This is a genomic window from Sphingomonas crocodyli (genome assembly GCF_004005865.1).
In the GTDB taxonomy this organism is placed as follows: domain Bacteria; phylum Pseudomonadota; class Alphaproteobacteria; order Sphingomonadales; family Sphingomonadaceae; genus Rhizorhabdus; species Rhizorhabdus crocodyli.
In genome coordinates this window covers 1,074,873-1,131,968 of sequence record NZ_SACN01000001.1, presented here as the reverse complement: position 1 = coordinate 1,131,968, position 57,096 = coordinate 1,074,873, and the positions used below count along the sequence as shown (strand labels likewise).

Sequence of the window (57,096 nt, the reverse complement as noted above, 5' to 3'; positions counted from 1 at the left end):
CGATCCAGGCCGGCCCCGCCGCCTCGATCTCGGACATCACCAGCTTTCAGGGTTCGCTGAGCGCGGCCGGATCCGGCGGCATCGCCGGCGTCGGTGGCCCCGACCAGCTCGGCCCCGCGATGAAGGCGATGTTCAGCCAGCTCGAAAAGGTGAATGGCGAGGCGCGCAGCGTTTCGGCTTATGCCCAGACGGCCTCGGCCAAGGGCGCGAACATGACCCCCGGCGAAGTCGTCAACCTGACGATGCGCTGCCACGAATTCATGTTCCACTGCCAGCTGACCTCGAACATCGCCAACCGCACCTCGGACGGCATCCAGCAGCTGTTCCGCCAGCAAAGCTGACACGCACGGCGCGGCCGAAGGAGAGAGAAATGGATATGGTCTTCAGGCGCATCCGCGTGGTGCTGATCGGGATGCTGTGCTTGGCACTCGCAGCCTGCGGCCGCGCCGAGCTGTACAGCAAGCTGTCCGAATCCCAGGCGAACGAGATGGTCGCGGTCCTTCAGGCGGCGGGCATCGACGCCGACAAAAAGGATGGCGGCGAAACCGGCTGGACGATCTCGACCGGCTCAGGCGATTTCGCCAAGGCGGTCGAGGTGCTGCATTCGCAGGGCTATCCGCGCGAGGATTTCGCGACGCTCGGCACCGTCTTCAAAAAGGAGGGCTTCGTATCCTCCCCCACCGAAGAACGCGCGCGGCTGGTCTATGGTTTGAGCCAGGAACTGTCGCACACCATCTCGCAGATCGACGGCGTTACGCAGGCGCGCGTCCATCTGGCGCTACCCCAGTCGGAGCCTCTGGCGGATACCAAGCAGCCATCGTCGGCGTCGGTGTTCATCAAGTACCGGCCGGGCACCAATATCGACGCGCAGATCGGCAAGGTGAAGGCGCTGGTGGTCAATTCGATCGAGGGGCTGTCCTATGACAATGTCTCGGTCGAAACCTTCCCGGCGCAGCCGCTGCCGGGCGCGCAGCCGGGCGCGAAGGGCGGCGTGATCGCGGCGAATCTCGCCACCTTCGTGATCCCCGTCGTGCTGCTGGCTCTGATATTCCTCGCTTATCCCAGCTTCCGCCGTTGGCATCAGCGCCGTCGCGCGGTGGTCGTGCGGCGCGGGGACAACGCATGAGCGCCGCGGCCCAGCGTCGCGCGCTCGCGCTGGCGGGTGAGGCTCTGCTCGCCCGCGATGGCGGCCCCGGCGAACGGCGCGCCGCCGCCTTGCTCCGCCGGATCGCGGGATCGGAGACACCGCGTCTCGACCTGAGCGACATCGCCGCCGCGCCGACCTGGCTCCGCCTGCCCCCCGCCGCGTGCAAGCGGCTGGCGCAGCGCGCGGCCCTCCTCTCCTTCGCGCCCGCGCTCGCAAAGTCGATCGACGGCGCGTGGCTCGGCGCGCATGCCAATGCGGCGGGCGAGGACAATGTCGACTGGGCAATCTCGCGCGCCGATCGCATTCCCGAAGGCGGCGCCCAGCCCGTCGACAGCACGCAATTGACCGAGCGCGGCTTCGGCCTGCTCCGCGCGACGCTCGCGCCCCGGCTGCGCCCGTTGCTCGACGCGCCCGCCGACGACACCTGCCCCCCTCCGCTCGCCGCCGCCTGCGTTGCGGAGGCGCTGGAAGGAGCGACCGCATGACCTTCATCGTCGTCCATGCCGATCAGGCCGCGACCCTGCTCGCCGACGATCCGCTGATCTCCGCGCACGACATGCGCAGCGTCAACGGCGCGCTCGATCTGTTCGGTGAGGCCGGGCTGCTGCGCCAGAGCGTGCATGACAGCATCGAGGCCGCCCGCTTCACCGCGCGTGAGGAGGGCAAGGCCGAGGGTCTCGCCGAAGGCCGTGCGACCGCGGAGGAGGAAGGCCGCGCCGAACTGTTTCGCCTCGCGATGCGCGATGGGGAGGAGCGCCGCAAGCGCCAGTCCGAAATCGCGTCGATCGCGCTTGAAGTCGTCCGCCGCATCGCCGGCGATATCGGCGACCCCGCCTTCGTCGCGGGCCTCGCCGAGCGCGCCGCCGCCGCGCTCGCCCCCGAAACCGCCGCGACGATCCGCGTGCCCCCCGCCGCCTTCGACGCCGTGACCGCCCGCGTGGCGCATCACAATGCGATCAGTGTCGAGGCCGATCCGACATTGGAGGGCACCGACTGCGTCGTCGAAACCGCGCTCGGCCGCACGCTCGCGGGGCTGGACACCCAGATCGCGCAGATCGAGGCGGCATGGAAGGACGCGGCGCGCCATGACGCTTGAGACCGCCGAAGCCCGTACCGCCGATCACCTGATCGACAGCCTGCGCCGCACCACCACGGTCGAACGGCGCGGGCGGCTGGTCGAGGCGATCGGCACCACGCTGAAGGTGACAGGCATCGACGCTCGCATCGGGCAGGCGTGCGAACTGGTCGAGCCGGCGACCGGCTATGCCGTGCCTGCCGAGGTCGTCGGCATCGCCGGCAACGCCGCAATCCTCACCCCGCTTGCCGACGTGCGCGGCCTCTCGGTTGATGCCGAAGTGATCGTGCGGCATGGCGAAGAGGGCGTGCCTTATGGTGACGCCCTGCTCGGCCGCGTCCTCGACGGGCGCGGGCTGCCGATCGACGGGCTGGGTCCGGTGCCCGACGGCCTGCCGCGCCGCCCGCTCCACGCCCCCGCGCCGCAGCCAATGGAGCGCGCGCTGATCGACACCGCGCTCGAAACCGGCGTCCGCGCGATCGATACTCTTCTCACGGTCGGCGCCGGCCAGCGCATCGGCGTTTTCGCGGCTGCGGGCGGCGGCAAATCGACCCTGCTCGGCATGCTCGCCCGCTTCGCCTCGGCCGAGATCATCGTCATCGCCCTGATCGGCGAACGCGGCCGCGAAGTCCGCGAGTTTATCGAGGACAGTCTGGGTCCGGACGGCCTCGCCCGGTCGGTGATCGTCTGCGCGACTTCCGACCGCCCCGCAATGGAGCGCGTCCGCGCCGCCCACCATGCCACTGCCATCGCCGAGGGTTTTCGCGCGCAGGGCAAGCGCGTCCTGCTGCTGATGGATTCCGCCACCCGCTTCGCCCGCGCGCTGCGCGAGATCGGGCTGGCGGCGGGCGAACCGCCCGTCCGTCGCGGCTTCCCGCCGTCGGTCTTCGCCGAACTGCCGCGCCTGTTCGAACGCGCCGGCACCGACGCGCATGGCTCCATCACCGGCATCTACACCGTGCTGCTGGAGGATGAGGACAATAGCGATCCGGTGGGCGAGGAAGTCCGTTCGATCCTCGACGGCCACATCATCCTCTCGCGCAAGCTGGGTGCCGCCGGCCATTATCCGGCCATCGACGTGCTGGGCAGCCTCAGCCGCCTCTTCCCCCGCCTCGCCGGCCCCGATCACAAGGCGGCGGCCACCCGCGTTCGCGCTCTGATGGCCAAATATGCCGACATCGAGTTCCTCGTGCAGGTGGGCGAGTATAAGCCCGGCACCGATCCGACCGCCGACAAGGCGATCGCCTCGCGCGCCGAGATCGAGGCGCTGCTGCGTCAGCCCGACACGCTCAAGGAGCCGATGGAAACATCGCTGATGCTGCTGCGGAGCGTCGGCGCATGAGCACGCAACAGGCAAAGATGCTCGTCCGGCTGCGACAGGCGCGCATGGAGGGCGCCGCCCGCGATCTCGCCGCCGCGCGTAAGGCTTCGATGGAGGCAGACGGCGCACTCGCCACCGCGACCACGCAGGCCGAGGCGGCCGACGCCACGCTCGCCGACGATCGCGCACAGCTGGGCGCCGACCTCGCCAACGCATCGACCCGGCTTGCCCTGGTCGAACGGTCCTTGTTCGCGCAGGCCGTCGCCCGCAGCGCCGCAAATGACGCCGCCGAGGCTTTGCGCCTGTGTACGATCGCAGAAGATGAGCGCCGCCATGCGATGATCCGCGCGCAGGCGCGCCACGATGTCCTGGCCGATCATGCCGCCACCCTCCACCGCCGCGCCGAGGCGCAGCGCGAGGAGCAGGCGGCGGCCGAAATCGACGATAGCAGAAGGAGACCGCAATGACCGGCCTGTCCGCAGGAGGATCTTCGGTGAGCAGCGCCCGTGCGCCATCCAGCACCCCGCGCCTCGATGCGCGCCCCGCCGCACGCCAGCAACCCAACGAGCAGGATGTCCGCGCGATGGGCGAAGCCTTCGCCGCCGCGCGCCGCCAGCCGCAGGGTGGGCTTCAACAGGGGAAGGCCGGCAAGCTCGCCGGGCAATTGGCCAAGGGCGAGGCGCAGGCCCGCGATGGCGCGCAGCCCTCGATCGGCGATCGCGGCGCCTTCGCCGATGCGATGCGCAACGAACATGACAATGGCGCGCGCTCGGATCAGGGCTTCGGCCTGCCGGGTCAGGCGGGCGCGGCCGTGCCCGTCCCCGCGCCGCAAGTGCCCGCCCCGCATGTCGATCCGTCCGCCTTCGCCCAATTGATGAGCCAGCTGTGGCTGCGCGAGCGCGAAAAGGGCGCCAAAGAAGTCCGCGTCGAATTCGGCCGATCGACCTGGCCCGCGACGGGCGCGACGCTGGTTCGCAACACCGACGGCGTGCTCGACATCGCTCTGCAGGTCGATCCGACCGCCACCGATTACGGTAAGGATCTGTCTTCCCTGCGCGAACGCTTCGCCGATCGCGGTCTGGCGATCGGCACGCTGACCGTGGACGCCTGACTTACCCAACCCCGCTCGTGTCGAGCGAATGGGATTTAGGCTGGGCTATTTAGGCAAAGCCGCCGCCACCTCGCGATAGCTCGCGGGGTGGATCCGGTCGCGGGTCGCAAACCCCGCAAGGTCGATCAGTTCATCGCCGAAGCGGAACGCGACCTGCGTCACCGAATAGGCGGCGCGCCGATCATAAGGCAGCACCCACAGCACACGCGCGCGGCCCAGCGCCATCCGCGCATTCGCCAGATTGGTATCAAGGCCAGTGCTGCCGCGCTTGTCGTTTGTGCCCATAGACACGATCGTGACCGGATAAGGCCCGGCCTTCGCGATCTGCGCGGCCAGTTCGCCCGATCCCGCGCCCACGCGCGCGGCGACCGCGCAGATCGGCCCGCCGGCGTTCAACACCGCGGCAATCCCCGTCGCTATACTGTCGCCGAGCAGAAGGCAGTCGAGCATCGCCGAGGCTTGTCGCCCAGCCCTCCCGCCCGGTCAACGCCCGATCACCGCGTAATCGCCAGCATATTGCCGCATCACGGAAGTGATACGGCGCGACGAAAACGAACCTACCGTGCAAAATTACTTGCATTCCCTACAGCAAATGACTTTGGTGCAAACAGGGCCGAAGAGTCCGCAATATGTAGAGGAAGGTTGGAAAGGTATGGCCGACCGCGCGGACATATCGGTGGCCGGCGCCCCCGTGATCGAAACAAATCTCGGCCCCGTGCGAGGTGTGGCGCTTGGAGGGCCTGCCGCCGCCTTTCGCGGAATCCCCTTTGCCGCGCCGCCGGTTGGCCCGCTGCGCTGGCGCGAGGCGCAGCCGGCCAAGCCGTGGACGGGCGTGCTGGATGCGACTGCGTTCGGCCCCGTCTGCCCGCAACAGCCCTCCCCCGGTGAGCCACTGCCGCAGGATGAGGATTGCCTGACGCTCAATATCGTCACGCCCGATGTCGGCGCGACGGGGCTGCCGGTGCTCTTTTCGATCCACGGCGGCGCCTATTTCATCGGCTCCGGACGCTATATCGCCGACAAGGATCTGTCGCCGATCGTGCGGCGCGGGGTGGTGCTGGTTTCGGCCAATTACCGGCTGGGGCGGTTCGGTTTCTTCGCGCATCCGGCATTGAGCGCCGAGGCCGGGCGCGGCACCGGCAATTTCTGGCTGAGCGATCAGATCTCGGCGCTCGAATGGGTTCGCCGCAATATTGCGGCCTTTGGCGGCGATCCGGCGAACGTCACCATCCTCGGCTGCTCGGCGGGCGGATCGAGCGTCAACACGCTCGTCACGGTCGACAAGGTCCGCCACCTCTTCACCCGCGCCGCATCGCATTCGGGCGGTGGCCTGTTCAACGCGGCGCGATCGCTGAAGCGGGCCGAGGAGCAGGGCGTCGCCTTCGCTCGCCGCGCGGGGATCGACGATGACGATCCCGATGTGCTGGACAAGCTGCGCGCACTGACGGTCGAGCAGATCATCGCCGCCGATCCGGGCGCGCCCGATTATGGCGCGATCATCGACAGCCACTGGATCGAGAAGCCGGTCGGCGTCGCCTTTGCCGAGGGCGAACGCAGCGCCGTCCCCATGATCATCGGATCCACCAGCAACGAAGCGAGCATCTTCGGCATGATGGGCTTCGACGCCGCCACGCTGAAGGCGCGCTTCGACATCGATCTCGACGAACTGCGCCCCGTTTATGAGGCGGAGGGTGCGCTGAGCGAGGCGGAGTTACTGCGCCGGGTGCAGACCGATTTCCTCTTCACCGCCGCCAGCCTCGGCATCGGTTCCTTCGCCGCGCGCACCGCGCCGACGTGGAGCTATCATTTCGATTATGTGCCCGCGGCCCAGCGCGCGACCAAGCCGGGTGCGTCGCATTGCGCCGACATGCCCTACACCTTCCTCGACGATGCCCGCCGCACGCCGGAGGATCAGGCGGTCGCCGATCGCCAGCAGGCTTATTGGTACAATTTCATCGCGGGCGGCGATCCCAATGGCGATGGCCTGCCCGCCTGGCCGCAGGCGGCGCCCGGCGCGGTCGCAACGATGATGAATGGCGACACGGTGGAGATCGTCCCCGCGCTCCACCGGGATCGCATGGCGTACTGGTACGAACGCTGGATGCGCGAGACCGGCGTGACCGTCCGGCCGTAAAGGGAGAGTCGATCGATGAAACTCTATCATTGCGGCGGATCGCGCGGCCTTCGGGCGCTGTGGACCATCGAGGAGATCGGGCTCGATTGCGATCTGATCGCGCTGCCCTTCCCGCCGCGTCGGCTGGTGCCCGGCTATACCGATCTCAACCCCGTCGGCACGGTGCCCACGTTGGTCGACGGCGATGTGGTGATGACCGAATCCTGCGCGATCGCTCAATATCTCGCGACCCGATACGCGCCCGATACGCTAGCGGTGCCGGTCGATCATTCCGATTACGGGGCGTTTCTCGATTTCCTCCACCATGCCGATGCGACGCTGACTTTTCCGCAGACCGTCTATCTGCGCTACGGCGTGATGGAACGCGAGCGGGGGCTGGAGCAGGCGGGCATCCTCTATGCCGACTGGTTCGGCAAGCGGCTCGCCAAGGTCGAGCGGCGGCTGGAGACGCGGGCCTTTCTGTGCGCGGATCGCTTCACGGTGGCCGATATCGCGATCGCCTATGCCATCCTGCTCGCGCGCAAGATCGGGATCGAGGATCGGGTGTCGCCGGCGCTGGTCGCGTGGTTCGACGGGCTCGCCGAACGCCCCGCCTACAAGCGGATGATCGCGCGGGACGAGGCCGCGGTACCGATCCCGCCCGACACGCCATTGCCCTGAACGGGGTCGCCCGAACCAAATTGCCATCACGCGATGATCGGGCGCGCGCATGCCCGGCACGAAGGGAGCAGGCCATGACTGACACGATCGATCGGCCGCTTGCCGGCATCACCATCCTGGACCTGCTCGACAGCAGTGTCGCGGGCATTACCCGATCCTATGTCGAACTGGGCGCCGAGGTAATCCGGCCCGAGCCGCAAGGTGCCTTCGGGGGCGCGGATCCCGCTTCGCCTGCCGGCGTGCGCTGGCTGGTCGCCAATGTCGGCAAGGTGGTGGTGCAGGCGGATGACGATGCCGCACTCGCCGAACTGATCAACCGCGCGGACATGATCGTCGAGGCGGCGCCGGGCAAAGCGGCAGCGCTGCTGCGACCCGACCGGCGCGAGGCAACGGTCGTGGTGACGGTCGGCATGTTCGGCGCGGGCGGCAGCCATGCCGGATGGCAGGCGACCGATCCGGTCCTCCACGCGCTGACGGGCGTATTGTCGCGATCCGGCCTCGAAGGGCGCGAGCCGCTGATGCCGCCGGGCGAACTGGCGATCGAATGCGCGATGGCGCAGGCTGCCTATGTCGGCACCGCCGCGCTCTATGCCGCGATGCGCACCGGCAAGGGCGATCGCGTCGATGTATCGCTGCTCGATGCGGCGGTGCAGGCGCTCGATCCCGGTTTCGGCATTTCGGGCAGCGCGACCCTGGGCCGTGCGGCGCGACACCTGCCGCCGGGTCGCCCCGTAAAGGGTTTCCAATATCCGATCCTGCCATGCGCCGATGGCGATGTGCGGCTGTGCGTCCTCGCCCCGCGCCAGTGGCAGAATATGTGGCGCTGGATGGGCGAGCCGGCCGAGTTTGCCGGCCCCGAATATCTCAAGACCGCGGTGCGCCAGCAGTCGGCGCCCCTGCTCGCGGCGATCGCGGCCTTCGTCGCCGACAAGAGCCGCGCGGAGCTGGAACGGGACGGCACTGCGCATGGCGTGCCGATCTCGGGCATCCTGACGCTCGAAGAATGCCTCGCCTCGGCCCATGTTGCGGCGCGCGATCTCATCGGAACGGTGAAGATCGGAGAGAGTAGCGAGGTGCGCCTCCCTAACGGGATCGTCGAGATCGACGGCGCCCGCATGAATGCGAGCGATGGCCCCGCCGCGGCTCCGGCCGTGACAAATTGCGTGCCGGCCACCGCCGATCCGGCCAGGCCGCTTGCGGGCCTCAAGGTGCTGGATCTCGGCGTGATCGTCGTCGGCGGCGAACAGAGCCGGCTGCTGGCCGATATGGGCGCCGATGTCGTGAAGGTGGAATCGGCGGCCTTCCCCGATGGCACCCGCCATTCCTACCTGCCGACCGGCCTGTCGGTCAGCTTCGCGGCGGGGCATCGCAACAAGCGAAGCCTGGGCCTCAATCTGCGCGCGGACGAAGGCAAGGCGCTGTTCCGCCGGCTCGCGGCCGAGGCGGACGTGATCCTGTCCAACTTCAAACCCGGCACGATGGAATCGCTGGGCTTCGGCTATGACGAACTGTCGGCGATCAACCCCGCCATCATCATGGCCGAAAGCAGCGCCTTCGGGGCCAGCGGCCCGTGGGCCGGGCGGATGGGCTATGGCCCCTTGGTCCGTGCGGCGGCGGGGCTGACCGACAAGTGGCGCTATGCCGACGATCCGACCAGCTACAGCGATTCCATCACGATCTACCCCGACCATGTCGGCGCGCGATATGGCACGATGGCGGTGCTGGCGCTGCTCGCGCGGCGGCTGCGCACCGGGCGGGGCGGCCGGGTATCGATCTCGCAGATGGAGGTGATGCTCAGCCATTTCGCGATCGAGATTGCGGGCGCCAGCCTGGGCGTCGATGCGACGGCCGCGCCGGATGCGCCGTGGGGCGTGTTCCAGGCGGCGGGGCATGACGATTGGTGCGTGGTCACGGTTCGCAACGATGCCGACTGGGCCGCGCTGACGCAGATCGTCGGGCGCGCCGACTGGAGCGGGCCGGATTTCGCCACGGCCCAATTGCGGCGTGCGCGGCGCGCGGCGATCGAGGCCGATGTCGCGACATGGATGGCCGGGCAGGATGCCGATGCGGCGATGCGCCGGCTGCAGGCGGCCGGCGTGCCCGCCGCGCGCATGCTGCGCGTCGCCGACCTGCCCGACTTCGATTATTATCGCGAGCGCGGCTTCTACCGCGTCGATCATCACCCGCACATGGACGAACCCATCATCGCCGAGCGCCGCCACGCGGCATCCGCGCTATTGGACGAGGCCGATGGTCGCCCCGCTCCGCTGATGGGCGAACATAGCGCCGAGGTGATCCGCGACTGGCTGGGCCTCGATCAGGGCGAGATCGACCGCCTGCTTGCCGACGCCATCCTCGAACCCGTCCAGCCTGAGGTCGCTCGCATGGTCGCCGCCGGCGAAGGACGCGCCGCCGCCTGAACCCAAAAAAAAGAAGAGGCGTGGAGACCGAAGTCTCCACGCCTTCAGGAGAGGTGTTGGCGGGAGAGCCGCCGACCTCACTGTGGAGAAGGGGCCGGCGGGAGCATGCCCCCACCGGCCAGGCGGCTTCATCAGAATTTGAAGCGGACGCCGGTGGTGAAGGCGCGGCCGATGAAGTCGTACACGGCGATGTTGGTCGGCAGGTTCACGCCCGGAATGGTGCTGCCGATCAGCGGCGGCTTCTTGTCGAACAGGTTGTTCACGGTGGTGAACAGTTCGATATTGCCGTTGCCGTGCGGGACGGTGAAGCGGAAGCTGAGATCGGTGTACCACACCGCATCCACCTTGTTGTCGACGAACGCGATCGGAACCGGGCCGCCGGGGATGTCGAGCGTCATCTTGTGGATATACTGCTCGCTCACCGTCACGCCGAACGGCCCGTTGCTGTAATCGACCGTCAGGTTGCCGCGCCAGCGGGGGAAGCCCGCCGGGTTGCTGATGATCACGTTCTTGCCGTCATAGTTCGAGATCGGGGCGCCGGTATATTGCTGCGCCTGGAACTTCTGCAGGTAGTTGGCATAGAGCCGGACGGCCAGCGCGCCATTGCCGACATTGGTGCGATAGCTCGCGTCGATGTCGATGCCCGACGTCTTCAGGAAGGCGATGTTGGCGGGCACGATCCGCACCAGGCTGGGGAAGGTGGTCGGCGAAGCACGCTCGATCAGCGCGCATTCCTCCGCCCCCGTGCCGCCGGCGTTGAGGCAGTTGGTGACGATCTGCTGCGCCGTCAGCGTCTCGATCAGCTTCTTCACCTTGATGTGGTAATAATCCACGGCAAGGCTGAAGCCCGGCATGAAGCTGGGCGTCACGACGCCGCCGAACGTATAGGTGTTCGATACTTCCGGCTTCAGGTTCGGATTGCCCGATGTGACGCTGTTGGCGTTGATGTTCAGGCCGCTGCCATAAGTGCCTGCGGCGTTGCGCACGTCGTTGACGATGCCGATGCCGCTCTGGGCGCCCGCGAACAGTTCGAACAGGTTGGGCGCGCGGATGTCGTGCGAATAGGTGCCGCGCAGCAGCAGGTCATCCACCGGCTTCCAGGTGCCGCCCGCCTTCCACGTCGTGACGGTGCCCGACGTCGAATAATCGGTGACGCGGATCGCGCCGTTCACGCTGAGTTCGCGGAAGAAGGGCGTATCCTTCAGGATCGGAACCGCGATTTCGCCATAGGCTTCCTTGACGTTCAGCTTGCCGTTCGCTTCGCCGACATTGGTCAGCCAGTAGTAAAGCGAACTGGCCGGCACGCCGCGCAGGCCCGCGAAGTAATTCGCGCGGATCGCAGCGGTTTCGGCCGCGGTCGAACCCGCCAGATCGGCCGGGTTGGCGTTGCTGACGAGGTCGAGCGACTGGCGGCGATATTCGACGCCGAACGCGATATCGACCGGGCCGGCGGGCAGATCGAACACCGCGCCGTTGAAGCCGGCCACCCACGAATCCTGCTTCATCTTGGCGCGATAACGCGACGTGCCGGTGGCATAGGCGTAGCCGGCCGGGGTCGTCGCTGCCGGGTTGCCCCGCAGGATGTTGATGGGGACGCAGCCCGTATATTGCGCTGCGACCGCAGGGTTGAGCAGAACGCGGCAGGTCGGCTGGCCGTTCGCCGGATTGGTCACGACGTCGGCGGCGGCGTAGAGCTTCTTATAGTCGTAAAGGCCCGAATTGGCGAGCTTGTGGACCGAATCGCCATGCGAGTAGCTGGCATTCCACGAAAAGCCGCCGAACGTGCCGTTCAGGCCCGCGGTCGCCATCCAGTAATCGGTGCGCTCATTGGCGACCGGCGAAGGCTGTCCGGCGGAGGCCTGGCCGACGGTGATGAAGTCGCTTGCGGTCGGCAGCGTCGCATCGATCGCGGCGGGCAGGAACGGGTTGCCCTTGTAGATGTTCACGGCGCCGCCCGGCGGGATCAGCACGTTCTGCTGCGTGATGTAGCGCAGCTCGCTGCGCGACCAGCCGCCCTGGACATAGCCGGTGATGTCGGGCGAGAAGTCATAGCTCGCGCGGCCGAAGGTCTGGTAGGTCTTGTACGGCGCGACCGCGTGGGTGTTCGGCGGAATATCGTAGCCGTCGCCACCGATCTGGAAGCCGGCGGTGCCGACGGCGGTGCCGGTGTTGAACGGGCGGGTCGACCCGTCATTGTTGATCACGCGGCCGACGAACGGATTGCCCGTCACGCTCGATCCGGTGATGCGGCCATTGGGCGCCACCGCCGAGATGCGGACGTCGGGGCGCAGCACATAAGGGTTTGAAGTGCCGCCGGGATTGCAGACCGTCGCCGGCTGGCCGGCGGGCGGGGTGCAGCCCACGACGCTGCCGACATAGGTCAGGCCCTGGCGGCCGATCGCGCGCTTGCTGCGGATCAGGCCTTCGTTGTTGTTATATTCGCCGCTCAGCAGGATGTGGCCGGCATCGTTGGCGAAGCTGGTGCCGTAAGCCACGCCGATACGCTGGTTGGCGGCATCGCCACGCTGCGAAATGCCCGCCTGCGCGACGCCCTTGATGCCGGTGAACTTCTTGTCGAGGACGAAGTTGACCACGCCGGCGACCGCGTCCGAACCCCAGGCGGCCGATGCGCCGCCCGTCACCACGTCGACGCGCTGCATCAGCAGCTGCGGCAGGACGTTGGTGTCGACCGTGCCGACATAGGTGGTCGGCGAAACGCGCAGGCCGTCAAACAGGATCAGCGTGCGCAGCGGCCCCTTCGGGTTGTTGTTCGGAATGCCCAGGCTGCGCAGGTTCAGCACGTTGCCGTGAATAGGATTGTTCGAGAAATTGTTCGCCGACTTGGACGGGCTCAGCGAGTTCGAGAACTGGGGCAGCTTGTTCAGTGCGTCCGGGATGCTCGACGGCGTCGACTTCAGAAGATCCTCGGTGGTCGCGACGGTAACGGGGGTCGGCGCCGTGTAACCATCGCGCACGATGCGCGAACCGGTGACGATGATTTCTTTGACTGCGGCGTCATCGATCGCGGCATCGGCAGATGGCGACTGGGCAGCGGGCGCCGCCTGTTCTTGGGCCATCGCCGGCGCGGCAATGGCGCCGGTCGCGACAGTGCACAGCAAAAGGCATGCGACTTTACGCATCATCAGTCTCCCCTAAGTGCCGACGCGATTCTCCGCGTCATTATTGCTCTTGTGTGCAGATTTGCTCAAAAACATCTGGTCGTCAACGTCGCGACAATAAAAAGTGCATTTAGATGCAAATTTTCTGTCGATTCACCTCAGGAGATTTGCAGAGGTCAGGCTTGCGCAGGTGTTTCCTGGGTCAGAAGCTGGCGCATCTGTTCGCGCCCCGCGATGAACAGCAGCGCCGCCGGGATCAGCATGGCGAGCACGACGACGATCAGCGACGTGCCGACCGCCGCAGGCGATCCGAACACCTGATCGGTGAAGAAGCCGACCAGCGCCGGCCCCAACGACATGCCGATCAGGCCCGTGGCCAGCACATAGATGGCCGACAGGCGCCCCCGCAGCGCCGGGGGCGTCACCACCTGGGTCGAGGCCGGCCCCATCGATCCGGTCGCCAGCATGAACGCGACGTAGATGCTGAACATCACCACCGTCACCCACGGATTGTCCGACAGCAGCGCGACGATGGCGCACGGCACTGCGATACAGATCGACAAAGTGCACCAGACCAGCGGCGCATCGCGGCGTCCCGCCTTGTACAGTCGATCGACGATCCAGCCGTGGATCGGCAGGCTCATCGCCGCGACGAGTTGCGCGATGCCCAGCACGATGCCGATCCGGCTGGGCGTCCAGCCGTGCACGCGGACGAAATAGGCCGGCAGCCAGAGCTGGAGCGCGATCGTGCTGGTATAGGCGAGGCCGAAGCCGATCAGGATCGCCGCAAACATCCGCTTGTGTTCGCCCAGGAAGCGCAGCGCCTCGCCATAGCCTTCGCTGCCCGCGCCGGTGGGCGTTGCGCGCACGATCCGCCTGGGTTCGGTAACGAGCAGGACGAGGAAGGCCATCGCGATCCCCGGCACGCCGGTCAGCACGAAGGCCTGCTGCCACGGCGCGAAATGGCTCATGAACGGCCACGATGCGACGCCGCCCGCCAGCACGAACTCGACAAACGGCCCGCCGAGCAGGAACACGATCCCCGCCCCCATGATCGCCCCCATGACGAAGATCGACATGGCGAGCGAAAGGCGGTCCGGCGGGAAGCTGTCGCCGATGATCGAATAAGCGCCGGTCGAAAAACCGGATTCGCCCCCGCCGACCAGCGCGCGGGCGACGGCCAACGCGAGGAAAGTCGACGCGAATCCGCATCCCGCCGCACCGATGCTCCAGACGATCACCGAGAAGAACAGCACCCAGCGGCGGCTGTAACGATCGAGCGCCAGCCCGACCGGAATGGCGAACAGGCAGTAGAGGACGGCAAAGGCCGGGCCTTGCAGCAGGCTGATCTCGAAATCGGTAAGCCCGACACCTTGCTTGATCGGATCGACGACGAGCGCGATCAGATAGCGATCGGCCAGCGAGCGAATATAGAGGATGAAGAGGATCGCGACGCTGAGCCAGGCAAGCAACGGCCGCGGATAAACGGCGGCGTCATCGCTCCGTCCGATCACCACGCGCACCCATATCGACCGTCATTTGAAAAGTGCTTCATCAGGCTCTCTCCTGCTGCCTTTGCCGGCAACTTGAGCCCGTGATGACATGGCGGCGTGAACCTGCCTAATTATTTTTGCACATCGGTATATTTTTCAGCAGCCACCCACCTAACTCGACTGATGCGGGCATCGCATCGAATTCACTGCGGAAACAGACAATGGTGAGCGATCAGAACGACATAATTCTGCACAATAGATCAAGAAATGCTGGCGAGCGATTGTCTCGATCGCCAGCGCATTCCTTCAGGCGACTTCGAGCGCGCCGCCACCCTTCACCTTGGGCGCGACCTCCTCAGCCAGCGCGCGCAAGCTTTCGTGCCAGCCCGACGCCTTGTCGGCATAGTCGCAGCCGAAGACGAGCAGCGTGCCGAACCCGCCCGACTGCTCCTGAAACTCCTCCAGCTTCTCGCGCACCGTGTTGGGCGAACCGACGATCCAGCAATGCTTGGCCATATAATCGACCGTCATGTCGCTGTCGGGCACGTCGGGGTGGTGCTTGTACCATTGGAGCAGGCCGAAGCGGCTGGCGACGTTCAGCACATAATCGCGCGCGAAGCGGCCCAGATTGCCCTCGGTCGCCAGCTTGTACGCGGCTTCGTCGGTCTCGGCGACGACGACCTCGCGGCACACGCGCCAGTCCTCGCGCTTCGGCGTCCGGCCCGCCAGAGCCGCGCCTTCGGCATAGGCATCCCAATGGGTTTTGACGAAGTCGACGCTGATGTTGAGGCTCATCGGGATGAAGCCCTGCCGCCCTGCCATCTTGAGCGTTTCGGATCGGGCGGTGAGCCCCGAAATGCCGATCGGCGGATAAGGCTTCTGATACGGCTTTATATGCGCGCCCTTCAGCGGCATTTCGGGCTCGTCATAGCGGCAGTTCCAATATTTGCCCTGATAGTCGAACGGCTCCTCCGCGCCCCAGATCTTGAGGATGATCTCCAGGCTCTCGCGCGTCATGTCGCGCACCTTCTCGCCATCCAGGCCCAGCAGCGCCCAGTCCGACGGGACCGAACCCGCCGCGATGCCGAAGTTGAAGCGGCCCTTGGCGAGATGATCGAGCCACGCGATCCGGTTCGCGACCACGGCGGGGTTATGATAGGGCAGGCACACGCCGCCCGTGCCCAGCCGGATCCGGCTCGTCTCGCGCAAAGCCTGCGCGACCAGAATATCGGGCGCGGGGTTCGGCTCCCACGGCAGCGTATGATGCTCGCCCAGCCAGGCTTCCTCATAGCCCAGCTCGTCGAGCCAGCGCAGAACCTGCAGATCCCATTCCTGACAATCGAACGGCGACCGCTCCGGCGGATGCGCAGGCTGCGCGAACAGACCGAGTTTCATGGGGCTTCCTCTCCTGCTTTTCTTATGCCGTCGTCAGTTCGGCCGCGCGCTCGCGCAGTCGCGGCATCACTTGGCGGCCGAAGGTCTCCAGTGCCTTGCGCACCTTCTTCACCGGCGCCCGACCCTGCGCGACCTCCATCAGCAGCAGGTCGATCCCCAGATCGTCGCCCACAGCGCGCAGACGGCGCGTCAGATTGTCGGGATCGCCGAAGAAGACGAGGTCCGCGTCGTTCATCGCGGTCATCGCGCTGACATCGGCATTCTGGTAGAAATCGGGCACGGTCGACGTCTTCGCCTGTTTGTCGAGTTGCGCGAAGAATTTGTAGTAATTCAGCGCATATTCGGCGCCGTCGGCCACCGCCTGATCGCCATCCTCATCGCAATACATCTGCGTGATCGCACACAGTTCGCGGGTCGACGGATCGTGGCCGTGGTCGGCGAGATTCTGTCGCCACAGCCCGATATTGCGGCGGATCGCGTCGCGATCGGGCATGAACAAAGCCGTGCCGAGATTAAGCCCCTTCTGCCCCGCCCAGACATAGGAATCGGGCGTGGTCGAACCCGATGCGTAGATCGCCGGGAACGGCTTCTGCACGGGCTTGGGGAAGCAGTTGTAATTCTCGATCTGGAAATGCTGGCCGTTGAAGTCGATCGGCCCCTGCGACTGCCAGGCCTGCAGGATGAAATCCATCGCCTCGCGATAGCGCGTGTGGCTTTCGGCGACCGGCACGTCGAACCAGTCATATTCCTGCATCAGATAGCCGCGCCCGATCCCATATTCGAGGCGGCCGCCGCTCAGCACGTCGAGCAGCGCATATTGCTCCGCCAGCATCACCGGATTGTGGAGCGGGACGAGCGAGACGCCGGTGCCCACGCGGATCCGCTTCGTCCGCGCCGCCGCCGCCGTCGCCATGATCGCGGGGTTGCCGAACGAATAGGCCCCGCAATGATGTTCGCTGAACCAGACGCTGTCGTAACCCAGCTCCTCGAGCAGATCGACCTGCTCCAGAAGCTCGGTCGTATACTGCTCCGGCGTTCCGTGAACGTCGGGATGATAATCGATGTTGTAGCAAATCCCGAACCGCATCCTCGCCTCCGACTCTCTTATCGAAGGCGAGTTAGATCATGCTCGGGATGCCGCGTCAACAAAATCGAACCGATCGGTTCGGTTTTATTCCTCCCCGGTACGGGGAGGGGGACCATGCGCAGCATGGTGGAGGGGGTTCGCCACAGATGACCCGCTTTGCCTCCAGCCCCCTCCACCGCTTCGCGGTCCCCCTCCCCGTCCCGGGGAGGATCAAGATTTCACCCCTCCACCACGTCGAACGCATCGAGCTTGGGCGTCTTCATCTCCTCGATGAAATGGTCGTAGGTCCACGGCCAGATCGAGGGCGCGCCGTCCGCGCCGAGATACCAGCTGCGGCAACCACTCGCGAAGATCGTCTTGCTCGCGGCTTCGGCGCGGGCGCTTTCATAATCGGCCATCGCCTTGGCATCGGCGCTGATCTCGCGCGCCTTGCCGGTGCGCAGCATGTCGATCAGGCCCATCAGATAGTCCATCTGCCGTTCGGCAACGTCGATCAGCGAGAAATTGCCCACCGGCGCAGTCGGCCCGTTGAGCATGAACAGGTTGGGAAAATCGGGGATCGACAGGCCCATATAGGCGATCGGGCGGTCGGCCCACACAGCCTCGACATTCACGCCATTGCGCCCCGTCACCGTCATCGGGCGCAGGAACATGTCGGCATGGAAGCCGGTGGCGAGCACCAGCACGTCGAGTTCGTGGAGCGTGCCGTCGGCGGTGCGCACACCCTTCGGTTCGACCCGATCGATCGCGTCGGTGACGATCTCGACGCTCGGCTTCTGCACCTGCTCATAATAGTTGGGCGAGATCACGATCCGCTTGCAGCCTGCGCGATAATTGGGGCGCAGCTTTTCGCGCAGCACCGGATCGGCGACGTTCTGCTCCAGATTCTGCGCGATATAGCCTTCCATCATGTGCATTTCGGGTGAGGAGGCGTCGCTGATCGCCTGCGACCACAGCCGCACGTTCGCCTCGGACTCGGGGCTGTTGCGGATCGCGAGGATCAGGTTTGGATCCTCGCGGAACGCCGCACGCTGTTCCGGGGTGTAGGGATCGTTGACGCCCTTGCGCACCCATTGCGCGGTCCGCTGAAACTGCTTCACCACCGCCGATCGATCGGCGAGCGCGGCGACGATCTGTACCCCTGTCGATCCCGTCCCGATCACGCCAACGCGCGCGCCGTCCAGCGGCACGCTGTGATCCCAGCGCGCGCTGTGGAACGATGCGCCTTCGAAGCTGGCAAGGCCGGGAATATCGGGGGTCGACGGATGGTGCAGCACGCCCGTCGCCGCGATCACGACGTCGGCCGTATCCTTCGTCCCCTTCTTCGTCTCGATCTCCCAGCGGCCGTCGACGAAGGCCAGCTTCGTGATCTCCTCGCCAAAGCGGATCATCTCGATCACGCCATATTTCTGCGCGGTCCGCTCGAAATAGCCGTAAATCTCCGCGCCATCCGGATATTGGCTCGACCAGTCGGGATTGAGTTCGAACGAATAAGTATAAGCGTGCGACTGCACGTCGCAGGTCAGCCCCGGATAGGTGTTCTCGCGCCACGTGCCGCCGACCCGATCGGCCTTTTCATAGACGGTGACGTCATCGATCCCTTCGTCGCGCAGGCGGATCGCCGCCAGGATGCCCGACATTCCCGCGCCGATCACGACGACGCGCAGCTTCTTCTCGTCCGCCATCAATCCCTCTCCTCTTTGCGAAGGAGGATCGGAAAGCCGCCTGTGGCTGTCAACCGATGCGCGTTCGTCTTTTCCCGCCGACTGTTTGTCGAACGCCGATGGCGCGGGCGTGCCCGCCCGGCCCATCGGATTTCCCACAACAGGAGAAGCACAATGAGAATCCGCCCCCTCGGTGTCGCAACTGTCGCCATCGGCCTGGCCAGCGGCGTCGCCGCCTTCGCCGCCACGACCTCCACCCTGCCCCCGATCCGTCCGGTCCCGATCGCGCCGAGCGCCCCGACCCCGCCGGCCCCGCCCGAAGCCCCGGCCGCAGTGATCCCGCCCGTTCCGCCGGTGCCCCCCGTTCATGTCCCCCATGTCCACGTCACGCATGTCCATGAGCATCTGAGCGCGGCGGATCGCGCCGAGATCGAACGCGAGGTCGCGCAGGCGCGGATCGAAGCCGAACAGGCCCGCCGCGAGGCCGCGATCGAACGCCGCGAGGCGATGCGCGAAGCCCATCAGGCGCGCGCCGAGGCGCAGCGCGCCCGGGCCGAGGCCATGCGCGAGGCGGGACAGGCGCGGGCCGAAGCCATGCGCGAAGCCGCCGAAGCCCGCCGCGAGGCGATGGAGGCGACCCGCGACGTGCCCCAGATCGTCGTCGCCTCCCTCGATCGCGCGCGCGCCAACATGGCGGCCGATTGCGCGCGCCGCGGCGTGGTGATGCCCAAAAGCGCCGATTTCGGCACGCTCGCCACCTGTGGCGAGAACCAGGCCGAGATCGTCCGCGCCTCGCTCACCCGCGCCCGCCGCGCGCTATCGTCGGCTTATGGCCTGAGCGACGCCGAACGCGCCAACGCGTTGCAGGGTATCGACCGCGCCCTCAGCGAGGTCGATCACCGGCGCTAACCCGCCCGATCAAATCCACCACCGCCTGCATCTCGTCCGCATCGTTATAAAGGTGCGGCGAGAAGCGGACGAGCGGCTGCCCGTCCGCCAGCGCCTGCGCTGTCGCGACCTTGCCGTCGCGCCACAGCCGGGCGCGCAGCGCCCCAACATCCTGCCCCGGAAAGGCGAAGGTCAGCACCGGCCCCGACAACGCCGGATGGTCACTGCCGACGAACTTCGCGCCCGGCGCCTTCGCCAGCAGATCGCGCATCCGCGTCGCGCCCTGCCGCACGCCCGCTTCGATCGCGGCCTCGCCGATCCCGTCGAGCAGGTCGAGCGTGCGGTCGATCGCGATCAGCTTGGGGTCGTCGCGCTGGCCCAGCACCTCGTAACGCTCGGCCGTTTCCATGTCGCGCGGGCCGTTGAGCCAGTAGCCGTGGCTGATCATCACCGGGTTGAGCCGGTCCTGCCCGTCGCGCCGGACATAGAGGATCCCGCTTTCGAGCGGCCCCATCATCCATTTGTGCGTGCTGGTCGCATAGCTGTCGACGCCCAGCGCCATGAGGTCGATCGGCATCCAGCCGAAGGTCTGCGCGCCATCGACATGCAGCCACACGCCCTTCGCCCGCGCCACCTGCGCGATCGCGGCGACCGGATAGACGAGGCCGGTCACGTTGGTCATGTGCGACAGGAAGATCGCGCGGGTGCGCGGCGTGATCGCGACGGCGAAGGCATCGGCCACCATCTGCGGATCGCGCGCCGTGGCCGGGGTCGGCAGCACCTTGATCACCAGCCCCTCGCGCTTCGCGCGCAGCTTCCAACTGTCGAGGGTCGACTGGTGGTTATGCTCGGTGACGATGATCTCGTCGCCGGGCTTGAGGTCCAGCCCCAGCACCGCGACCGTATTCGCCTCGCTGGCGTTGCGCAGCAGCGCAATCTCCGCGCCCGTAACTCCCAGCCGCTTCGCCAGCCGCGCGCGCAGGGCATCGGCCGCGACCGGATATTTCTCGCGATATTCGCGCGACGGATTGGTCTGGAAGGCGCGGGTCTCGGCCTCCTGCACCTCCACGACCGCGCGGAAGGCCGGCCCGATATTCGCCGCGTTGAAATAGCGTACGCCCGGATCGAGCAGCAGCTTTTCGCGAAACGCGGACCGGGGCGTCGCCGCCACCGCGATCGCCGGCGCGGCGAGCGACGCCACGACACCGGATTGGAGAAGCGCGCGGCGGGAAAGCGGGGCTGTTTCGTTCATTTCCGCACAATGCCGCAATGCAGCATTATCGCAAGCCATTGCCCGCCCCACCGATCGCTGTCAGCCTGCGATCAACAGGATCAGGGAGTGGGGACATGACGCAGATCGATCGGCGGACGGCGTTGATGGCGGGCAGCGCGGCGCTGGGGCTGTCGCTGGGCGGGCGATTGATCGCGGCAACTGCCGCCGCCAAGCCGATGACCGCGCGGGTCGTGCCCGTCGTCGACGATTATTGGGGCACCAAGGTCACCGACAATTATCGCTGGATGGAAGATCCCAAGGATCCCGACTGGACGCCCTTCCTCAAGTCGCAGAACGAGGCGACCCGCCACGTCCTCGATTCCATCCCCGGCCGCAAGCCGCTGGCCGATCGCATCTCGGCCCTGTCGGGCGATGCCGCCGCCACCCGCCGCGTCGCGCCCGCCGGCGACTGGCTATTCTACGAACAGCGCCCGGTCGGCGCCGACAATTTCAAGCTGTTCCTGAAGGGGAAGGACGGCGCGGTCCGCACCCTGATCGATCCCACCGTGATGAAGATCGGCGACGCGCACGTCTCGCTCGACTGGTGGGAACCGAGCTTCGACGGCAAGCATATCGCCTATGGCCTGTCCCCCGCCGGTTCCGAAGCATCGGTGCTGCATGTGATGGAGGTAGCGACCGGCAATGTCCTGCCCGAACGGATCGAAAAGACCGACTGGGGCGTCACCGGCTGGCTGCCCGACGGCAGCGGCTTCTTCTACACCGCCTTCACCGGCGAACGCGGCACCCCGCAATATTATCTGAACAGCGAATGCCGGCTCCACCGGCTCGGCACGGATGCGAAAGCCGACCGGGTCATGGTCAAGCGCGGGCTGAACCCCGACATTCCGCTCGAAGAGGTTCAGGTCGGCTTCGTCGCCACCAACGAAGGCTCCTCAACGCTGCTGATCGCCGTGATGGATGTCCGCACCGAAAAGGCGATCTGGACTGCCGATCTCGCTGACTTCGTCGCGGGCAAGGCGGCGGTGCGTAAAGTCGCCGGCTTCGACGATCTCGTCACCGAAACCGCTATGAACGGCGACGATCTCTACCTGCTTTCGGTGAAGGGCACGTCGCGCGGGCGCGTGCTGCTGACGTCGTCCAAGGCGCCCGATCTGGCCAAGGCGCGCGAGGTCGTGCCCGAAGGCAACACCGTGATCGAGGGGCTGGATGCCGCGCGGGACGGCGTGTTCGTAACGATCATGGATGGCGGCGTGAACCGGCTGTCGAAATTGTCGGGCGGCAAGGTCACGCCTATCGCCCTCCCCTTCGAAGGCGCGGTCGGCAACGTATTCGCCAGCTCGACCCGCGACGGCGCCCTGCTGCTGCTCCAGGGCTGGCTCAACCCCAGCGGGATCTGGTCGGTCGATGCCGCAGGCAAAGTCACCGATACCGGCATCACCCCCAAGCCCCCGATCGACACGAGCCCCTACGAGGCGAAGCGCGGCTTCGCGACAGCGAAGGACGGGGTGAAGATCCCCTACACGCTCATCTACCGAAAGGGGATGAAGCCGACCGGCGCGAATCCGGTCTTCGCAACCGGATATGGCGCCTACCAATATTCATTCTCGCCCCGCTTCTCGGCCGCATTGCTGCCCTTCCTTGATGCGGGCGGGGTCTATTGCGGGGCGAACGTCCGCGGTGGCGGCGAATATGGGCGCGACTGGCACAAGGCGGGGCAGAAGGAGACCAAGGCGAACACCTGGCGCGATCTGATCGCAGTGTGCGAAACGCTGATCGCCGACAAGGTGACGAGCCCCAAGCATCTGACGATCAGCGGCACGTCGGCGGGCGGCATCACCGTCGGCCGCGCGCTGACCGAGCGGCCGGAGCTATTCGCCGGCGCGATCTCCGATGTCGGATGGACCAACCCGATCCGCTACGTCGCCGAACAGAATGTGTCCGACATCGACGAATGGGGCCCGATGGTCGACGCGAAAAGCTTCCGGATCATGTACGACATGGACGCTTATCAGGCGATCAAGCCGGGCACGCTTTATCCCGCCGTCCTGTGCGTCACGGGCGCCACCGATCCGCGCGTCGCGCCGTGGCATGTCGCCAAGTTCGCCGCGCGGCTGCAGGCGGCGACGTCGAGCAAGAATCCGGTGCTGTTGCGCGTCGATTTCGACGCGGGCCACGGCGTCGGATCGACCCGCACGCAGCGCGATGCCCTGGCCGCGGACATGTACAGCTTCGCGCTGTGGCGTGCCGGCGTGAAGGGCTTCCAGCCGGCGTAAACGCGTCGCTCCAGCGAAGGCTGGAGCCTATTGCTCTCACCCCAGAGGGCACCGATTGTCGGTAGAGAAATAGGCCCCAGCCTTCGCTGGGGCGACGTGCCTCAAATCACTCCGCCGCCAGCGCCATCATCTCGGGGTCTTCGCGGAAGATCGAGGCTTCGCGGAAGCATTCGATCTCTTCGGCCTCGGGCATGCCGAAGTGGACGCGCGCTTCGGCCGGGGTCAGGTGGAACACCTCTTCCCAGCGGAAGAACCAGAAGGGCGGCGATTCCCGGCCGACGCGGATGCCCTGTTCCAGCAGCCGCATCGCCATCGGCCATGTCTCCGGATAATGGAGCAGCGAGCGGGAGATCATGCGCAGGCCCGCGAACATCGTGTACGCGCCCAGCCGCGATGCGAGCGCGGGGCTCAGATGCGTCGCCTCGTTCACCGTGCGGCCGAAGATCACCGGGATTTCGCCCAGCGAGTTGAACTGACCGCCGGTGATGATGTGTTCGAAATCGTGCGTCTGGCGGCTGCGCACCCGCCAATAATCATAGGCGTTCGACGGATCGAAATTGTTCAGATCGAGGCCGAGCTGGATGTCGAAGCCGCGTTCCTTGATCTGCTTCGAAATGATGCCGCCGACGGTGCCGGGCGCATATTTATGGAAATCGTCATTGGTGTAGGTGGAGATGAAGCCTTCCTTCAGCCAGGCGTCGAACGCCGGGTTGATCTTGCGTTCCTCCTCCATCAGCGCCGCCGTCTCGTGCGCGGGGTTCACCTGCGCCATCGCGGTCGAAAGGCCCAGCGTATGATCGGCCTCCACCGGGAAATCGGGGCCGTTCTTGCGCAGCAGCCATGTCGCGATGATGTCGCGGATCTGCGGGCTGTTGAGGTAGCGCGAGCTGCTGATCAACAGGCTGCTGTCGGTCGTCTCACGCTTGACGCCCGCGCCCAGATAGGAATCGAGGATCTTGCGGTCGGCTTCGGCCTTCATGGGGACTCTCCATCTCTTATCGGGAGATCATACCACCATAAGAAGGCCGCTGGAACGCATTATAGCGCCGGATCTGCTGATCGGGACGCCAGATCGGACGGCTGCTGATCGAGATTGGGGATGTTCGCCCAGCGGCTCGATAGCGGCACGCGATCGAAGATGTGGATGCCCATGATCAGCAGCATCGCCCCCGCGCTGAGCGCCAGGAAGCCGATCGCCGCCAGCACATATTCCTCGATACCGGGATGGAGCGGCCCCAGCTTTTCGAGCGCCTCGGCGCGGCCGAGCGCGAACACGCCCGCCGTCACCAGCGCCGCGCCGCCGAGCCTGAGCCCCATATCGCGGATGACCCTGTTGGAACCGATCGACATCGTGCACTCCACCGTTGCACTGGTCGATCTATGCCCCCGTCCATAGGCTTTCGAGCCGGGCGGACGCGCCGCCCCATAGTGATTGCGTAGTGATTCAATGATCGACGATCAGGCGGTATCCAACCCCCAGTTCGTTGACTATCAGGCTGGGCCGCGCGGGATCGACCTCCAGCTTCTGGCGCAGGTTGCGCACCACGATGCGCAGATAATCGATCCGCCGATCATATTCGCGCGGCCATGCCGCCTCCAGCGCGCGCTGGTGCGTGACGACGCGGCCGGGGCTGGCGGCCAGAATGCGCAGCACCTCATATTCCTTGCGGGTCAGGTGGATCTCCTCCTCCCCGCGCATGATCCGGCGATCGGCCAGGTCGATCACCAGATCGCCCGCGCGCACCACCGGCTCGGCGCCCTCCGCCTGCAACCGGTGGCGCAGCGAGACGCGCAGACGCGCCAGCACCTCTTCGCTGTCGAAGGGTTTGGTCACATAATCGTCGGCGCCCAGATCGAGCGCGGCGACCTTGTGGTCGGTCGAATCGCGCGCGGACAGGACCAGGATCGGCGCAGGCGACGCCTTCTTGAGCAATTGCACGATCTCCAGCCCGTCGCGATCGGGCAGGCCGAGATCGAGCAACACCGCATCGGGCCGATGTTCGGCCGCAAGCGCCAGCGCCTCCTTCGCGCTGGTCGCCTCGATCGCGTCATAGCCGCCGCGCGCCAATGTGCTTTGCAGCAGGCGCCGGATGTGAAGATCGTCGTCGACGATGAGGACACGCTGGCCGCTCATAGATCCGCTTCCTTTACGAGCAGCCTTTCGGGGAAGCGCAGGCTGAACCGTGCGCCCGTCACCCCGTCGCTGCGATTTCCGGCCTCGACCGCGATCCCCATCGCTTCAGCGAAGCCCTTGACGATCGCGAGGCCGAGGCCCGTTCCCCCCACCGACCGATCCGATCCTTCGAGCCGCCGGAACGTCTCGAACACTTCCTTCTCGCGCCCCGACGGCAGGCCCGGCCCCTCGTCCATCACGGACAGCGTCAGCGCGTCATAGCTGCGTTCGGCCCGGATCGTGATCGGCGTGCCGGGGTCGCCATAGCGGCCGGCATTGTCGAGAAGGTTGAGCAGGCAGTGGTGGAACAGTTGCGGATCGACGCTGACCAAAGGCAGGCTGGGCAGCACGTCGAGTTCGATCGCCCGCCCTTCCAGCGCGCGGCGCGCATCGTGGACTGCGCCGCCGACCGCGTCGGTCAGGTCGACGGGCTCCAGATTCAGCCGCAGCGCCCCCGCCTCGACCCGCGCCATATCGAGCAGGTTCGCGACGAAGCGGTTGAGCCGCTGCGCCTCGCTCTCGATCGTGTCGAGCAGCGGATCGCCCATCCGGCGGCGCAGTTCGGCCGCCGCCGCCAGCACCGACGTCAGCGGCGTGCGCAGATCGTGGCTGACCGACGACAGCAAAGCCGCGCGCAGCCGATCGCGCTCGCGCACCGCATCGACATCGCGCATCTCGACCTCGAGCCTCAGTCGCTCGAGCGCCAGCGACGTCTGGTCGAGCAGGCTTCCCAGCAGCGCCAGTTGGTCCGATCGCACCGGATCGCGCCCGTCGTCGCGCGCAACGCCCAGCACCGCCAGCACCCGATCGCCCGCCTTCAACGGCTGGAACTGCCAGTCCGACGCAGTAAGCGTGCCCGTGCCCCGCCCTGCCGGTTGCCCCGTATCCCACACCCATTGGGCGGCGGCGATCTCCATCGTCTCGAGCGGCGGATCGGCAAGGCTCGCGGCCATCACCGACAGGCCGGCCGCGCCTTGCTCAAGGATCACGACCTTCACCCCGAGCAGCCCGGCAATCTCGGTGCACGCCGCCCGCGCCACCTCCCGCGCATCGCCGAGCGCGGTGAGTTGGCGCAAATAGCTGGCGAGCGCGGCGTTGGTCCGCGCGCTCCCCGCTGCCAGATCGGCCTGCGCGCGCACCCGCGACGTCAGCTGGCTGGTGACGAAGGCGACCCCCAGCAGCACGATGATCGAGATGATGTTCTCAGGGTTGCTGACCGTCAGCGTCCCCGTCGGCGGCAGGAAGAAGAAGTTGTAGGCCAGGCTGGATGCGAGGCCCGCGAACAGGCCGGTGCGCAGTCCAAACGTGCTCGCCGCCGCCATCACCGGCAGCAGGTAGAGCAAGGCGACGTTGCCCAGATCGAGGATATGGAACAGGCCGGATCCGATCGCGGTGACTCCCGCAACCATCGCCGCGCTCCAGCCATAGCCGGCGCGCGTGCCCCAATCGCCGCTGCTCCGCCGCCGGCGCGTCGGCGCTGTCGCTTCGGCCGCGGTGGCGAGGACGTGGACGGCGATGCCCGGTGTCTCGCGCACCAGCCGGTCGACGATCGATCCGTGGCGCAGTTCGAACCAGCGCGACCGTTGCGACTTGCCCACCACGATCTGCGTCGCGCGCGCATCGATCGCATAGCTTTTCAGCCCGTCGATCACCGACGCCGCCGGCACCGTCGCCACCACCGCACCCAGATTGGACGCGAGCGCCAGCGCATCGGCGACGCGCTTCATGTCCGCCTCGCCCAGCCCCTGCGTGCGCGGAGTTTCGATATGGATCGCGGTCCACGGCGCCTTGGCGGCGTCGGCAAGCCGCTTGGCCGCGCGGACCAGTTCGATCGACGACGGCAATTCGCTCACCGCCACCAATATCCGCTCGCTCCCGGCCCAGGTGCCGCCGACCGCATGTTCGCGCAGATGATCGAGCATCTGCGCATCGACCGCCTGCGCCGCGCGCCGCAACGCCAGTTCGCGCAGTGCCGACAGGTTGGTCTTGGAGAAGAAGTGCGACAGCGCGCGCGTCGCCTCCTGCGGCAGATAGACCTTCCCGTCCTTGAGCCGTTCGATCAGCTCGTCAGGGGGAATGTCGACCACCTCGATCTCGGCCGCCTCCAGCACGCGATCGGGCACGGTTTCGCGCACGCGGACGCGCGTGAAGGATGCGACGACGTCGTTGAGGCTTTCGACATGCTGGATGTTGATCGTCGAATAGACGTCGATCCCGGCCTCCAGCAGTTCCTCGACATCCTGATAGCGTTTGGGGTGGCGGCTGCCGGGCGCATTGGTGTGCGCCAGTTCGTCGACGAGAGCGAGGTCGGGACGCCGTTCGAGCAGCGCGTCCAGATCCATCTCGGTCAGGACATGGTTCGAATGGTCGATCTGGCGGCGCGGCAGGATTTCCAGCCCGCGCGTCAGCGCCTCGGTCTCCACGCGGCCATGCGTTTCCACCACGCCGACAACGACGTCGACGCCGGCGCGTTTCCGCGCGGCGCCTTCGGAGAGCATCTCGTACGTCTTCCCGACGCCGGGAGCGGCGCCGAGGAAGATCTTCAGGCGCCCCCGGCCTTCCTGCGCGGCTGCGCGCAGAAAGGCTTCGGGGGCTGGTCGGTCACGATCGGTCAAGGCGCTCCGATCTTATCAAGCGCGCGGTTAAGGGCGAACACGTTGACCCGTTCTTCGCCGAGGAAGCCGAGGATCGGCGTTTCGACGTGGTTCTTGACGAGAGCCTGGACCTTTGCCGCCGGAATGCCGCGCACGCGCGCCACCCGGTCGACCTGATAAAAAGCCGCCTCGGGGCTGATGTCAGGATCGAGTCCCGAGGCGGAGGCTGTCACGAGATCGGGAGGAACTTGGCGACCCTGTGACGTAGCTTGAAGCTTCGCCACGTCACCCTTGACCCGATCATGCAGTACCTGACTTGCCGGCCCCAGATTGGAGCCAGAAGATGCCAGTCCATTATAGCCGTCACCCGCCGCCGAAGGGCGGGTCTGGAAATAGCGTTCGGAGGTGAAAGCCTGCCCCGCCACGCTCGAGCCGATGACCTTGCCGGCGCTGTCGCGCACCAGACTGCCATTGGCTTGGCTGGGGAAGATCGCCTGTCCGATGCCGGTCATGGCCAACGGATAGAGGATTCCGAGCAGGATCGCGAACAGGATCGTCATGACGATCGCAGGCCGCAGCGAAGTTGAGATATCATTGCCCATGAGAGTGGTTCCTCAGGCGAGACCGATGCCGTTGACGGCAAGGTCGATGATCTTGATGCCCACGAACGGGGCGATGAGGCCGCCCAGACCGTAGATGGCGAGGTTGCGCGCGAGCAGCGGACCGGCGGCCATCGGCCGATAGGTCACGCCCTTGAGCGCGAGGGGGACGAGCAGCGGGATGATCAGCGCGTTGAAGATGATCGCGCTCAGGATCGCGCTTTCGGGCGTCGCCAGGCCCATCACGTTGAGGACGCCGAGGCCCGGATAGAGCGCGACGAACATCGCCGGGATGATCGCGAAATATTTGGCGACATCGTTGGCGACCGAGAAGGTCGTCAGCGCACCGCGCGTCATCAGCAGCTGCTTGCCGAGGCCAACGACCTCGATCAGCTTGGTCGGATCGCTGTCGAGATCGACCATGTTGCCGGCTTCGCGCGCCGCCTGCGTGCCCGTGTTCATCGCGACGCCGACATCGGCCTGCGCGAGCGCGGGGGCGTCGTTGGTGCCGTCGCCGCACATCGCGACCAGGCGCCCGCCCTCCTGCTCCTTGCGGATCAGCGCGAGCTTGTCCTCGGGCGTCGCCTGCGCGAGGAAATCGTCGACGCCCGCTTCGGCGGCGATCGCGGCGGCGGTCAGCGGGTTGTCGCCGGTGATCATCACCGTGCGAATGCCCATCTGACGCAGTTCGCCGAAGCGTTCGCGGATGCCCGCCTTCACCACGTCCTTCAGGAAGATCGCGCCCAGCAGCTTGCCGTCCTGCGCCACCGCGAGCGGGGTGCCACCGGCACGCGCAATCTCATCGGTGATGCGGCGCAGTTCGGTCGCAGCGGCGGTGCCGCCGAGACCCGGATTGGCCCGAAGGATCGAATCGACCGCACCCTTCTGGATCAGCGTCTGGCCGATCTGCACGCCCGAAATACGGGTCTGCGCGGTGAAGGGAATGATCTCCGCCCCTGCGGGCAGGGTCGCCGTGGTCACGCGAAACTTCTCGCGAGCGAGCAGGACGATCGAGCGGCCTTCGGGCGTTTCGTCGGCCAGGCTGGCGAGCAGCGCGGCATTGGCGAGATCCTCAGGCGAGGTGCCACCAACGGTGCGGAATTCCGATGCCTGACGGTCGCCGATCGTGATCGTGCCGGTCTTGTCGAGCAGCAGCACGTCGACGTCGCCGGCGGCCTCGACCGCACGGCCCGACTTGGCGAGCACGTTGAAGCGGACGAGACGGTCCATGCCGGCAATGCCGATCGCGGACAGAAGCGCGGCGATCGTGGTCGGGATCAGGGTGATCAGCAGCGCCGCGAGGATCGCGACCGGGATCGCCCCGCCCGCATAGCTCGCAAAGCCGGGGATCGTGCCGACGGCGATCAGGAAGATGATCGTCAGACCGACGAGCAGGATCGTCAGCGCGATCTCGTTCGGGGTCTTCTGCCGCTCGGCGCCTTCGACGAGCGCGATCATGCGATCGAGGAAGCCCTGGCCCGGATCGACGGTGACGCGCACCTTGATCTGGTCGGAAATGACCCGGGTGCCCGCGGTGACGGCCGAACGGTCGCCACCGGCTTCGCGGATCACCGGTGCGGATTCACCGGTGATGGCCGCTTCATTGACCGACGCCACGCCCTCGATCACTTCGCCGTCGGCGGGGATCAGGTCATTGGTTTCGACCAGGACGACGTCGCCGGCGCGCAGGGCGCTTGCGGGCACATCCTCGGTCTTGCCGTTCTTCAGCCGCTTGGCGGTCAGTTCGGCCTTGGTGGCGCGCAGCGAGGCCGCCTGCGCCTTGCCCCGGCCTTCGGCCAGAGCTTCGGCGAAGGTGCCGAACAGGACGGTGAGCCACAGCCAGATCGCCAGCTGGGCCTTGAAGCCCGTCGACAGATTGTCGCTGCCGATGACGAGAAGAACCGTCATCAACAAGGCGATGCAGGCGGTGACGAACATCACCGGGTTACGGACAAGCTCTTTGGGATTGAGCTTGCGGAAGGCGTCGCCGATCGCGGGTGCGATCAGCTCGGCCGTGAACATGGACTTGGTCGCGCTCATTGTCTGGCGCCCCTTAGAAGAGTTGACCGCGGATCATCGCGAGATGATCGGCAACGGGCCCGAGCGCGAGGCTCGGCAGGAAGGTGAGGCCACCCACGATCAGGACGATGCCGACGAGCAGGCCGACCCACAGACCACCGGTCGTCGGGAACGAACCCGCGCTTTCCGGCGTGTACTTCTTGGCCGCGAGGCTGCCGGCAATCGCCAGCATCGGAACGATCACGAAGTAACGGCCCAGCCACATCGCGATGCCCAGCGTCGCGTTGTAGAAAGGCGTGCCCGCAGTCAGGCCGGCGAAAGCCGAACCATTGTTGCCGGTGGCCGAGGTGAAGCCGTACAGGATCTCCGAGAAGCCATGCGGCCCCTTGTTCAGCGGTCCGGCAAGGCCGACGTCGAGCACGGCGGCGATCGCGGTGAAGCCCAGGATACACAGCGGCAGGATCGTGATCGCGAGCACGGCGAGCTTCACCTCGCGCGCTTCGATCTTCTTGCCGACATATTCCGGGGTACGGCCGACCATCAGGCCCGCGACGAACACGGCCAGGATCGCGAACAGCAGGAAGCCGTAGATGCCCGCGCCAACGCCGCCGATGACGACTTCGCCCAGCTGGATGTTGAACAGCGGGATCATGCCGCCCAGCGCGGTGAAGCTGTCATGCATCGCGTTGACCGCGCCGCACGAAGCCGCCGTCGTGACGACCGAGAACAGCGCCGAAGCCACGATGCCGAAGCGGACCTCCTTGCCCTCCATATTGCCGCCGGCAACGCCGAGGTTCTGGAGCACGGGGTTGCCGGCCGCTTCCTGCCAGTAGGTGACGGTCACGCCCGCGACGAACAGCACGATCATCGCGGCCAGGATCGCCCAGCCCTGACGGGTGTTGCCGACGGCCTTGCCGAAGCACCAGGTGAGACCGAAGCCGATCACGAAGATCGACAGCATCTGGACCAGGTTGGTCACGGCCGTCGGATTTTCGAACGGATGCGCCGAATTGGCGTTGAAGAAGCCGCCTCCATTGGTGCCGAGCATCTTGATCGCTTCCTGGCTGGCCACGGGGCCGAGCGCCAGCGTCTGCTTCACGCCTTCCAGCGTGTTGACGTCGATCGCGGCGGCCAGCGTCTGCGGAACGCCCGCAGCGATCAGATAGACGCCATAGACGACGCAGATCGGCAGCAGCAGATACAGGGTGATGCGGGTGACGTCGGCCCAGAAATTGCCGATGCCGTTGGCTTCACGCCGCGCGAAACCGCGGAACAGCGCGAAGGCGAGCGCAATGCCCGTCGCCGCCGACAGGAAGTTGTGCAGCGTCAGGCCCAGCATCTGGCTGAGGTTCGACATCGCCGCCTCGCCCGAATACCACTGCCAGTTGGTATTGGTGGTAAAGCTGATCGCGGTGTTGAACGCGCCATCGGCGCCGATCGCGCCATAGCCCAGGCCGTTGAGCGGCAGCAGGCCCTGGATGCGCAGCACCACATAGGTGAAGACGAGGCCGACGAAGTTGAAGATCAGCATGTGGACCGCGTAACGGCGCCACCCCTGTTCCTCGTTCGGATCGATGCCGGCAATCTTGTAGAAGCCGTTTTCGATCGGGCCGAAAACGGTGTGCAGCGGCGTGCGGCGCCCTTCATAGAGCGCAAACAGCCATGCGCCGACCGGCTTGGTCAGCGCGACGAGGATGCCGATGAAGGCGATGATCAGGATCCAGCCCTGAACGGTCATTGGTCCGCTCCCTTCAGAAGCGTTCGGGGCGGACGAGAACCGCCACCAGATACAGAAGAAGGCCGATCGCGGTGATGGCCGCGAGCCACAGATCGAGGGTCATTGACGTTCCCCTCAGGCTTTGTCGCACAGGCGGGCATAAGCGAGCGTGACGCCCAGCAGCCCGACCAGCAGCGCGATCCAGGGCAGATCTTGCATAGTGAAACCTCCGGACGCACGGCCGCGAAGGGTTCGCGGGCCCCCGTGGCGTCGAAGGCAGCCGATTAGGCGCGGAGCGCGTTACTTATCGAGGCCGAGCGAGGACCAGCCGCATAGTATTTGCGTATGTTTTTGGAGGTGGCGCTTGCCACAAATACGCCGTCACCCCGGGCTTGACCCGGGGTCCCGCTTCTAACCGAAGCAGGAAAAAGAAGCGGGACCCCGGATCAAGTCCGGGGTGACGTTGGTGGTGTCAGGGAAAGAAGCGGCTGATCGTATCGACCACACAGGCCGGCTTCGCCTCACCGTCAATCTCGACAGTCACGCGCACGACGACCTGAAACCCGCCCTTGGCCTCTTCGGCCGAAACGATCTCGCCGACGCCGCGAATACGGCTCCCCACCTTCACCGGCGTCAGGAAGCGCAGCTTGTCGGTGCCGACATTGATCCCCATCGACGCATTCCGCACCTCGATCAGTTCGGGCAGGAAGCGGTTGACGAGGCTCATCGTCAGATAACCATGCGCGATCGTCGCCCCGAACGGCCCGTCCTTCGCCTTCACCGGATCGACGTGGATCCACTGATGATCGTCGGTCGCCTGCGCGAACTGGTCGATGCGATCCTGCTCGATCGTCACCCACTCGCTCGGCCCCAGCGTCTCGCCCGCACTGCCGATCAGGTCGGCGGGGGTTTCGAAGATGCGCGCGCTCACGGATGCTGGCTCGAAACGGCGACGACTTCGCCGGTCATGTAGGACGACAGGTCGGATGCGAGGAACAGCATGACGTTGGCCACCTCCCACGGTTCGGCATAGCGGCCCAGCGCCTCGCGCCCGGCCAGTTCCTCGAGCAGCCCCGGCGGCGTCACCTTGCTGAGCGCAGCGTGCATCGCGAAGCTCGGCGACACCGCGTTGATCCGCACACCATGTTCGGCCGCTTCCATCGCCGAACAGCGCGTGAAGGCCATCACGCCCGCCTTGGCCGCCGCATAATGCGACTGCAGCGTCTGCGCGCGCCAGCCCAGCACCGAGGCGTTGTTGACGATCACGCCCGCCTTGCGCTCGTACAGATGCGGCAGGATCGCGCGGGTCATGCGAAACACGCTGTTGAGCGTGACGTCGATCACCTTGAACCACTGGTCGTCGGTCATCTCGACGATCGGCGCATTGCCGCCGAGGCCGGCATTGTTCACCAGCACGTCGATATGGCCGAGCTTTTCTATAGCGGTCGCTATCAAAGCCCGAACCTGCTCCTCATTGGTCACGTCGCAGGTCAGGACGTGTGGGCGCGCGGCCCCCGTCGCGGCGATCGCATCGGCGGTCTCGTTTAGCCGGCGTTCGTGCGTGTCGGACAGGAACAGGATCGCCCCCTCCTCCGCCGCGCGCCGCGCCAGCGCGCCGCCGATGCCGCTGCCCGCAGCCGCGGTGATCAACATGGTCTTGCCCTTAACGAGACCCGTCGGGGTCGGATAAGGCGGGGGGACGTTAGCCACTTGTCGGTTCCCTTACTTTGCGCGCGTGCGTGCTTCGCGCGGCAGGCCGAGCGCGCGCTCGGCGATGATGTTGCGCTGGATCTCGTTGGTGCCGCCGTAGATCGTGTCGGCACGCGAATAGAGGAACAGGTGCGGCAGGCGCGAAAAGGCATATTCGCCATGCGCGTCGCTGATCTCGCCCGCCTGCCCAAGCACCTCCATCGCCAGTTCGCCAAGCGACTGGCGCCAGTTGGCCCACTGGATCTTGTAGGTGAAGGCCGCCGGATTGCTCCCGCCATCGGCCGAGGCGGTAAGCATGCGGAGCGCGCCATAGCGCATCAGCCGCAGGCCGATCTCCGCCTGCGCGATCTTCTGACGAATGACGGGATCGCCCGCCGAACCATTGGCGCGCGCGGCTTCGATCAGATCGTCGAGTTCGTTGCGAAAGCCCATCTGCTGGCCGAGCGTGGAAACGCCGCGCTCGAACCCCAGCAACGCCATCGCGACGCCCCAGCCCTGCCCCGGCTCGCCGAGGATGTTGGCCGCATCGGTGCGCGCGGCATCGAAGAAGGTCTCGTTGAACTCGGACTCGCCGGTCATCTGGACAATGTTGCGGACGGTGACGCCGTCCTGATCCATCGGCACCAGCAGGAAGGACAGCCCCTTCGAACCCACGCTCTCCGGATCGGTGCGCGCGATGACGAAGATCCAGTCGCAGAATTGCGCGAGGCTGGTCCAGACCTTCTGGCCCTCGATCACCCAGTCGCCGCCTTCGCGCCACGCCTTGGTGCGCACGCCGCCCAGGTCCGATCCCGCGCCCGGCTCCGAATAGCCCTGGCACCAGATATGGTCGCCATTCGCGATGGCGGGCAGGAAGCGCGCCTTCTGCTCGTCGGTGCCGTAAGCGAGGATGGTCGGGCCGATCAGCTCGATGCCCAGATGGTTGAGCCGGGGCGGGCCGCCTGCGCGCGCATATTCCTCGGCAAAGATCACCTGCTGCGCCAGCGTCGCGTCACGCCCGCCATATTGCGCAGGCCAGCCGATGCAGCTCCAGCGCGAGGCCGCGAGATATTTTTCCCACTCGCGCCGCCGCTCGGGCATCTCGACCAGGCTGGTGACGCCACGCACATCGGCAAACGGCCCCGTCAGCGCGGCGGTGAGCCACGTCGCCGCCTCGACACGGAAAGCCTCCTCGGCTTCGGTAAAACCAAGCTTCATGCCGCGATCGCCCCCAACCCGATGATCTGCGCAATCGCCTCGCGATGCTGCGCCGACGAACCGAACAGGGTGCGGTCGGCCTGCGCGCGCTTGAAGAAGAGGTGCGCGTCATGCTCCCAGGTGAAGCCGATGCCGCCGTGCAGCTGGATCATCGCCCCCGCGCAGGTCGCATAGGCATCGGCCGCGAAGGCCTTGGCCGAATGGAGCGCGAGTTCGGCATCCTCCGCGCCTTCGTCGACCGCACACGCCGCCCAATAGACCGCCGATCGCGCCTGTTCGATTTCGACCATCATGTCGGCGAGCCGATGCTTGATCGCCTGAAAGCCGCCGATCGCCTGCCCGAATTGCTGGCGTTCCTTCACATATTCGACCGTGCGATCGAGGCACGCCTGCGCGCCGCCCAGCGCATCGGCCGCCACCGCGATCCAACCCGTATGTTTTGCGACATCCAGCGCCTTCGCTGACAAGGTCGCGATCGGAGCGCCGGTCAACTTTACCTGCGCGAGCGGGCGAGTCTGATCCATCGTCACCCCCGCGCCGACCTCGACCGCATCGCGATCGGCGACCACAAGCCCGCCATCCTGCTCGATCAGAAACAGGTCGGCGATCGTCCCGTGCGGCGCAAGGCCACCCGCCAGCGCCAAAGTCGCCACCTGCCCGCCCAGCACACGCTCGATCAGGTCGGCGCGGCCGTCGGCCTGCAGCGCGCTCAGCGCCGCTTGCGTCGCGATCAGCGGCACGGCGGCCACCTGCCTGCCCGCCGCCTCGGCGATGATCGCGAGTTCGACCATGCCGAGTTCGGACCCGCCGACATCGCCCGGCATATGCACGCCGACGAAGCCGGTCGCCGACAGGCTATCCCACAGCGCGCGGTCACAGCCCGCATCGGCCATCGCCGCGCGGGTGCGCTCGCTGGTCGCCTCGCCCACGAACAGGTCGTTGGCCGTTTCGGCGATCATCGCCTGTTCGTCGGTGAAGGCGAAGCGCATGACGCCTCAGCTGCCCCAGACGGCGCGCGGCGCCTTGCGATCGGCCAGCAGCGCGTCGACTGCGGCTCCGACATTCGCCGGATCCCACTTCGCATCCTGATCGACCGTCGGGCCGAGGTGCCAGCCGTCCTCGATGGTGATCCGCCCGCCTTCGAGTTCGAAGACGCAGCCGGTGACATGCTTCGACTGGACCGAACCCAGCCACACCACGGTCGGCGCGATGTTATCGGGATCCTGCTTGTCGAAGCCCTCGGTGACCTCGGCCATCTTCTCGCTGAACGCACCGGTGGTCATCCGCGTGCGCGCCGAAGGGGCGAGCGCGTTGGCGGTGATGCCGTAGCGGCCAAGCTCCGCCGCCTGCACCAACGTCAGCGCCGCGATGCCGCCCTTCGCGGTCGAATAGGCCGCCTGCGCGATCGAACCCTGAAGCCCCGCGCCGCTGGTGGTGTTGATGATGCGCGCGTCGACCGGATTGCCCGCCTTCTGCTGCGCCCGCCAATAATCGACCGCGTGGCGCGCCAGGCAGAAATGGCCGCGCAGATGCACGTGCATCGTCGCGTCCCATTCCTCCGGCGTCGCCGACACGAACATGCGATCGCGCACGATGCCCGCATTGTTGACGACGACGTCGAGCCCGCCGAACCGCGCGACCGTCGCCTCGACGATCCGCTTCGTCGCGTCCCAATCGGTCACGTCGTCATAGTTCGCCATCGCCTGCCCGCCGGCCGCAATGATCTCCGCCACCACCGCATCGGCGGCCGACGTGTCGCGGCCTTCGCCGCCCAGGCTGGTGCCGATGTCGTTGACGACCACGTTCGCGCCCTCGGCGGCGAAGGCGAGCGCGTAGCTGCGCCCCAGCCCGCGCGCCGCGCCGGTGATGATGACGGTGCGTCCTTCGCAGATACCCATCAGTTTGCCCTTCCCTCTTCGATCTTTTTGGCCATCTGCCGCTCGCGATAGTCCGCGACCGGCCCGCTCAGCCGCACGCCGACCGCCTCGGATTTGAGGCGCGGCCTGTCCGCTTCCACCGCGTTCAGCGGCTCGGTCTCGACGATGTCGGTCAGCGCCTCGCGCGCCAGCCGCTGATATTCGCCGTGGCCGTCATTCTTCCACGTCACCTTGTTCGGCTCGATCGATCGCACCACCGCCGCCGGATTGCCCGCGACCAGGCTGCGTTCGGGGATCTGCATCCCGTTCTTCACCAGCGCGAGCGCGGCGACGAGGCTTTCGGCACCCACATGCGCATGGTCCAAAACAACCGCGTTCATCCCGATCAGCGCATTTTCGCCCACGGTCGCGCCGTGGATGATCGATCCGTGGCCGATCGTGGCGCCGCGCCCGATCACCGTGTCGATGTCGGCCGATCCGTGGATCGTGCAGCTATCCTGCACGCTGCTGTCGCCTTCCACCACGATCCGCCCGAAATCGCCGCGCAGCGACGCGCCCGGCGCGATGAAGCAGCCCGGCCCCACGATCACGTCGCCGATCAGCGCCGCGAGCGGGTGGACGTAGCTCGTCGGGTCCACGACGGGGACGATCCCTTGATAGGCGTAGCAAGGCATCGCCCCGCGCGGTCCTTACAGCCGCTCGATGATCGTGACGTTGGCGAGGCCGCCGCCTTCGCACATCGTCTGCAGGCCATAGCGCCCGCCAGTCCGCTCCAGTTCGTGGAGCAGGGTCGTCATCAGCTTGGTGCCGGTGGCGCCGAGCGGATGGCCGAGCGCGATCGCGCCGCCATTGACGTTGACCTTATCGAGATCGGCGTCGAGTTCCTTCGCCCAGGCGAGGACGACGCTGGCGAACGCCTCGTTGATCTCGATCAGGTCGATATCGTTCAGCTTCAGGCCGGTCTTTTCGAGCGCGTGGCGCGTCGCGGGGATCGGCGCGGTCAGCATGAAGACCGGGCTGTCGCCGCGCACCGTCAGGTGATGGATGCGCGCGCGGGGCTTCAGGCCATGATCCTTGACCGCCTTCTCGCTGGCGATCAGCACCGCGGAGGCGGCGTCCGAAATCTGGCTGGAAACGCCGGCCGTGATCTTTCCGCCCTCGCGCACGGGTTTCAGGCCCGCAAGCCCCTCCAGCGTGGTGCCGCGACGGACGGTCTCGTCCATGCGGAAATCGCCCACGGGCAGGATCTCACGGTCGAAGCGGCCTTCGTCGATCGCGCGTTCGGCGCGCTGGTTCGATGCCAGCGCGAAACGCTCCATATCCTCGCGCGAAATGCCCCAGGTGTCGGCGATCTTCTCGGCGGCGTAGATCTGATTGATCTCCTCGGTGCCGTAGCGCGCGGTCCATGCCGGCGATTCCGAGAAGGGGGTTTCGTGGCCGTAGGTCTGGCCCGCATACATGGCGGCCGAAATCGGGATGGCGTTCATGTTCTGCACGCCGCCCGCCAGCACCAGATCCTGCGTGCCCGAAAGCACGCCCTGCGCGGCGAAGTGGATCGCCTGCTGCGACGATCCGCACTGGCGATCGATCGTCACGCCCGGCACCGCTTCGGGCAGGCCGGCGGCGAGCCAGCAGCTGCGCCCGATATTGCCTGCCTGCGGCCCGATCGCATCGACGCAGCCCCACACCACGTCATCGACCGCGAGCGGATCGAAGCCGAGGCGATCGACCACGTCCTTGATCACGATCGCGCCCAGATCGGCGCTGTGAATGCCGGCGAGGCTGCCTTTCTTGCGCCCGGTCGGGGTGCGGATGGCGTCGACGATATAGGCTTCGGGCACTTGGAAGCTCCTCAGGCGAAGGTGGCTGCGGGGCCGATCGGCATGGTCCCCGTGATGGCTTTCTCGACACGGTCGAGATGGAAGGCGCGGTCGCCCCAGCCGCCGGCGAGCGCCCAGGCGCGCTTCATCCAGAAGTGGAGATTGACCTCATAGGTGTAGCCCATCGCGCCGTGGACCTGGATCGCAGTCTCCCCGGCGGCATAAGCGGCGTCGCACGCGGCGAGCTTGGCGTGGCTGACGTGGATCGCCGCATTCGGCTCGCCATGTTCGACCGCATAGGCCGCGCGCAGCACCACCGGCCGGGCGAACTCGATCGCGACCGAAATGCTCGCGCAATGATGCTTGATCGCCTGGAAGGTGCCGATGGACTGGCCGAATTGCTGGCGGGTATTGGCGTACTCGACGGCCTGCGCGAGCATCGCATCGGCCGCACCCAGCGCCTGTGCGGCGGCGAACAGGGCCGCGCGATCGAGCAAGGCGTCGGCTCTGGCATCGATCGCTTCGCCGCTCGCCGCGACGGGCGCGGACAGACGGCGCAGCGGATCGACGCTATCGAGCGCCTCACCCGCCACAGCCGCGCCGATCGACAGCTTGCCGCCCTCGGCGCTCAGCAGATGCGTCGCGCCCTCAAGGTCGGCGACCCACGGATTGATCGGATGCTGGAGCGCGACCTTGGCCTCGCCGCTCGCGATCGCCGCGACCAGATCGGTCTTGCCGGCGGCGGCGAGGATCGGGAGCGCGACGAAGGCGCTGTCGATCATCGGCTCGGCCAGCCCCGCCTTCCCCGCCTCGATCGCGATCAAAACCGCTTCGACGGTGGTCAGGCCAAGCCCGCCCGCCTCGTCAGATGCGAGCAATCCGGGCAGGCCCATCTCGACCAGCCCCTGCGCGATCTCGGCCGAACGGCGCGACGGCGTTTCGTCGAGCGCGCGGAGCGTATCGGGGCCATGCACACCGGTCAGCCAGTCGCGCACGCCTTCGACCAGCACGGTCTGATCTTCGGTCAAACGGAAGTCCATCGACCCGCCTCCTATCGCGGCAGGCCGAGCAGCCGCTCGGCGATGATGTTGCGCTGGATCTCGTTCGAACCGGCGTAGATCGGGCCGGAGAGCGAGAAGATATAGCCTTCGAGCCAGGCGTTGATGCTGTCGTCGGCCAGCACGCGCAGCTCGGCGGCAGCCCCCAAAATCTGCATCGCCGCGCGGTGCATCGACCGATCGAGTTCGGACCAGAATATCTTGTTCAGGCTCGCCTCGGCGCCGATATGCCCGCCCGCGATGATCTTCGAAGCGACCGAGTAGGTGTTGTAGGCATAAGCCTGCGCGCCCATCCACGCCGCGCTCACTGCTTCGCGCGCCGATGGTGGAGCGTTCGCCCCCTTTTCCTTGAACAGTTCGACCAGCTTCTGCGCGGTCGCCTGAAAACGCGCAGGGGAACGCAGCATCAGCCCGCGCTCGAACCCGGCGGTCGCCATCGCGATCCCCCAGCCATCGCCTTCGCCGGCAAGGCGATTGGCGACGGGCACGCGCACTTCGTCAAAGAACAGTTCGGCAAAGCCTGTGTCGCCGTGCAGCTGACGGATCGGCCGCCGCGTGATGCCGGGCGAATTGAGATCGAACAGCAGGAAGCTCAGCCCCTTGTGACGCTTCGATCCCGCCTCGGTGCGGAACAGGCCGAAGCCCCAGTCGGCGAACGCCGCGCGGCTCGACCAGGTTTTCTGGCCGGTCAGGACATAATGGTCGCCGTCACGCTCGGCCTTGCTGGTGATCGCGGCCATGTCCGAACCGGCGCCCGGCTCCGACCATGCCTGCGCCCAGATGATCTCGCCCTTCGCCATCGGCGTCAGGAAGCGCGCCTTCTGCTCGTCGGTGCCGAACTCCATGATCGTCGGGCCGAGCAGGAAGATGCCGTTCTGGTTGGCGCGATTGGGGCCGCCTGCCCGCCAATATTCTTCCTCGAAGATCAGCCACTGGATCAGGTCCAGCCCGCGTCCCCCATAAGCCTCAGGCCATGTGACCATGCCCCAATTGCCCGATGCCAGCGTGCGTTCCCACGCGACATGCTGGTTATACCCCTCCTCACGCTCCAGCGTGACGAGCGGCTCTTTGGGCACGTTCGCTTCCATCCAGGCGCGGACTTCGGCCCGGAACGCCTGCTGTTCGGGGGTGTAGGCCAGATCCATCAGAACTTGGCCGCCTTGCCCGTTTCGACGAAGGCGTCGCGCGCCTTTTGGCTGTCCTCGTGCATGTACATTTCGAGGGTGAAGCCCTGTTCCCAGCGATAGCCACGATCGACGTCGCGCGGCTCAAGGCCGTTCAACGCTTCCTTGGCGATCACCAGCGCCTTGCGGCTCTTGGACGCGACGACGGCGCAGAAAGCGCGCGCCTCCTCGACCAGCTTGTCGCGCGGCACGACCTTTTCGACCCCACCGAGGCGATAGGCTTCCTCCGCCGGGATATTGCCGCCGGTGAAGAAGGCCGCGCGCACCTTGTGGAGCGGCAGCATCCGCGACAGGTGGCTCGCCCCGCCCATCGCGCCGCGATCGACCTCGGGCAGCGAGAAGAAGGCATCGTCCGCCGCGATGATCGTGTCGGATGCGCCGCAAATGCCGATGCCCCCGCCGATCACGAATTTGTGGACCGCGACCACCACCGGCACCTCGCAATCGCGGATCGCCTTGAACGTCAGGTAATTGCCGCGATTGAGCAGCGTGATGCGATCGGGATGTGCCTGCATCTCCTTGATATCGACGCCGCCGCAAAAGCCGCGCGCCGTCTCCGCCGCGCGGATCAGGACGACATTGACTTCGGGGTTCGCGCCCGCCGCGCGGATCATCTCGGGCAGGCTGTTCCACGTCACGCTGTCGAAGGCGTTGACCGGGGGCACATCGAACACGATCTCGGCGATGCGGTTCTCGATGGTCGTGGTGATCGGCATTACTTTGCCCCTGTGAGTGCGGCGATACGCGCCCGCGCTTCGGTTTCGATCGATGCGACCAGCTCGGCGCAGGTCGGCAAATCCTTCAGTCGCCCGCCGACAAGGCCGGTCGCCATGATCCCGCCCGCCGCATCGCCCTCGACGACTGCGCGCTGGATCATCATGGGTGCCGCCGCCGCCATCATCGCCTGCGGCAGCGAAAGGCCACCGTGGCTGGTCATGCCCTTCGCCGCCTTGAGCATGTCGCCCCAGGACGCACCGGTCTGCTTCTTCATCTCCAGGCCGGCTTCCATCGCGCGGAACAGCATGCCGATCCGGCTCGACTTCTCGATCTTGCCCAGCGCCTCGTTGACGATCATCCGCTGCGGCATGCCATCGACCTTGGTGGAGACGATGATGTCGTCGGTTCCGGCTTTCACATAGCGCGCCTTGACCTCGGCCGGCGGCGCGCTCTCCTGCGTCATCAGGAAGCGCGTGCCCATTGCGATGCCCGCCGCGCCATAAGCCAGCGCCGCCGCCAGACCGCGCCCGTCGCCGAAGCCGCCCGCCGCGATCACCGGCACCTGCACCGCGTCCAGCACCTGCGGCAGCAGCACGGTGGAGGCGACCGAGCCGGTATGCCCGCCACCCTCGCCGCCCTGCACGGCGATCATGTCGACGCCGATCTGCACCATCTTCTGCGCATGCTTCACCGCGCCCACGGTCGGCATGCACAATATACCCGCATCCTTGAAGCGGCCGATCATCTTGGCGTCGGGGCCACGCCCGAAGCTGACCGCGCGCACCTGATCGGCATTTTCGAGGATGATCTCGACGATCTCCGCCGCGCCCGGCTGGAACATGTGGAAATTGACGCCGAAGGGCTTGCTTGTGCCCGCCTTCACCGCGGCGATTCCGGCGCGAACCTCGGCCGGGGTCATCACGGCGGCGGCGAGGAAGCCAAACGCGCCCGCTTCGCTCGATCCGATCACGAGCGGCGCGGTCGCGACCCAGCCCATCGCGGTCTGGATCACCGGCACGCGGCATCCCAGCGCGCGGGTTACGGGGGTGTCGAGCGGATCACTCACGATCAGCTGTCCCCGGCCTGCTTCTTGTTGGCCGCTGCCATGCTCTTGGCGTCCAGCCCGCCCAGGCTGTTGGTCGACGTCAGATCGTTCTGCGCATGCGCGAAATGGTGCATGTGGAACACCGCGTCCATCGCGGTGCGCTTGCCGCGCAGTTCCTCGACATGGTTGAGCGCCTGCTTGATCAGCCAGTTGCCGAGACGCGGGCGCGTCGCCAGTTCGTCGGCGATCGCCTTGACGTCGGCGTCGAGCGTCTCGCGCGTCGACAGGCGGTTGACCATGCCGAAGCTGTAGGCGCGCGGCGCGGGCATGCGCTCACCCAGGTAGAGGAATTCCTTCGCGACGCGCGGCGGCAGTTCGAAGCCGTGCGCGAAATATTCGACGCCGGGAATGCCCATGCGGCCGACCGGATCCTGAAAGAAGGCATCCTCGGTCGCGACGATCATGTCGCACACCCAGGCGAGCATCAGCCCGCCCGCAACGCACGCCCCCTGCACCGCCGCGATCGTCGGCTTGGGCACATCGCGCCAGCGGCGGCACATGCCGAGGTAAACCTCCTGCTCGCGCGTGTAGAGCAGTTCGGCCGCCGGCTTGTTCGTGTGATCGGCCAGCAGATGCTTGCGCTCGAAGCTCTTGTGCAGGTCGCGACCCGGCGTGCCGATGTCGTGCCCGGCCGAGAAATGCTTGCCCGACCCGCGCAGCACGATGACCTTGACCGCATCGTCATCGACGGCGCGCGCAAAGGCGGCGTCGAGCGCATAGGTCATCTGGCTGTTCTGCGCGTTGTTGAACTTCGGCCGGTTCATCGTGACATAGGCGACCGCGCCGCCGACCTCGTAGAGGACCGGCTCGTCGGTCTCGTAGATGATCTCCACCTCTTTCGGCGGAACCAGACCCTCGTCGCTCATGCCGCGACCTTTCGATCGGCCGACGGATTGTCCTTGATGACCGATGCGCGGACATTGTGCGGATCGAGCTTCGCAATGATCGCGAGTTCGTCTGCGGTCGGCAGGCGCGTGGTCGGCACGTCGCCCTCGATCACCAGATCGAAGCCGGTTTCGGCCTTCACCTGATCGACCGTCACGCCCGGATGGACCGACACCAGCCGCACCGCATTGTCCGGCCCTCCGAAATCCATCACGCACAGATCGGTGATCATCTGGCGCAGGTCGACGCCCGAATAATTGCCGCCGGGGATGCGCCGCGCCGGATTGTAGCCGACGCTCGACACCATATCGACTTCGCCCTCCACGAAGACGCGCTTCGAATGGCCGGGGACGAACATCGAGTTCGCATGGTGGATCGTGTTGCCGGGAAAGCCGCGCGCGCCCAGCATCATCACCTTGGGCTTGTCGTACGTGCCGCCCAGCGCGGAGATGTTCATCTGGCCGAAGCGATCGATCTGGTTAGGGGAAACCATCGCGTGCCGCTTGCCGGTCCACACCGCGCTGTCGAAATAGCGCGAGAAGGGCAGGTAGCCGGCGGGCTTGCGATCGTCATAGCCGCGCGGGCCGATCGGCACCGGTTCCTCGACCAGCCAGGCTTCGCCGTCGGTCATCAGCAGTTCGGGCGTGTGCGTCAGCTTGGCCAGGCTCGCGCCCAGACGCGGGATCGGGCCGATGCCGGTGGCGACGATCTCGCCATTGCCGCGAAACGCCTCCGAACAGGCAACGATCAGGAGTTCAGCGAGGGTCGGATTGCTCATCTGCGCTATCCTCAGAAAATCGGGAGCGGCAGCGCCGCGATCTTGGCCGCGCCACCGACGCGATCGATGTAACCGGCCTCATCGGCGCCGATCACCTCGGCCATATACTTATCCCAGCCGCCCTCTTCGGCGGCGCTGGCGGTGTAGGCCTTGAACGCGCCCATATCCCAGCCATAGGCCGGCGGCAGCGAGCTGGGATGCGCGCCCAGCGGCGCTTCGATCACGGCGTGGACGAAGCAGCGTTCGACGATGTTGGCACGCGCATCGTCGGGATGGCTCAGGTCCATCCGCTCGACGACTTCCTCGGCCGAAACATAGGTGCGGTCGGCCGCCTTGGCGAACCATTCGTCATAATAGGTGTCCGGCCCCAGCGCCTGGATATTGCCCCAGTGGTCGGCGCGGTTGACGTGGAGCAGCGCGGCATCGAGCTTGAGCGCCGGCATCGCCACCAGCACTTCGCCATCGTCGTAAGGCGACGTGACCGTCTTGAAGCCGTTATGCGTCATCAGATCGGTGCCCAGACCCACGCGGGTCGGCAGGAAGGGCAGGCGCAGCGCGGCGGCCTTCAGCCCCCACTGGAGATGGCCTTCATCGAGTTCGAGGACGTCGAGACCGCCCGCCTGACGCGCCTTGCGGAAGTACGGCTCCAACGGGATCGCATCGAGCGAGACGAAGCCGAAGATCAGCTTCTTCACCTTGCCCGCCGCCAGCAGCATGCCGACATCGGCGCCGCCATAAGCGACGATGGTGAGATCCTTCAGGTCCGACCGCAGGATCGCGCGCACCAGCGCCATCGGCTTGCGGCGCGGGCCCCAGCCGGCGATGCCGATCGTCATGCCGTCGGAAAGCTCGGCGACGAAATCGTCGAACGAAAGGCGCTTGTCCATCTTGCCCCTGCATCCTCTTCTCATGCGGTCTTGAGCCGCGCCTATGGTGTTCGGGCTAAGCGGATAATCACCATTTGGGGAGGCAAAGCCGGCCGATTACCGGCGCTCCGGAAATATCTCGAAAAGAGATGCGCTCGATCGGCCCTTCTAATTTATTCAACGCTGCACTTCGCAATCGGCGCTTTTTTCTCAAGGCTTGGGGCGATTGATGCTCGACCTCACGAATCGAGGGAGGATGAACATGGCAGGCAGGCTGGCGGGACGGCGGATCATCGTGACGGGGGCGGCATCCGGCATGGGCCGCGCGATCGCACGCCTGTTCGCGGCCGAGGGCGCAAAGCTTGCCCTGATGGACATCGCGCCCGAACCGCTGGCGGTGATCGCGGCGGAGACGGGGGCCGAACATCTGGCGGGCGACGTCGCCGATCTCGCCTATCTCGACGATTGCGTTTCGACCTTCGCCAAGGCGCTCGGCGGGCTCGACGGCCTCGTCAACGCCGCGGGCATTTTGCGCACCGCCCCGATCGAGGAAACCAGCCCGGAGATGTGGGATCGCATTCAGGCGGTGAACCTGTTCGGCCCGGCCCAACTCTGCCGCATCGCGCTTCCGCACCTGCGCGCCAGTGGCAAGGCCGCGATCGTCAACATCGCCTCGCTGGGCGGCATCCGGCCGAACCTCACCATGTCGGCCTATGCCGCGTCGAAGGGCGGGCTGATCGCCTTCACCAAGGTTCTCGCCGCCGAGGCCGCGCCCGACGTGCGCGCCAATGCGCTCTGCCCCGGCTTCATCGCCTCGCCGATGACCGACGCGCTCTATGTCGAGGATCCCTCACGCCGCGACGTCACCCTCGCCCGCCTCGCGATGAACCGCGCGGGCACGGTCGAGGAGATCGCGCAGTCCGCCCTGTTCCTCGTGTCGCATGAATCGAGTTTCACGACGGGCGCGGTGCTGACGTCGGATGGGGGAAGCTCATGGCATTGATTGCCCAACCTCCGTCACCCCCGCGCAGGCGGGGGCCTATCCAGTGTCGTCGCAAGCGGTGGGCTTGGATGGGTCCCCGCCTGCGCGGGGATGACGAAAGTTAAGTCATGGCCCGCGACGCGACGATCATCCTGCGGCACCTCCCTTACTTCCTCGCGGTCGTCGAGGAGGGATCGCTGCAGGCCGCCGCCGCGCGGCTCAACACCACCCAGTCGGCGATCTCGCGCCGCATCCGCCTGCTCGAATTCGAAATCGGGGACGTCCCCCTGTTCGAACGCAGCGCGCGCGGCATGCGGCTGCTGCCCGCGGGCGAGGCGCTGCTGACCGAAACGCGCACCGTCCTCGCCGCAATCGGCCGGGCCAAGGCGCAGATCGATGCGATCGCCAGCGGGGTCGCGGGCCGCATCACCGTAGGCTTCGCCGAAATCCTCGGCCGGCGCACCGACATGCTCGATGCGCTGCGCGATTTCGCAGGGCAGCATCCCACGCTCGATATCCAGATGAAGCCGCTCATCTCCGAGGAGCAGCGCGGCGAGCTGACCGCCGGCACGATCGACCTCGGCCTGCTCTATCACCCGATCGGGGAGGATATCGCGGCCACCCTGTCGGGCAACGGGCAGAGTTTCGCGAGCGCCGCGATCCTCGACGATCCCTTCCTGCTCGCGGTCGCCGCGTCGCACCCGATCGCGACAATGCCCGATCTGCGCCTCGCCGATCTGGGCGACGAGCCGATCGTCTGGGCATCGCACAAGAAGAACCCCCGCCTCTACGATCTGCTGCAGGAGGCGTGCGACCGGCGCGGCTTCGCCCCACGCATCGCGATGGAGACGCCGACGTCGGACATCACGATGAAGATTGTCGCGGCCAGCATGGGGATCGGCTTCGTTCCCGCCTCGCTGATCGGCCACGCGCCCCCGGAAGTCGCCTTCGTCCGCCCGGTGGATTTCGACGTCGCGATGCGCGCCAGCCTGGTGTGGCGCACCACGCCCGATGGCGACCTGCCCTACCGCGTGGCCCAGCATTTCCTGGATCGGGTCTCGCATATTTGATCCAGCTCACGCTGGATAGCGGCACCGGCCCGCTCCCCCACCCGACCTCCCAGCGGCAGTATCTTATGGAAGGTCGGGTGGGGGAGCGGGCCGGTGCCGCCTGGTTCGGCGGATGCCGAACCAGTCCAAAAGGCGCCTTCGAATTTTGCGAAGCCTTCCCTTCGCAATGAGCGCTTTTTTGCTTTGTGCCGCAGCGCGAAAACGCTTTCCAAAGGAGAGCGATTCCCATGAAATTCTCGATGATCTACGAAGCCCAGTTGCTCGATCCGAGCCCGGCGGAGGAGGAGAAGGTGCTGCTCGAAATGGTCGAGCAGGCCGAGGCGCTCGACAAATATGGTTTCGACACGGTTTGGGCGGTCGAGCACACCGCGCTCACCCAATATGCGCATATGAGCGTGCCGGAGACCTTCCTCGCCTTCGTCGCCGGGCGGACGAAGCGGATCGGGATCGGCCATGGGGTCGTCTGCCTGATGCCGGCGATGAACCACCCCATCAAGGTGGCCGAGCGGGTCGCGATGCTCGACATCCTGTCGGGCGGCCGCGTCCATTTCGGCGTCGGCAAGGGCGGCAGCCAGCAGGAAGCGGGCGCCTTCGGCTATGATCTGAACACGCTCCAGCCGATCATCGACGAGGCGATGTATCTGGTGCCCAAGATCCTCGCGAACGGGGAGATCGAGCATCACGGGGAGTATATCGACATCCCCCACCGCCCGATCCACCCGAGCCCCAAGCAGAAGCCGCACCCGCCGATGTATATGGCGACGACCAAGGCGGAGACTTTGGTCATGGCCGGATCGCGCGGCATCGGCGCGCTGGTGATGGGCTTTGGAGGGCCGGAGGACGTGGCGAAGAAAAGCCGCATCTATCGCGAGGCTTATGCCAATCGGAAGGCCGAGGATCAGGTGGGTTTCGTCCCCCTCGAACATCTCGCCGCGCTTTGCCCCACCATCGTCTCGCACGATCGCGAAAAGGCCCGCCGCGTGGGCCTGCGCGGGCAACGCTTCTTCGCCGAGGCGCTGGCGCACTGGTATCAGGGCATGCCCAAGCCGACCGGCTATGATCTGTCGGCCGAGGAGCATCTCGAGGCGCTCCAGCATCTGCGCACCGATCGCCACGCCATCATCGGCGAAGACAAGGTCGCGATGGCGCCCGACCCCGGCTATTATGGCGAAGTGCCGCACGCTTACGGCACGCCGGCCGACTGCATCGCCTATGTCCAGCGCCTGATCGATGCGGGCGCCGACGAAATCCTGTTCCTGTCGCAGATGGGCGGCGTGGAGCATGAGGCAATCATGGAAACGATCCGCCTGATCGGCACCGAGGTCATCCCCCACTTCCGCGCGAAGGGACAGGCCGCCAAGAGGGACGCGGCCTAGACCCGCCGCTTAGCCGATCCGCCGCCACGCCTTTCGGTGATGGCGGCGGGGATGGTCAAATTGCCAGGAAGAGCCGCCGGCCGCTTTGCCGCACGTCGGCAAGCCCCTGATAATCGCCCGGAAAAATCGTCCGCAGGCCGATCGGAAATTCGGTCAATGCCGCGACCTGCCGGCGCCAGCGGACGGCCACCTCCACCCACCGTTGCGCGACCCGATCCCGGCCGCGCTCGTCGTTGCTGTCCCATCCCGAAAGCAGCACCACGAGGCCCAGCGGGATATCCTCCATGCTGTGATAGTCGCGGTCCGAACCCACGATCCACAATTCTTCTATGTCTTCCTTGACCATCGCCCAGGCGATGATCGGATCGGTCATCTGCCGGGGAAGGGCATTGCCCATCGGGCGGTTAAGCAACGGAACGACAACGGACACAGCGGGAATCCCAGAACGCGGCGGAACTGCACAAGCATTCTGTCCAGCACGGCATCGGCCGGTGCTGCTATTCCGGGATTCTGCTAGTGGCGTGCCATCGAGGGGTAGCTAGGAATGAGCGCGATGCGCCCTTGCGGGCGATCGGCCGCGCCCCGAAGAGCGCGGCCATTGTCGGTTAGAAGGTGTAGGTGCCGGTCACACCGTAGCTGACGGGCCGTGCATAGGCGATCGCGTCGGCGAAGGCCGTAACCGATACGCCCTGGCCGTAGCGGGTGTTGGTGAGGTTGCGGCCCCAGACCGACAGCTTCAGGCTATCCTGCAGCGTGTAGCTGACCTCCGCATTCACCAGCGAATATTCGCTCTGGCGGCTGCGGTTATCCACGGTCCAGGCGAAGCCCGAATTATAGTAATAGGTGGCCGAGAAGCCGAGCTTGTCGCCGTTCGCCAGTTCGCGATCGTAATTGACGCCGACATTGCCGGTGAACTTCGGCGTGCGGACCAGCGGGTTATCCGTGGCGTCACCCGTGAACTGGATGTTGCCGCCCGCAGGTGCGTTGGCCGGCGCGAAGAAGGGCGCGTTGACGAAGCTGCCATATTTGGCGTTGGTATAGGCGCCCGCGAAGCGCACCCGGAATGCGGGCGTGATCCGGTAGGTCAGGTCCGCATCGAGACCGTAGATGGTCGCATCGGCGGCGTTCAGGATCATGGCAAGGCCGGTCGCGCTGCGCGTCTGCAGCTGAAGCTGCTGATAGTCGTAATAGAAGATCGACATGTTCGCGGTGATCGCATTGCTCGAATGCTTCACGCCGAACTCATAGGCGTCGATCTTCTCGGGCTTGATCGCGGGCACGTTGAACGTGGTCGAATTGTAGAGGCCGCTCTTGAAGCCCTTCGAATAGGTGAAATAGATGTTCGACTGCGGATCGACCTCGTACATCAGCGAGAAGCGCGGGGTCCACGCATCGAACACCGCCTTGTTGAACGCCATCGTCGGCGTGGCGAGGCGACGCGAACTGATCGTGCGCTTTTCCTTGCTGTAGCGGATGCCGGCGGTGAACTTCAGCTGCGGCATCACCTCATAGGTGCCCTCGGCAAAGGCCGCGCCCGCCTTCGCCTTCAGCCGCGCCTCGGTGACGAGCGTGCCGTTCGACAGGGTCGGGTTGAAATCCTTCTGATCGAAATAATAGGTGCCGGCCAGCCACTGGAACGGCCCCGGCTCCGACGAGGAGAGGGTGAATTCCTGCGTGAACACATTCTCGTTGATCGTCACGTTAACGCGGTTAACCGCGGCGACCACGCGATCCTGATCGGTGAACGACCGGTGATCGGTGTTGCGATAGGCGGTCAGCGATTTGGCGACGATGCCGTCGAAATCGTGCTGGATCTCCGCGCTGCCGCCATAGCCCCAGCTGTGCGCGAACGGATCGAAAGTGAGCGCCAGCTTGTACGGATCGGTCGGGATCGGCGAATTGACGGTGGAGGCCGCGCGCGGCCCACTGCCGATCGGGCGGATCGAAACGCCGGTCGAATCCTCGACCCGGCCATAATCGCCGCTCAGCGTGATGCTGGTCGCCTCGCCCGGCTCGATCAGCAGCTTACCGCGGACATTATATTCCTGGTAGGTCGACAGATCGGTGCCGCGCAGCGCATCCTTGGTGAAGCCGTTATCGTCGCGATAATAGCCCGCGATGCTGAACGCGATGCCCGGCGCGATCGGGCCGGACAGATACGCGCCGCCGCGCACTTCGTCGAAGCGGCCATAGGATGCCATGATCTTGCCGGTGAAGGTGTCCGACGGCTTCTTGGTGTTGACCAGGATCGCGCCGCCGGTGGCGTTACGGCCGAACAGGGTGCCCTGCGGGCCTTTCAGCACCTGGATCGAGTCGATGTTCAACAGGTCGAACACCGCGAAATTCTGGCTCGCGATATAGACGCCGTCGACATAGAGCGCGACCGGCGATTCCGCGCCGCCCGCGACGATCGTGGTGCCGACGCCGCGGATCGTCGGCTGCAATGCCGCGCCCGTATTCTGGATGGTGATGCCGGGGGTCAGCATCGCAAGGTCGCGCGTCGCGGTGGTGCCGTTGCGTTCCAGTTCGGCCGAATTGAACGCGGCCACCGTCAGCGGCACGTCCTTCAGCTTTTCCTCGCGGCGCTGCGCGGTGACGATGATTTCGTTGTCGCTCGTCGTCGCCTCGACAGGGGCGATCGCATCCTGCGCCCATGCGGGGGCCGACAGCGCCATCGCCAGCGTCGACAACGCGGCACCGCTCTTCACGATCTTGTGCATCCTCCATCCCCTCTTCTGGTCTTTTCGCCACTTTGTTCGTGACGTTGCTTATCCGCAGACCAGTATCTTTCATGGGCGAAAGACGGGAGCGAGAAAATTCGATAGGGCCATTGCAGGGGCCGCAACCCCGGCCTGCTCTGGATTAGCCGAGCATCGCCACGCTGCGCAGGATCAGGCGCACCAGTTCGGCCTGCCGCCCGACGCCGACCTTGGCGAAGATCTTCTTCGAATAGCTGCGCACCGTGCTTTCGGTCAGCCCGGTTTCCTTCGCGGCCTCCGCCAGCGTCAGCCCCTGCGTCAGCAGCGCGGCCAGGTTCGCCTCCGACGGCGACAGATCGAACAGGGTCGCGATCAACTGCTCGAACGATCCGCCCCGCGCCGCATCGGTCGCGTAGATCACGACGGCCGGACCCAGATCGGCCGGCGCGCGCCGCTCGCGCCGGATCGCGCGGACGAGGATGCCGAGGCCGTCGGCGCGATCGTCGACGCAGCGGAACGCCTTCACGAAATCGCTTTCGGGATCGGCGATCCGCGCCGCCAGCGCCTTGTCGACCGTCTCGCGGAAGCGCGCGCCGTCGCTGCGCCCGCCCAGCGTCAGCCGCCCGTCCATCACGCGGAAGGTTTCGCCGCGATCGATCATCTGCTGCGCGGCGCCGTTCGCGCGCACCATCCGCCCGCGCCCGTCGATCATGAAGGTGCCGATCGTCAGCCGGTCGAGCGCGTCGGTCAGCACCTCCAGTTCGGATTCGTCGCGATAGATGCGCGAAAACAGCGCCAGCGCCTGTTCGAAATGCGGGCGCAGCGCCGCCATGAAGCGCTTATGCTCCTCGCCGAAGCGCATCCCCGATCCCGAATGGACCAGCCCGATATTGCATTCGAGCCCGCCCGGCTCGGTCACATACATGCCCACCGCCTGTTCGATGCCGTAAGGGCGCATGATCGTGCGGTAGAACTCGCTCTCCTCCAGCGCCTCGCGGCTCGCCACCTCTTCGAGCAGGACGATGTCGCCCGATCGCTGGAGCGCGTTGCGCAACGGATCGAGATGGCCGATTTCGGCGTGCGCGGTGCCCAGGTCGCGCGCCTCCTTGCCGCGCACCGGCGGGGTCTTGCCCCACAGCACCATCGGGGCGAGGCCCTTGCGGCTCAACTGCAGCGTGATCGCCGCATTCTGGCACCCGACCAGATCGACGAGCGTGGACAGGAAACCGCGCCACGGCACGGGCTCCAACGGCCCGCGATAGAGCGCCATCACCAGATCGTCGCTGAGCGCGAGATCCTCGGGAGCGGCGCTCTGGGCCTTAGCCATGCGCCAGCCCCAGATAGGCGGGCACTTCGCCGCCGCCATGCACCGCCAGCTCCGCGCCGCTGACATAGGCCGCCTGATCGGAGGCGAGCCAGACGACCGCGTTCGCGATGTCCGCGCCCCACGCCATCCGCTTCATCGGTAGCATGTTCGAAATCCGCGCAACGCCGGGGGGGCCGCCATAATGGTCGTCCTGCCCTTCCTCGGCCTCGACCAGCCCGACGATGATCGCGTTGACGCGCACCTTCGGGCCCCATTCCATCGCCATGCCGCTGGTCGCGCTCAACAACCCTGCCTTCGCCGCACCATAAGCGACCGTCCCCGGCGAGGCGCGCTTGCCCGAAACGCTGGCGATGTTGATGACGGAGCCGCCCTCGGTCTGCCCCACCATCACCGCATGCGCCGCGCGCGCGAGGTAGATCGGGCCGAGCAGGTTGAGCGCCACGACACGCTCGACCAGCTTCGCCGAACTGTCGGCCAGCCCGACATTGGGCGAACCGCCCGCATTGTTGACCAGCAGGTCGAGCCGACCGAACCGCTCCTTCACCTGCGCGACCAGATCCTCAGCCACCTGCGCGTCGCGAATGTCCGCCTGGATGAAGACCGCGCCGTCATCTTCGGCCGGCGGCGTGCGCCCGCACACCGCGACCCGCCAGCCGTCGCTCAGCAGCCGATCGGCGATCGCCTTGCCGATCCCCCGCGTGCCGCCCGTAATCAATGCCACCCGGCTGTCGCTCATCACCCTCGCCTTTTTCCGTTCGGCCCGCTGTGCGCACGGGCGCCGGACTCGTCTCTCCCCATTTGGGGGCGCGGCGCTTTACTTGTCCACTGCCGAACCGATACAGAAATTGCATGACAGCCGCCGCACCGGCCCAGATTGCGAAACCACGCCGCACCCAGCAGGAGCGCCGCGCCCAATCCGAACGGCGGATCGTCCACGCCGCTTTGATGATGATCGCCGATCGCGGCATCACGCGCACGACATTGGCGGAGGTTGGCGAGGCCGCCGGATACAGCCGCGGCCTTCCCGCGCATCTGTTCGGCAACAAGGACAATCTGCTGCGCGAATGTTTGAAGCGGCTGATCGTCGATTACTGGATCGAATCCCTGCCCCCGCCGCCCGCCGATCGTGCGCTGGCCACTTTGTCGGATGCGATCATCCGCTGGATCGACCATTTCGACACGCATCCCGAATATGCGCGGGCCTATTATCTGTTGCTGATGGAGGCGAGCTTCGCGGAGACCGAGCATCGTTCCCCCGAACTCAGCATGCTCGCCCGCGAAGTCTCCCCCGGCGGCGAAGCGCGCTTCCGCGCCTATATCGAGGCCGGTCGCGCGGCGGGCGAGATCCGCGCCGACATCGATGTCGGTTTCCAGGCGCTCGCGATCCACGAAACCCTGCGCGGCCTGGGCCTGCGCTGGCTGATCGACCCCCACTCGGTCGACCTGAAAGGCTTCGGCACCGCCTTCGTGGCGGACATGCGCGGGCGGCTGACGGCAAAGTAGATCCTCCCCCGGCGGGGGAGGTGGCGCGCCGAAGGCGTGACGGAGGGGTATTGGCCGGCAGTGATGCCCTCGTGAGTAGCTACCCCTCCACCACGCTTCGCGCGGTCCCCCTCCCCCTCCGGGGGAGGACTAAATTTTCAGCACCCGCGCCGCATTCCCCGCCAGGAACTTCGGCCACACCTCGTCCTTGAACGGCACGCTCTCCAGCTCGGCGAAGATGCGATCGAGCGACAGGCCCGCCGGGAAATATCCCGCATAGATGATCTTGTCGCTCCCACGCGTGTTCGCGAAGTCGATGATCGCCTTGGGATAATGTTTCGGCGCGAAGGCGCTCGTCGAATAATGCAGCCCCGGATATTTGAGCATCAGCTTGACCGCCAGCTCCTCCCACGGCTCCGCCCCGTGGCGCATCACGAAGGTCAGTTCGGGGAAGAACCAGCAGATCTCGTCGATCAGCTCGACCCTTTGCGTATCCAGCGGAATGCGCGGCCCCGGCACCCCCGCATTGACGAAGATCGGCAGACCGAGTTCGCAGGCGAGCGTGTAGATCGGGTACATCGGCTTGTCGTTGATCGCGACCTGCGGATAGGAGCCGGCCGGAAAGAAGCTGAGCGCGCGCAGGCCATATTCGGCGTGGAGCTTCTTGAGCCGCCGTATCTCCTCGACCCCATTGTACGGATTGACCGAGGACTGGAACACGAAGCGATCGGCATATCGATCGCGTATCTCGGGATAGCGGATCGCATCGCCCACCGGGATCAAAGCCGTCCCGATATTGTGCTTGTCCATCGCCTCAACCACGCGCGCCACGAACGTCGCCGGATCGCTGCCCAGATCGGGAATGCCGCGGAACATGTACTGCGCGGGCATGTGAAACGCGTCGAGGCTCTCGCGATCGCGCTGGAGCGCACGCAGCGATCCGTAACGTTCGGCATCATGCTGATCCCACGGGATGTTCACATGGGTATCGATCACCCGGATATCGCGCGGCATCGGCATGGTCTAACCCTCCCCTCATGGTGGTAGCCGGTTCGCGCCGACTCACTTACTTATCGACGACATAGTAACTTCAAAGAGCCGCTGCAAAAGCATGGCCGAAGGAGAGGGATGATCCATCGCTGCATCGATCCGGTGGCGCTCGCGCTCACCGCGCCCGACGGGCCGTTTGCGCTCATCGATACGCCCCACGGCCCGCGCTTCCGCGATCATCCCCATACGATCACCGGCGTCCTCCAGACCGCGCAGGCGCATGGGAGCCGCCGCATGGTCGAGGCGGCGGGGCAGACCCACAGCTATGACGACGTCTTCGCCCGCGCAGGCCGGATCGCCCATGCTCTCCGCGAGGATTACCACGTCCAGCCCGGCGACTATGTCGCGCTGCTGATGACGGCGGGGGTCGATTGGATGGCGAGCTTCATCGCCGTCATCGCAACCGGAGGAGCCGCCGTCCTCGTCAATACGCGCTGCGTGGCGGAGGAGATGGCGCATGCGATCGCGAAAGTCGGCGCGCGCATCCTGATCGCCGATCCCGAACGCACCGCCATCATCCGCGCCGAGGCGGACGCCGCCGGCTGGCGCATCGTCGAGCAGGCCGATCTCGCTGCGATGGCCGCCGGCCCCGATCATGCGCTCGCGTGGGGCTTGCGGGGGGAGGCCGATCCGGCGGTCGTCCTCTTCACCTCCGGCACCACCGGCTTCCCCAAGGCGGTGCGGATCGATCATGGCGCGATGGCGCATGTCGTCGCGCTCGCGGGCATGGCGGGCGAAATGCAGGACCGCCGCTTCACGATGGAGAGCGGCCGCGCGGTCGCCCCCGAACGCGGCTCGGCCTGCTCGGCGACCGTCATCGCATCGCCGATGTTCCATTTCTCGGGCGTTATGCCGTTCCTGCGCGGCGCCTATTTCGGCGCGCCTCTGTTCGTCCTGCCCAAATGGGACGTCGAGACCGCCTACGACCTGATGGAGCGCGAGCCGCTGACCCGCCTCGCCTTCGTACCGACGATGCTCACCGATCTGATGGCCTCCCCCCGCGCCGGCCCCGACAATCTGGGCGCGATCATGGTCCTGTCCAACGGCGCCGCCTCGCTCGATCTGCGCACGGTCGAACGGCTGCGCGTCGCCATGCCCGACGTGATGGTCGCCAACACCTACGGTCAGACCGAAAGCGCGGCGTGGATCTCCACCATCTGCGGCGCCGATTATCTCGCGCATCCGGACTCGGTCGGCTACGTCCTGCCCTCGGTCGAACTGCGCATCGTCCGCGACGCCGACGGGCAGGATGCGGCGCCGGGGGAACATGGCGAAATCTGCGTGCGCGGCCCGCACATGATGAACAGCTACGTCGGCGATCCGGCCGCGACGGCGGAGACGATCCGCGACGGCTGGCTGCGCACCGGCGACAATGGCTGGGTCGATGCGGACGGCCGCCTCTACCTCGCCGATCGGCGCAAGAACATGATCATCTCGGGCGGCGAGAACGTCTATTGCGCCGAGGTCGAGCGCGTCCTGGGCGATCACCCCGCCGTCGCCGAAGTCATCGCTTATGGCCGCCCCGACGACCGGCTGGGCGAGCGGGTCGAGGCCACCGTGGTCCTGCGCACCGCCGCCGATCCGGAAGACCTGCGAACCTACGCCCGCACCCGCCTTGCCGGCTATAAGGTGCCCAAGATGATCCACCTGCGCGACCTACCCCTCCCCCGCACCCCGACGATGAAGATCGATCGCGGGACATTCCGGCGCGACCTGGAGACGAACTCTTGAGCCCAGAAACCCAAAACGCGGCCAACAAGCAGACCGCAATCGCCTTCCTGCGATCGATC

52 protein-coding genes (2 of these 52 running past the window's edge) are annotated in these 57,096 nt (G+C 66.4%); 18 read left to right on the top strand and 34 right to left on the bottom strand.

Annotated elements, in window-relative coordinates:
* The 7 genes in view from EOD43_RS05200 to EOD43_RS05170 are tightly spaced (at most 29 nt apart) and all read left to right on the top strand, a layout consistent with a single transcriptional unit that may run on beyond the window.
* A protein-coding gene (locus tag EOD43_RS05200) for a hypothetical protein (RefSeq protein WP_164857106.1) crosses the window boundary here: on the top strand, positions 1–341 show its 3' portion. 61 nt of this gene lie to the left of the window's left edge; 341 of the gene's 402 nt are visible here — the last part of the coding sequence; its start codon lies off the left edge, out of view; it ends in the stop codon at positions 339–341.
* 29 nt (positions 342–370) lie between these two features.
* Positions 371–1,126 carry a type III secretion system inner membrane ring lipoprotein SctJ gene (gene sctJ / locus EOD43_RS05195; RefSeq protein ID WP_206363489.1) on the top strand — a complete coding sequence of 252 codons (756 nt, stop codon included), beginning with the start codon at positions 371–373 and terminating at the stop codon, positions 1,124–1,126.
* Positions 1,123–1,632, top strand: coding sequence for a hypothetical protein (locus tag EOD43_RS05190; protein ID WP_127741732.1), 510 nt, complete (start codon positions 1,123–1,125; stop codon positions 1,630–1,632). The genes sctJ and EOD43_RS05190 overlap by 4 nt, the downstream gene beginning before the upstream one ends.
* Complete coding sequence (locus EOD43_RS05185; RefSeq protein ID WP_127741730.1) at positions 1,629–2,243, top strand: FliH/SctL family protein; 615 nt, start codon at positions 1,629–1,631, stop codon at positions 2,241–2,243. The genes EOD43_RS05190 and EOD43_RS05185 overlap by 4 nt, the downstream gene beginning before the upstream one ends.
* Positions 2,233–3,564, top strand: coding sequence for a FliI/YscN family ATPase (locus EOD43_RS05180; RefSeq protein ID WP_127741728.1), 1,332 nt, complete (start codon positions 2,233–2,235; stop codon positions 3,562–3,564). The genes EOD43_RS05185 and EOD43_RS05180 overlap by 11 nt, the downstream gene beginning before the upstream one ends.
* A complete protein-coding gene (locus EOD43_RS05175) occupies positions 3,561–4,010 on the top strand; it encodes a hypothetical protein (protein ID WP_127741726.1) in 450 nt (149 codons plus the stop codon). The genes EOD43_RS05180 and EOD43_RS05175 overlap by 4 nt, the downstream gene beginning before the upstream one ends.
* A gap of 26 nt (positions 4,011–4,036) precedes the next feature.
* Positions 4,037–4,654 carry a hypothetical protein gene (locus tag EOD43_RS05170; protein WP_127741724.1) on the top strand — a complete coding sequence of 206 codons (618 nt, stop codon included), beginning with the start codon at positions 4,037–4,039 and terminating at the stop codon, positions 4,652–4,654.
* A 45-nt stretch (positions 4,655–4,699) separates the two neighbouring features.
* Here the strand turns inward: EOD43_RS05170 and EOD43_RS05165 are convergent, their stop codons facing one another.
* Entirely contained in the window at positions 4,700–5,104 is a 405-nt protein-coding gene (locus tag EOD43_RS05165) for a hypothetical protein (RefSeq protein WP_127741722.1), read from the bottom strand.
* 202 nt (positions 5,105–5,306) lie between these two features.
* Between EOD43_RS05165 and EOD43_RS05160 the strand changes: the two genes are divergently transcribed.
* The 3 genes from EOD43_RS05160 to EOD43_RS05150 all read left to right on the top strand — a co-directional run bounded on the left by EOD43_RS05160 (position 5,307) and on the right by EOD43_RS05150 (position 9,868).
* A complete protein-coding gene (locus EOD43_RS05160) occupies positions 5,307–6,788 on the top strand; it encodes a carboxylesterase/lipase family protein (protein WP_127741720.1) in 1,482 nt (493 codons plus the stop codon).
* A 15-nt stretch (positions 6,789–6,803) separates the two neighbouring features.
* The gene (locus tag EOD43_RS05155) at positions 6,804–7,448 is read left to right on the top strand and encodes a glutathione S-transferase family protein (RefSeq protein ID WP_127741718.1); all 645 of its coding nucleotides are present in this window, start codon (positions 6,804–6,806) and stop codon (positions 7,446–7,448) included.
* Positions 7,449–7,522: 74 nt separating this feature from the next.
* Positions 7,523–9,868 carry a CaiB/BaiF CoA-transferase family protein gene (locus EOD43_RS05150; RefSeq protein WP_127741716.1) on the top strand — a complete coding sequence of 782 codons (2,346 nt, stop codon included), beginning with the start codon at positions 7,523–7,525 and terminating at the stop codon, positions 9,866–9,868.
* 131 nt (positions 9,869–9,999) lie between these two features.
* On the opposite strand, the gene EOD43_RS05145 is transcribed toward EOD43_RS05150, so the two are convergent.
* The 5 genes from EOD43_RS05145 to EOD43_RS05125 all read right to left on the bottom strand — a co-directional run bounded on the left by EOD43_RS05145 (position 10,000) and on the right by EOD43_RS05125 (position 18,647).
* Entirely contained in the window at positions 10,000–13,011 is a 3,012-nt protein-coding gene (locus tag EOD43_RS05145) for a TonB-dependent receptor domain-containing protein (RefSeq protein WP_240653087.1), read from the bottom strand.
* A 152-nt stretch (positions 13,012–13,163) separates the two neighbouring features.
* Positions 13,164–14,501: an MFS transporter gene (locus tag EOD43_RS05140; RefSeq protein WP_240653086.1), complete on the bottom strand. Its 1,338-nt coding sequence runs from the start codon at positions 14,499–14,501 to the stop codon at positions 13,164–13,166.
* Positions 14,502–14,786: 285 nt separating this feature from the next.
* Entirely contained in the window at positions 14,787–15,875 is a 1,089-nt protein-coding gene (locus EOD43_RS05135; protein ID WP_127741712.1) for an LLM class flavin-dependent oxidoreductase, read from the bottom strand.
* 22 nt (positions 15,876–15,897) lie between these two features.
* Positions 15,898–16,962, bottom strand: a complete 1,065-nt coding sequence (locus EOD43_RS05130; RefSeq protein WP_127741710.1) for an LLM class flavin-dependent oxidoreductase — start codon at positions 16,960–16,962, stop codon at positions 15,898–15,900.
* Positions 16,963–17,180: 218 nt separating this feature from the next.
* Positions 17,181–18,647 carry a flavin-containing monooxygenase gene (locus EOD43_RS05125; protein ID WP_127741708.1) on the bottom strand — a complete coding sequence of 489 codons (1,467 nt, stop codon included), beginning with the start codon at positions 18,645–18,647 and terminating at the stop codon, positions 17,181–17,183.
* Positions 18,648–18,800: 153 nt separating this feature from the next.
* Here EOD43_RS05125 and EOD43_RS05120 point away from each other — a divergent pair, with 153 nt between their 5' ends.
* Entirely contained in the window at positions 18,801–19,535 is a 735-nt protein-coding gene (locus tag EOD43_RS05120) for a hypothetical protein (protein ID WP_127741706.1), read from the top strand.
* Here EOD43_RS05120 and EOD43_RS05115 read toward each other — a convergent pair.
* Positions 19,510–20,766: an aminotransferase class V-fold PLP-dependent enzyme gene (locus tag EOD43_RS05115; RefSeq protein ID WP_127741704.1), complete on the bottom strand. Its 1,257-nt coding sequence runs from the start codon at positions 20,764–20,766 to the stop codon at positions 19,510–19,512. The two genes, EOD43_RS05120 and EOD43_RS05115, sit on opposite strands and share 26 nt — an antisense overlap.
* Positions 20,767–20,861: 95 nt before the next feature.
* On the opposite strand from EOD43_RS05115, the gene EOD43_RS05110 reads away from it, so the two are divergent.
* Positions 20,862–23,021: a prolyl oligopeptidase family serine peptidase gene (locus EOD43_RS05110; protein WP_127741702.1), complete on the top strand. Its 2,160-nt coding sequence runs from the start codon at positions 20,862–20,864 to the stop codon at positions 23,019–23,021.
* A gap of 106 nt (positions 23,022–23,127) precedes the next feature.
* Here the strand turns inward: EOD43_RS05110 and EOD43_RS05105 are convergent, their stop codons facing one another.
* From EOD43_RS05105 to EOD43_RS05000, 22 genes are all read right to left on the bottom strand, one after another.
* Positions 23,128–24,000, bottom strand: a complete 873-nt coding sequence (locus tag EOD43_RS05105) for a Coq4 family protein (protein ID WP_127741700.1) — start codon at positions 23,998–24,000, stop codon at positions 23,128–23,130.
* 59 nt (positions 24,001–24,059) lie between these two features.
* Entirely contained in the window at positions 24,060–24,371 is a 312-nt protein-coding gene (locus EOD43_RS05100; protein ID WP_127741698.1) for a hypothetical protein, read from the bottom strand.
* Between the two features lie 94 nt (positions 24,372–24,465).
* On the bottom strand, positions 24,466–25,155 hold the full coding sequence (locus EOD43_RS05095; protein WP_127741696.1) for a response regulator: 690 nt from the start codon (positions 25,153–25,155) through the stop codon (positions 24,466–24,468).
* Positions 25,152–27,809: a sensor histidine kinase gene (locus tag EOD43_RS05090; protein ID WP_127741694.1), complete on the bottom strand. Its 2,658-nt coding sequence runs from the start codon at positions 27,807–27,809 to the stop codon at positions 25,152–25,154. Before EOD43_RS05090 ends, EOD43_RS05095 begins: the two co-directional genes overlap by 4 nt.
* Positions 27,806–28,390, bottom strand: a complete 585-nt coding sequence (gene kdpC, locus EOD43_RS05085; protein WP_127741692.1) for a potassium-transporting ATPase subunit KdpC — start codon at positions 28,388–28,390, stop codon at positions 27,806–27,808. The genes EOD43_RS05090 and kdpC overlap by 4 nt, the downstream gene beginning before the upstream one ends.
* A gap of 12 nt (positions 28,391–28,402) precedes the next feature.
* Positions 28,403–30,427 (bottom strand): potassium-transporting ATPase subunit KdpB, encoded by a 2,025-nt coding sequence (gene kdpB, locus EOD43_RS05080; RefSeq protein WP_127741690.1) that lies wholly within the window; start codon positions 30,425–30,427, stop codon positions 28,403–28,405.
* 13 nt (positions 30,428–30,440) lie between these two features.
* Entirely contained in the window at positions 30,441–32,144 is a 1,704-nt protein-coding gene (kdpA, locus tag EOD43_RS05075; RefSeq protein ID WP_127741688.1) for a potassium-transporting ATPase subunit KdpA, read from the bottom strand.
* A 13-nt stretch (positions 32,145–32,157) separates the two neighbouring features.
* Positions 32,158–32,247 (bottom strand): K(+)-transporting ATPase subunit F, encoded by a 90-nt coding sequence (gene kdpF, locus EOD43_RS05070; protein ID WP_127741686.1) that lies wholly within the window; start codon positions 32,245–32,247, stop codon positions 32,158–32,160.
* 348 nt (positions 32,248–32,595) lie between these two features.
* On the bottom strand, positions 32,596–33,054 hold the full coding sequence (locus tag EOD43_RS05065) for a MaoC family dehydratase (protein ID WP_127741684.1): 459 nt from the start codon (positions 33,052–33,054) through the stop codon (positions 32,596–32,598).
* Entirely contained in the window at positions 33,051–33,833 is a 783-nt protein-coding gene (locus tag EOD43_RS05060) for an SDR family oxidoreductase (RefSeq protein ID WP_127741682.1), read from the bottom strand. The genes EOD43_RS05065 and EOD43_RS05060 overlap by 4 nt, the downstream gene beginning before the upstream one ends.
* A 12-nt stretch (positions 33,834–33,845) precedes the next feature.
* Positions 33,846–35,030 (bottom strand): acyl-CoA dehydrogenase family protein, encoded by a 1,185-nt coding sequence (locus tag EOD43_RS05055; protein ID WP_127741680.1) that lies wholly within the window; start codon positions 35,028–35,030, stop codon positions 33,846–33,848.
* Positions 35,027–36,019 (bottom strand): acyl-CoA dehydrogenase family protein, encoded by a 993-nt coding sequence (locus tag EOD43_RS05050; RefSeq protein WP_127741678.1) that lies wholly within the window; start codon positions 36,017–36,019, stop codon positions 35,027–35,029. Before EOD43_RS05050 ends, EOD43_RS05055 begins: the two co-directional genes overlap by 4 nt.
* 6 nt (positions 36,020–36,025) lie before the next feature.
* The gene (locus EOD43_RS05045) at positions 36,026–36,928 is read right to left on the bottom strand and encodes an SDR family oxidoreductase (RefSeq protein WP_206363488.1); all 903 of its coding nucleotides are present in this window, start codon (positions 36,926–36,928) and stop codon (positions 36,026–36,028) included.
* Positions 36,928–37,545 (bottom strand): LbetaH domain-containing protein, encoded by a 618-nt coding sequence (locus EOD43_RS05040; protein ID WP_240653085.1) that lies wholly within the window; start codon positions 37,543–37,545, stop codon positions 36,928–36,930. The genes EOD43_RS05045 and EOD43_RS05040 overlap by 1 nt, the downstream gene beginning before the upstream one ends.
* A gap of 51 nt (positions 37,546–37,596) precedes the next feature.
* Entirely contained in the window at positions 37,597–38,748 is a 1,152-nt protein-coding gene (locus tag EOD43_RS05035; protein ID WP_127741672.1) for an acetyl-CoA C-acetyltransferase, read from the bottom strand.
* Positions 38,749–38,759: 11 nt separating this feature from the next.
* On the bottom strand, positions 38,760–39,767 hold the full coding sequence (locus EOD43_RS05030; RefSeq protein WP_127741670.1) for an acyl-CoA dehydrogenase family protein: 1,008 nt from the start codon (positions 39,765–39,767) through the stop codon (positions 38,760–38,762).
* A gap of 11 nt (positions 39,768–39,778) precedes the next feature.
* Positions 39,779–40,930, bottom strand: a complete 1,152-nt coding sequence (locus tag EOD43_RS05025; RefSeq protein ID WP_127741668.1) for an acyl-CoA dehydrogenase family protein — start codon at positions 40,928–40,930, stop codon at positions 39,779–39,781.
* Positions 40,930–41,685, bottom strand: a complete 756-nt coding sequence (locus EOD43_RS05020) for an enoyl-CoA hydratase family protein (protein ID WP_127741666.1) — start codon at positions 41,683–41,685, stop codon at positions 40,930–40,932. The genes EOD43_RS05025 and EOD43_RS05020 overlap by 1 nt, the downstream gene beginning before the upstream one ends.
* Positions 41,685–42,752, bottom strand: a complete 1,068-nt coding sequence (locus EOD43_RS05015; protein ID WP_127741664.1) for an NAD(P)H-dependent flavin oxidoreductase — start codon at positions 42,750–42,752, stop codon at positions 41,685–41,687. Before EOD43_RS05015 ends, EOD43_RS05020 begins: the two co-directional genes overlap by 1 nt.
* Before the next feature lie 2 nt (positions 42,753–42,754).
* Positions 42,755–43,657, bottom strand: coding sequence for an enoyl-CoA hydratase (locus EOD43_RS05010; RefSeq protein ID WP_127741662.1), 903 nt, complete (start codon positions 43,655–43,657; stop codon positions 42,755–42,757).
* A complete protein-coding gene (locus EOD43_RS05005) occupies positions 43,654–44,454 on the bottom strand; it encodes a CoA-transferase subunit beta (RefSeq protein ID WP_127741660.1) in 801 nt (266 codons plus the stop codon). Before EOD43_RS05005 ends, EOD43_RS05010 begins: the two co-directional genes overlap by 4 nt.
* A gap of 11 nt (positions 44,455–44,465) precedes the next feature.
* Positions 44,466–45,341 carry a CoA transferase subunit A gene (locus EOD43_RS05000; protein ID WP_127741658.1) on the bottom strand — a complete coding sequence of 292 codons (876 nt, stop codon included), beginning with the start codon at positions 45,339–45,341 and terminating at the stop codon, positions 44,466–44,468.
* 241 nt (positions 45,342–45,582) lie between these two features.
* On the opposite strand from EOD43_RS05000, the gene EOD43_RS04995 reads away from it, so the two are divergent.
* The 3 genes from EOD43_RS04995 (at position 45,583) to EOD43_RS04985 (ending at position 48,748) form a co-directional block, all read left to right on the top strand.
* Positions 45,583–46,323 (top strand): SDR family NAD(P)-dependent oxidoreductase, encoded by a 741-nt coding sequence (locus EOD43_RS04995; protein ID WP_164857105.1) that lies wholly within the window; start codon positions 45,583–45,585, stop codon positions 46,321–46,323.
* A 107-nt stretch (positions 46,324–46,430) separates the two neighbouring features.
* Positions 46,431–47,372, top strand: coding sequence for a LysR family transcriptional regulator (locus EOD43_RS04990; RefSeq protein ID WP_127741654.1), 942 nt, complete (start codon positions 46,431–46,433; stop codon positions 47,370–47,372).
* 227 nt (positions 47,373–47,599) lie between these two features.
* On the top strand, positions 47,600–48,748 hold the full coding sequence (locus EOD43_RS04985; RefSeq protein ID WP_127741652.1) for an LLM class flavin-dependent oxidoreductase: 1,149 nt from the start codon (positions 47,600–47,602) through the stop codon (positions 48,746–48,748).
* Between the two features lie 55 nt (positions 48,749–48,803).
* On the opposite strand, the gene EOD43_RS04980 is transcribed toward EOD43_RS04985, so the two are convergent.
* The 4 genes from EOD43_RS04980 to EOD43_RS04965 form a co-directional block, all read right to left on the bottom strand.
* Positions 48,804–49,178 (bottom strand): hypothetical protein, encoded by a 375-nt coding sequence (locus tag EOD43_RS04980; RefSeq protein WP_164857104.1) that lies wholly within the window; start codon positions 49,176–49,178, stop codon positions 48,804–48,806.
* A gap of 175 nt (positions 49,179–49,353) precedes the next feature.
* A complete protein-coding gene (locus tag EOD43_RS04975; protein WP_127741648.1) occupies positions 49,354–51,468 on the bottom strand; it encodes a TonB-dependent receptor in 2,115 nt (704 codons plus the stop codon).
* A 142-nt stretch (positions 51,469–51,610) separates the two neighbouring features.
* Positions 51,611–52,774: a helix-turn-helix transcriptional regulator gene (locus EOD43_RS04970; protein ID WP_164857103.1), complete on the bottom strand. Its 1,164-nt coding sequence runs from the start codon at positions 52,772–52,774 to the stop codon at positions 51,611–51,613.
* Complete coding sequence (locus EOD43_RS04965; RefSeq protein ID WP_127741644.1) at positions 52,767–53,510, bottom strand: SDR family oxidoreductase; 744 nt, start codon at positions 53,508–53,510, stop codon at positions 52,767–52,769. The genes EOD43_RS04970 and EOD43_RS04965 overlap by 8 nt, the downstream gene beginning before the upstream one ends.
* A 113-nt stretch (positions 53,511–53,623) precedes the next feature.
* Between EOD43_RS04965 and EOD43_RS04960 the strand changes: the two genes are divergently transcribed.
* On the top strand, positions 53,624–54,277 hold the full coding sequence (locus EOD43_RS04960; protein WP_164857102.1) for a TetR/AcrR family transcriptional regulator: 654 nt from the start codon (positions 53,624–53,626) through the stop codon (positions 54,275–54,277).
* A 129-nt stretch (positions 54,278–54,406) separates the two neighbouring features.
* Here EOD43_RS04960 and EOD43_RS04955 read toward each other — a convergent pair whose 3' ends face one another.
* Complete coding sequence (locus EOD43_RS04955; RefSeq protein WP_127741640.1) at positions 54,407–55,276, bottom strand: amidohydrolase family protein; 870 nt, start codon at positions 55,274–55,276, stop codon at positions 54,407–54,409.
* Between the two features lie 108 nt (positions 55,277–55,384).
* Between EOD43_RS04955 and EOD43_RS04950 the strand changes: the two genes are divergently transcribed.
* A complete protein-coding gene (locus EOD43_RS04950) occupies positions 55,385–57,037 on the top strand; it encodes a class I adenylate-forming enzyme family protein (protein WP_127741638.1) in 1,653 nt (550 codons plus the stop codon).
* Positions 57,034–57,096: the 5' portion of a nuclear transport factor 2 family protein gene (locus EOD43_RS04945; RefSeq protein WP_127741636.1), read on the top strand. It continues 339 nt past the right edge of the window; the window shows 63 of its 402 coding nt (coding positions 1–63); the start codon lies at positions 57,034–57,036; its stop codon lies off the right edge, out of view. Before EOD43_RS04950 ends, EOD43_RS04945 begins: the two co-directional genes overlap by 4 nt.

Coding starts and splice junctions, on each gene's coding strand:
- EOD43_RS05130 (WP_127741710.1), bottom strand. CDS start 16,962: ATGCGGTTCGGGATTTGCTACAACATCGATTATCATCCCGACGTTCAC.
- EOD43_RS05155 (WP_127741718.1), top strand. CDS start 6,804: ATGAAACTCTATCATTGCGGCGGATCGCGCGGCCTTCGGGCGCTGTGG.
- EOD43_RS05180 (WP_127741728.1), top strand. CDS start 2,233: ATGACGCTTGAGACCGCCGAAGCCCGTACCGCCGATCACCTGATCGAC.
- sctJ (WP_206363489.1), top strand. CDS start 371: ATGGATATGGTCTTCAGGCGCATCCGCGTGGTGCTGATCGGGATGCTG.
- EOD43_RS05105 (WP_127741700.1), bottom strand. CDS start 24,000: ATGAAGGCCGAAGCCGACCGCAAGATCCTCGATTCCTATCTGGGCGCG.
- EOD43_RS04975 (WP_127741648.1), bottom strand. CDS start 51,468: ATGCACAAGATCGTGAAGAGCGGTGCCGCGTTGTCGACGCTGGCGATG.
- EOD43_RS05050 (WP_127741678.1), bottom strand. CDS start 36,019: ATGCGCTTCGCCTTCACCGACGAACAGGCGATGATCGCCGAAACGGCC.
- kdpC (WP_127741692.1), bottom strand. CDS start 28,390: ATGGGCAATGATATCTCAACTTCGCTGCGGCCTGCGATCGTCATGACG.
- EOD43_RS04970 (WP_164857103.1), bottom strand. CDS start 52,774: ATGGCTAAGGCCCAGAGCGCCGCTCCCGAGGATCTCGCGCTCAGCGAC.
- kdpA (WP_127741688.1), bottom strand. CDS start 32,144: ATGACCGTTCAGGGCTGGATCCTGATCATCGCCTTCATCGGCATCCTC.
- EOD43_RS05010 (WP_127741662.1), bottom strand. CDS start 43,657: ATGAGCGACGAGGGTCTGGTTCCGCCGAAAGAGGTGGAGATCATCTAC.
- EOD43_RS05020 (WP_127741666.1), bottom strand. CDS start 41,685: ATGCCGATCACCACGACCATCGAGAACCGCATCGCCGAGATCGTGTTC.
- EOD43_RS05045 (WP_206363488.1), bottom strand. CDS start 36,928: ATGGGTATCTGCGAAGGACGCACCGTCATCATCACCGGCGCGGCGCGC.
- kdpF (WP_127741686.1), bottom strand. CDS start 32,247: ATGACCCTCGATCTGTGGCTCGCGGCCATCACCGCGATCGGCCTTCTT.
- EOD43_RS04965 (WP_127741644.1), bottom strand. CDS start 53,510: ATGAGCGACAGCCGGGTGGCATTGATTACGGGCGGCACGCGGGGGATC.
- EOD43_RS05165 (WP_127741722.1), bottom strand. CDS start 5,104: ATGCTCGACTGCCTTCTGCTCGGCGACAGTATAGCGACGGGGATTGCC.
- EOD43_RS05150 (WP_127741716.1), top strand. CDS start 7,523: ATGACTGACACGATCGATCGGCCGCTTGCCGGCATCACCATCCTGGAC.
- EOD43_RS05100 (WP_127741698.1), bottom strand. CDS start 24,371: ATGTCGATCGGTTCCAACAGGGTCATCCGCGATATGGGGCTCAGGCTC.
- EOD43_RS05055 (WP_127741680.1), bottom strand. CDS start 35,030: ATGAAGCTTGGTTTTACCGAAGCCGAGGAGGCTTTCCGTGTCGAGGCG.
- EOD43_RS05160 (WP_127741720.1), top strand. CDS start 5,307: ATGGCCGACCGCGCGGACATATCGGTGGCCGGCGCCCCCGTGATCGAA.
- EOD43_RS05005 (WP_127741660.1), bottom strand. CDS start 44,454: ATGAGCAATCCGACCCTCGCTGAACTCCTGATCGTTGCCTGTTCGGAG.
- EOD43_RS05025 (WP_127741668.1), bottom strand. CDS start 40,930: ATGGATCTGGCCTACACCCCCGAACAGCAGGCGTTCCGGGCCGAAGTC.
- EOD43_RS05095 (WP_127741696.1), bottom strand. CDS start 25,155: ATGAGCGGCCAGCGTGTCCTCATCGTCGACGACGATCTTCACATCCGG.
- EOD43_RS04960 (WP_164857102.1), top strand. CDS start 53,624: ATGACAGCCGCCGCACCGGCCCAGATTGCGAAACCACGCCGCACCCAG.
- EOD43_RS05145 (WP_240653087.1), bottom strand. CDS start 13,011: ATGATGCGTAAAGTCGCATGCCTTTTGCTGTGCACTGTCGCGACCGGC.
- EOD43_RS05120 (WP_127741706.1), top strand. CDS start 18,801: ATGAGAATCCGCCCCCTCGGTGTCGCAACTGTCGCCATCGGCCTGGCC.
- EOD43_RS05125 (WP_127741708.1), bottom strand. CDS start 18,647: ATGGCGGACGAGAAGAAGCTGCGCGTCGTCGTGATCGGCGCGGGAATG.
- EOD43_RS04950 (WP_127741638.1), top strand. CDS start 55,385: ATGATCCATCGCTGCATCGATCCGGTGGCGCTCGCGCTCACCGCGCCC.
- EOD43_RS04985 (WP_127741652.1), top strand. CDS start 47,600: ATGAAATTCTCGATGATCTACGAAGCCCAGTTGCTCGATCCGAGCCCG.
- EOD43_RS05110 (WP_127741702.1), top strand. CDS start 20,862: ATGACGCAGATCGATCGGCGGACGGCGTTGATGGCGGGCAGCGCGGCG.
- EOD43_RS04955 (WP_127741640.1), bottom strand. CDS start 55,276: ATGCCGATGCCGCGCGATATCCGGGTGATCGATACCCATGTGAACATC.
- EOD43_RS05135 (WP_127741712.1), bottom strand. CDS start 15,875: ATGAAACTCGGTCTGTTCGCGCAGCCTGCGCATCCGCCGGAGCGGTCG.
- EOD43_RS05115 (WP_127741704.1), bottom strand. CDS start 20,766: ATGAACGAAACAGCCCCGCTTTCCCGCCGCGCGCTTCTCCAATCCGGT.
- EOD43_RS05190 (WP_127741732.1), top strand. CDS start 1,123: ATGAGCGCCGCGGCCCAGCGTCGCGCGCTCGCGCTGGCGGGTGAGGCT.
- kdpB (WP_127741690.1), bottom strand. CDS start 30,427: ATGAGCGCGACCAAGTCCATGTTCACGGCCGAGCTGATCGCACCCGCG.
- EOD43_RS05175 (WP_127741726.1), top strand. CDS start 3,561: ATGAGCACGCAACAGGCAAAGATGCTCGTCCGGCTGCGACAGGCGCGC.
- EOD43_RS05000 (WP_127741658.1), bottom strand. CDS start 45,341: ATGGACAAGCGCCTTTCGTTCGACGATTTCGTCGCCGAGCTTTCCGAC.
- EOD43_RS05030 (WP_127741670.1), bottom strand. CDS start 39,767: ATGGACTTCCGTTTGACCGAAGATCAGACCGTGCTGGTCGAAGGCGTG.
- EOD43_RS04995 (WP_164857105.1), top strand. CDS start 45,583: ATGGCAGGCAGGCTGGCGGGACGGCGGATCATCGTGACGGGGGCGGCA.
- EOD43_RS04990 (WP_127741654.1), top strand. CDS start 46,431: ATGGCCCGCGACGCGACGATCATCCTGCGGCACCTCCCTTACTTCCTC.
- EOD43_RS05185 (WP_127741730.1), top strand. CDS start 1,629: ATGACCTTCATCGTCGTCCATGCCGATCAGGCCGCGACCCTGCTCGCC.